Source organism: Vibrio sp. R12-SW3-ISO1 (assembly GCF_059834005.1).
Window position 1 is genome coordinate 57,672 of record NZ_JCBDGK010000039.1, and the last position, 57,671, is coordinate 115,342.

Sequence of the window (57,671 nt, forward strand, 5' to 3'; positions counted from 1 at the left end):
ATCGTCAATCAGCTTAGCGGTATCATCAGACACATGCTTGGTTTGCGTTACGCTGCGTCCTAGGAACACTTCACCTTCATCTTCAGCGTACAACAACGGTCCTAGCTTCTCCGAGAAGCCCCATTGTGTCACCATCTTACGCGCAATGTCAGTCGCACGTTCAATGTCATTCGATGCGCCTGTCGAGACTTTATCAGGGCCATAAATCAGCTCTTCCGCCAATCGACCACCGTACAGGCTCGAAATCATCGACTCAAGGTGCTGACGAGACATACTGACTCGGTCTTGCTCTGGCAGATACATGGTCACACCAAGCGCACGGCCACGTGGAATGATCGACACTTTGTATACTGGATCATGCTCAGGGACAAGACGGCCAACGATAGCGTGACCGGCCTCGTGATAAGCAGTAGACGCTTTGGTCTCTTCAGACATCACCATAGAGCGGCGTTCTGCCCCCATCATGATTTTGTCTTTTGCCAGCTCGAACTCCACCATAGAGACATTGCGCTTGTTACCGCGCGCTGCAAATAGCGCCGCTTCGTTAACGAGGTTAGCAAGATCAGCACCCGAGAAGCCCGGTGTACCACGCGCAATCAGTGAAGGTTCTACATCACCCGCCAGCGGCACTTTACGCATGTGAACTTTCAAAATTTGCTCACGGCCACGCACATCTGGCAGACCCACGACAACTTGACGGTCAAAACGACCTGGTCGTAACAAGGCTGGGTCCAGTACATCTGGTCGGTTTGTCGCAGCGATAACAATAATGCCTTCGTTGCCTTCAAAACCGTCCATTTCAACCAGCATTTGGTTCAGGGTTTGCTCACGTTCATCGTGACCACCACCTACACCTGCGCCACGTTGACGACCTACCGCATCAATCTCATCGATAAAGATGATACAAGGAGCTGCTTTCTTCGCTTGCTCGAACATGTCACGAACACGCGAGGCACCGACACCGACGAACATTTCGACAAAGTCAGAACCAGAAATGGTAAAGAACGGTACTTTGGCTTCACCGGCAATCGCTTTCGCCAGCAAAGTTTTACCCGTACCCGGAGGACCGACCATCAACACACCCGTTGGGATCTTACCGCCCAGCTTTTGGAAGCGGCTCGGGTCGCGCAGATAATCCACCAGCTCTTTGACGTCTTCTTTCGCTTCATCACAGCCAGCCACATCGCCAAAGGTAGTTTTAATTTGCTCTTCGCTCATCATACGAGCTTTGCTCTTACCGAAGGACATCGCGCCTTTGCCGCCACCGCCCTGCATTTGACGCATGAAGAAAATCCACACACCAATCAGTAAGATCATTGGGAACCAAGAGATGAAGATAGTGCCGAGCAAGCTTTGCTCTTCCGGCGGCGTACCTTGCACCTTCACGTTTTGATTGATCAAGTCATCGAGGAGTTTTTGATCGTAGACGGGCATGTAAGTCACATAACGAGAGCCACCGCCACGACGAACGAAGGTGATTTCGCCGTCTTTAAATGTTGCTTCCTGAATCTGGCCTTGGCCAACTTCCTGTACGAACGTGGTGTAATCTACTGCTCGTCCGTTGCTCTCTCCCGGCCCAAAGCTTTGGAATACCGACATCAAGACTACGGCGATCACTAGCCACAGAATTAAATTTTTTGCCATGTCACTCAAGGTGTCAGCCTCTCGATAACTAATTGTAATTAAAGGTAGGGTACTACAGTTTGAAAACTGTAGCTACAGTGTTAACCGCTGCGAAAAAGAGCAAATAGTTAACCTTTGTAACTAGCGGCCAGCTTGATTAGCCTTTGTAGCCAGTAGCCACTATGAAGACTTCACGTGAGCGTGCTCGCGATGAGTCTGGTTTTCTTACTTTTACGGTTTTAAACAAATCTCGGACTTCTTTCACGTATTGATCGAAGCCTTCGCCCTGAAAAACCTTGACGACAAAGCTACCATTGGGTGCTAGAACTTGTCGACACATATCTAACGCGAGCTCAACCAAGTACATCGCTCTCGGCTGGTCCACTGAGTTGTTACCGGCGATGTTCGGCGCCATATCGGACATCACCACATCGACCATAGACGGTTGGATTCGCTCTAGCAGGGCCTCGAGCACGGCATCGTCTCTAAAATCCCCTTGCAGAAAGCTCACCCCAGCGATCGGATCCATCGGCAACAAATCACACGCGATGATTTGACCGCTGTCCCCCACTATTTTAGCAGCATATTGAGACCAACCACCGGGCGCTGCGCCCAAATCCACCACAGTCATGCCTGGTTTTAGTAGCTTATCTTTGCTTTGGATCTCTTCCATCTTAAAATAAGCGCGAGAGCGATAGCCTTTTTTTCTCGCTTCGTTGGCATATTTGTCGTCGAAGTGTTCTTTCAACCAACGACCAGAACTGGCCGAATGCTTTTGTTTACTCATTCTAATCCTAATAAGACGTAAATAGGAGCTATTGCTGTAATAGGGAAACCCTATTGCGGCTCACTCTGGAGCAAGGAAACTCATCTTTCGAGCATTCCCGCCCGCTTGATAATTAACCATCGCTCAATAAATGATAGTCTTCCACCATAGATGGCGTTAAAATAGGGCTTTTCAACCCTAATATTAAAGAAAATTGGCCGCGTAATGAACCTAAGCACCAAACAAAAGCAGCATCTTAAGGGCCTAGCACACAGCTTAAAACCAGTTGTGCTCCTCGGCGCGAACGGACTCACGGAAGCTGTTCTAGCGGAAATCGACATTGCTCTCAACTACCACGAACTGATCAAGGTAAAAATCGCCTCTGAAGATCGTGACACCAAAAACCTGATTGTCGACGCCATCGTGCGTGAAACAGAAGCAGAGAAAGTCCAAGTGATTGGTAAAACGCTTGTTCTGTTCCGTCAATCGGAAGACCGTAAAATCGAACTTCCACGCAAGTAATCTCGTCCGAGCCGATGGGTACTCCATCACGGCGGACAAGTCACTTGCCACACCAAGATTCACGCTCCCTCTTACTTATATAGATAAAGCTTAGGTAGATAAAACTTAGGTAGACGCACTTAAGTAGGCACACTGTTTGGGTACACCCGCTGTACTCATTGCAATGTGGAGTATTGAATCCAACAAAAAAGGTCGCGCTGCGACCTTTTTTGTTGCTTGAAACCTTTTCTGAACACACCGATGAGCGCTTGGCTCAAGTCGTTGCTCAGCGAGCATCCTGCTGACTTATATTCTCTCAACTAACTTAGATACTCTCGACTAAAGGTACTCAACACGATCAATTTCGAAATCGCGCTCACCACCTGGGGTTGCAATCACGACTTCATCGCCTTCCATCTTACCAATCAAGCCACGAGCAATCGGAGAGCTGACAGAAATGCGACCCGCTTTGATATCAGCCTCATCGTCACCGACGATCTGGTAGGTTTTTTCTTCTTCAGTGTCGCAATCGATCAGTGTGACCGTTGAGCCGAAAATCACTTTGCCTGTGTTTTCCATCTTAGTGACATCGATCACTTGAGCGATCGACAGCTTGTATTCGATATCACGGATCTGCGCTTCACAAATACCTTGCTCTTCGCGAGCCGCGTGGTACTCAGCGTTTTCTTTCAGGTCGCCAAGCTCACGAGCTTCAGCAATCGCTTCAGAAATTTGTGGGCGAAGTTTCAAGAGTCGGTCGAGTTCTTCACGTAGCTGCTTTTCGCCACGCAGTGTCATTGGGACTTTTTCCATTATTACCTCATTCCAAAGCATTCTTTGGACAAAACAAAACTACCTAATCACGAGGACTAGGTAGGGATTCAATCAATCGGTTTGTTCTAGTGTAAACAAACTTGGCAACGAAATCATCTTAATTCATCGTACATGAGAGATCACACTCTTAATGCACACATATGCAACAAAACCAACACCAGAACCAGATTTTTTCAGCGGTCAAAAATCCGACAATCAAGATAAAAAATGATAAATTTTTCGTTTTTTTTGACACCCAAACAAAAAGGTAAAAATCACAATAAATCAATAGCTTGATATTTTTTTACCCTCAATAAAACAGTGTTCAAAAACGGTTTTTATATCGTTTTACTACCGCTCAGGGGAACTTTGACGGTACAACATGAGCACGAATTGCTCTGGCGACTCAAATCAGTATTTCATATTTATCCGCCTTTTCTTAAGTATGAACATTGAGTCCTCTGGGAATGCGTACGAGGATAAACACGCAAGTGACATCACTCGCATATAAAATTTATGGACAGTAAATTAGGACTAAATAAGATGAACAAGACTCTAATCGCTCTAGCAGTATCTGCAGCAGCAGTGGCAACTGGCGCAAATGCAAATACCATCTATAAAACGGACACCTCATCTCTATCTCTATCTGGTGAAATCGACGCGTATTTGAGCAAGGTTGAAACTCAAAACACCAAATACGATGCAGACATCGACCTATGGGCAAAGATCCAGATCGATGCTCGTCACCAACTCAATGACACTGTCGCAGTTTTCGGTTCATTCGAAGTTGAAACCGGAAACGGCTTCATGCCAGGTGACAACGATGCAAATAGCTTTAGTGCTGATGACGCATATGTAGGCCTTGAGCTTGGCAATAACTTTGGTTTTGCTGTTGGAGAACCAGGTGACTACGCGAAATCTGTTAATGCTATTCTGATCGATAACACAAATGAAGGTTACGGTTATGTTGACGATGTAGCAGATCGCTTCGAATCAAAGGGACACGGTATTGCGGCCAAATACTCTATTGATAATTTGACTCTTGTTGCGGACGCATACTTAAACCAAGAGCGCGATCTTGACACTGTATTTGGTCTATCAGCTTCATACGATATTGCAGGCTTCAATTTGGGTGCGACATACCAAGACCAAGGTAACCGTAGCTCATATGATACGTCAACAAACGGAGACAATAGCCTATGGGGTGTCAAAGTAGGGTACGGCATTGGCGACTTTAATATTGCAGCCCACTATGTAATCGATGAGATCGATAGCGAAGATCACGAAGCTCTAGGTATTGCTGCGTCTTACCAAATCGAAGCTCTTCGTCTATACACATCGCTCGGTTCTGTTGAAAATAAAGACACAGATCAATCAGGCAACTATGACGACGTAAAAGCGTACACAGTCGGTGCTGACTACGCAATTTCTGCAAATCTACTTGCGTTTGTGGAATACACAGGTATCGATAACGTAGATAACAACAAAGGCGATGAAGATAAGCTTGCCCTCGCTGGCGTATACTACACCTTTTAATCTATAGCGCTTTCGCAATTAATAGGTCTCAAGTATTTACTGCCAGCTACGTAGCTGGCAGTTTTGTTTGCAGTTATACTGACACTCGTTTCTTAATCGGTGTTTTGATATGACTTCTCTTCTTCGCTCCCTTGTCTCTCTGTCATTGTGCCTATTCGTGGCCCCTAGCGCGCATGCCAATATTACCCCGAGTTCAGCGCCTACTGCGCAGCCTTATCCCCCGCTCTCTCATCTACCCGCTGGCAGTCGCAGTGCGCTAAGAATAGAAAACTTAGTGGAGAGAGACACCGCGCTCGCCACCGACAACCAAGACCAATATTTCCCCCCAGCCAGCACACTGAAACTGCTCACGGCGCTCGCGGCCAAGCTAGAGCTTGACGACAACTTCCGCTTTGAGACTCACCTTGCGACAGCCGGTCAAGATTGGGTGATTCAGTTTAGTGGTGACCCGACTCTAATGAGCCAAGATCTCAACAATCTGCTCGCTCTCGCCAAACGCGATGGTCGTGCTGAGATTAAAGGGGATCTTTGGCTCGATAACCGAGCGTTTACCGGCTATGACCGCGCTGTTGGCTGGCCCTGGGATAGCTTAGGTGTGTGCTACAGCGCGCCTGCCAGTGCCATTTCACTGGATGAAAACTGTGTGTACGCGTCGATTTATACCCAAGACGATGGCAAAACACGTGTCTATGTGCCTGAGCAGTACCCCATTTACGTCACATCAAGCGCTAAGTCGGTCAGTCAAACCGAGCAACAAGCCACACAGTGTGATTTGGAGCTACTCTCTTCCCCCGACAACCACTACCAGCTTCAAGGATGCTTAACCCAGCGTGAAAAGCCGCTGCCGCTCAAATTCGCGGTTCAAGACCCAGAGCTTTACACTCAACGTATGGTAAGCCAGCAACTGCGCGCACTCGGCATTACGCTGAAAGGACAGGTTCGTATTGGCCAACCGCCAGCGGCAGACACTCAGCGTATCGCCACTCACCGCTCTGCGCCGCTATCCGATTTGATTACCACCATGTTGACCAAATCCGACAACTTGATTGCAGATAACCTGACCAAAACCTTGGGCGCGAAGTTCTATATTCAACCGGGCAGTTTCAGTAATGGTACCAAGGCGATTAAGCAGATTATCTTCGCCCATACTGGCATTGATTTAACCGATGTCCCCATGACCGATGGCTCAGGATTGTCACGTAACAATCGCATCACGACAGCCATGATGGCGAAGGTGCTTCGCTACATCTGGCAACACGATGAAGACTTAAATCTGATCGCTGCCATGCCAAAATCAGGTGAAAATGGCACGCTGCAATATCGACGCAGTATGCGTCAATCGCCCATCAAGGGCGCATTGGTGGCGAAAAGTGGCTCGATTTACGGCAGCATGAATATGGCTGGCTTTGGGCTTGATGAACATGGTACACCGACCACACTATTTATTCAGTTTGTGGCCGATTACCACCCGGGAGAGGAGAGCCGCGACGCCCCAAGAGGCACCGCGGCTATTACCCAGTTTGAAACCTTGTTTTATCAAGACGTGGTCAATTTCAGTCAGGCAATCCCTAAGAACGCGTTAACCACAGTGAAATAGATCCACATCCCCGAAATATCAACAATCGACGCCAACACCGGGCTGACAAGTACCGCCGGATCCAACTTGAAAGCCCGTGCGACAATGGGCAGTACACCGCCTAACGTCGTTGATAGGGTGACTTGGATAAACAAAGCCACCGCAATGGCGAGCGCAATTAGGTCAATGTCAAACCCGCCTGCTGAGGCGCTGTCGCTGAACAACAAAATGCGGCCAACCATCACCAGAGCAATCGCCAACGCAAGGCACAGTGCCACGCGACTCTCTTTCCACAGCACTAACAGCCATTGTCGCTTACGCAGCTCTCCCGTTGCTAACGCTCGAATCACCAAGGTCGCCGCTTGGGTGCCGGTATTGCCCCCTGCTGCCGCGATGACAGGCATATACACCGCCAGTAGCACTAGCTGGCTTAAAGTGTCTTCATATTGAGCGATGATCAACCCAGAGACGATCCCAAGTAGGGCTAGCGCGATGATCCAACCGATGCGTTGCTTTACGTGCTCAAGCACCGACGTACTCAGATAGCTATCCCCGGTTTCTACTTCCGAGTGGATAAGACCCAGTTGGTGCGCATAGTGACGCGCCAGTTTGTCATGCCCTTGAAGCTCGAGTTTTGAAATCAAGGTCTGAACGTAACCGATGGTGCAGTGGTGTAAAATAGCCACCGCCTCTTCAATCGGCATTACCGTCAACAGATGAAGCTGATGACTTTGCTCGTATTGCAAAAACGCGCTGCGAGCGGCACCAATCTCTTCACGAGAAAAGTGTGATTGTGTGTCTACAAAAGGTTTGCTCATTACCGTCATGGCGAATCTCCCGATTGGCAAAAAGGTAACGACCATCACGCATGAGAAATGCGTAACTAGTATGAATAAGCGAAAATGCTGTGAGGAGAAAAACGCGAGAAAGGAAACAGGACTCTACCACCGAGGTAGAGCAAATGGAGGCCATACCGACAGCGGATTATTTTTCCCCTTTGATACTAGGGGGATGGTCGGTAGTGTTCATAAAAATCTCCAAAAAAACCACCAAATTGGCAGCGGCGAGAGTGTAGCAAAACAAGCAGAAAAAATCAGTCAAAATCGTGTTAAAAAGCCCGATAGATTTGCCCTATACCTGGCGTCAACCCATCATTACAGGCAATAAAAAAGCGCCGAATATCGACGCTTTTTCCACTCGTTTTACCCTCTCGTCACTAGTCACTAGTCGCTAGGAACTAGGAACTAGGAACTAGGAACTAGGAACCAAAACCCATCACTCAATCGTGATACGTGCGAACTTACGCTTACCCACTTGGAATACGTAAGTGCCCGCTTCAGGTACGAATTTCGCGTCCGCGACCTTCTCACCCTCTATTTTCGCCGCACCCTGTTTCACCATGCGCATCGCGTCTGAAGTAGAAGCGCACAAACCGGCGTCTTTAAGCAGGTTGGCAACAGGCGTACCAGCGTCAAAAGTAAACTCTGGCATCTCATCTGGGATCTGATTTTTAGCAAAGCGGTTAACGAACTCTTGCTCAGCGGCATCCGCATCAGCTTCACTATGGAAGCGGGCGATGATCTCTTTCGCCAACAAGACTTTGACATCACGAGGGTTTTTACCCGCAGCAACGTCGGCTTTAAATTGCGCGATCTCCTCAAGAGGACGGAACGACAACAACTCGTAGTAGCTCCACATCAGATCATCAGAGATAGACATGATCTTACCAAACATCTCACTTGGCGCTTCGCTGACACCAATATAGTTGTGCGCCGACTTAGACATCTTCTTCTCACCATCTAAGCCCACCAGCAGTGGCATGGTCAGCACAACTTGCGGTTTTTGTCCGTGCGCTTTTTGCAGCTCACGTCCCATCAGCAGGTTAAACTTTTGGTCCGTACCACCTAGCTCAACATCGGTCTCCATCGCCACCGAGTCGTAACCTTGCAGTAGTGGGTACATGAACTCGTGAATCGCGATTGGCTGGCCGCCTGTGTAGCGCTTTTTAAAATCATCACGCTCAAGCATACGCGCCACAGTTTGCTGCGCGGCAAGACGGATCATACCTTCAGCGCCCAGCTCAGATAACCACTCAGAGTTGAACTGAATCTTGGTCTTGGCAGGATCGAGGATCTTAAATACTTGCTCTTTGTAGGTTTCTGCGTTGCGCAGTACGTCTTCACGAGTCAGTGGTGGACGTGTGGTGTTCTTCCCGGTTGGGTCACCCACCATGCCGGTAAAATCACCAATCAAAAAGGTCACATCATGGCCTAGCTCTTGGAACGCACGCAGCTTGTTTAGGATAACCGTATGGCCTAAGTGAATGTCGGGAGCCGTGGGATCAGCGCCCAACTTAATGCGTAGTGGACGCCCTTCTTTTAACTTAGCAATCAGTTCTTCTTCTGGAATTAGCTCTTCAACACCGCGCTTAATCTCCGCTAGTGCAGCTTCAATGCTCGCCATTCTTGTTCACTCCCACAGATTTGGCAAAAATTTGATAATTTCCCATCTTACTTGAATAGCGATGCTTTTTGAAACCAGTTAGACTAAACAGCTAGGCTTTTTCTCGAATTTTTTAGAACGGACAAACGATGTTGTCTCTTTTCGCTCGACTTCCTTGGTTTCACCGAGCTTTTATCGCTTTGTTTAGCGCGCTAATTGTGGTTGCCTTGTTTCTTCCCACCCCTCAGGATTTGGGTCAGGATGACAAGCGCTACCAAATAGGCATGCCTTACCCTATCGCGATTGATGCCGCCGCGTTAGAGATCGACACCGTAATCGGTCCACCATCGATTCTTCGATGGGACAAACACACCATTGGCTCTGGCGACAGCATGGCACTGCTCTTTCAGCGTGCTGGCCTCTCTTCTCGACTGCTGTATGAACTTACCTCCACCAATAAAGAGATCGAGCAACAACTGACAAGAGTACGCCCCGGCGATGCGTTTCTATTTGGCTTTGATGAAAACAACCAACTGGTGCAAATCAAACGCGAGCTGAGCCCGTACGAATCATTCCTGATCACCCGCTCTGAAGACGGCTTTCGTTCAAGTCTTGATGTCAAAGAAGTCTTTTATCAATACAACTACGCCGAAGCGACTATTACCTCTAACTTTTGGAATGCAGGGGTCAGCGCCGGTTTAACCGCGAACCAAATCATGGAGCTGGCGGGGATTTTTGGTTGGGACATCGACTTTGCCCTCGATATCCGCCAAGGCGACGGCTTTAAGATTCTTTACCAAGAGAAAGTGGTCGAAGGGGAAATTGTCGGACGAGGTAAAATCATCGCTGCGCTATTTACCAACCAAGGTGATAACTTCACGGCGATTTTAGATGACCACACGGGCAACTACTACGATGAAAATGGCCGGGCGATGAAAAAAGCCTTTTTGCGCTCACCGCTCGATTTTCGCCGCGTCTCTTCTAACTTTAACCCAACACGTCGCCATCCGGTTACCGGACAGGTACGTGCTCACCGCGGCACCGATTACGCCGCGCCTGTCGGTACGCCGATATGGGCCGCTGGTGATGGTGTAGTGATTAAATCCAGCTATAACCAGTTCAATGGCAACTACGTCTTTATCAAGCACAGCAACACCTACATCACTAAGTACCTGCACCTGCAAAAACGCAAAGTCAAAACCGGGCAGCGCGTAAAACAGGGGCAAACCGTGGGTACGCTCGGCGGCACTGGCCGTGTGACGGGGCCGCACTTGCATTATGAGTTTTTGGTCAATGGCGTGCACAAAAACCCAAGAACGGTCAAACTGCCGCAATCAAAGTCGTTAACGGGTAAAGAGAAAACCACCTTTATTGCCAACGCCAAGATTCGCTTAGATAAACTCGAACGCTATGGTGAGCTGTTAGCCACTCGTTAAGTGAACAAGAAAAAACGGGCTGCATCGCTTTAGGAAAACTCGAAAGCGACGCAGCCCGTTTTTTGTTATCGCTACTCACATCGGCAACGTATGGTTACGCTTGTATGGCGTTACTCTTCGATTTTGTGCTCGCGGCCGAGCATCAACAAACACGGCGTAAGCACCAAGGTTAATACCGTTGCGAAGGCCAGACCTCCGGCTACCGCCGTCGCGAGTTGTGACCACCACTGCGTACTCGGCGCGCCAAACTCGATCTTCTGATTGAGCAGATCAATGTTCATTTCCAGCACCATCGGCAGCAAACCAAGAATGGTCGTGACAGTGGTCAACATTACTGGACGCAGCCTTTGTACGCCGGTGCGCAAGATCGCTTCGCGTTTTTCCAAACCGCGTTTGCGCAGCTGATTGAAGGTATCAATCAAAACAATGTTGTTGTTCACCACTATACCCGCCAACGCTATCACACCAATGCCCGACATAATGACGCCAAACGGTTTTTGGAACACGATCAATCCAGCAAACACGCCTACCGTGGAGAAAAGAACCGCACTGAGGATCAAAAACGCTTGGTAGAAGCTATTGAACTGGGTGATCAAAATCAGCGCCATCACCACCAGCGCCACCATAAAGGCTTGCTGAAGGAAGGCCGATGAGTTTTCTTGCTCTTCGTTCTGCCCGCGAATTTTAAACTCGACACCGGAAGGTAAATCCAAATTGGCTAACGCTTGATTCACTTTAGGCAATTCCAGCGCCAAGTTGTAGCCTTCACGGATATCGGCAAAGATGTTGATCACTCGGTGGCCGTCAATACGGCGAATCGTATCTTGCTTATGATTTGGGATAATGCTGGCAAAGTTAGTGATCGGCACCATGCCTGCCGCGGTTTTGACTTTCAACTGGTCAAAGCGGCCAATATCGCGCTTCTCTGCTGGGTAGCGCACTAATATATCGACCTCTTCGTTCGCATCATCGGGCAAGTAATCCCCCAACTTGAGACCATTGGTAACAAACTGCACCGTATTGCCCACCAAGGTAGCATCAGCAAGAAAACGTGACGCATCATCACGGCGGATATCAATTTGCCAATCAATCCCCTCTTTACTGGAGGTATCACTGACGTTAGTAAAAGCCTCGTAGCCATCGGCCCAGTGACGGACCACTTTGGCCGCCGAGTCGAGTTCGGTCGGGATTCGCGCGGACATTTCGATCACCAAATCGTGCTCAACTGGCGGGCCCGCATCGGGAAATTTGTACTCAATCTCAACACCAGCGTAACGATCGGTTTGCGCTTTCAACTCTTCAATAATGGTTTTGACTTTACGACGGTATTGCCAATCCACTGGTGTGATTTGGATCTGGCCAATTTCATCATCGCCACCGGTTTTGGTATAGACGCTTTCAAACTCATCATGACCGAGCATCACCGCTTCGATATCGCGCATGATGACGTCTTTCTCATCCAACGAGAGATCGCCATACGAACGTACTTTCACCGTGAAAAATGGCGGATCAACCTCAGGGAAGAACTCCGCCCCTAAGCCGGCTTTTGAGTACGCAAAGCCCACCCCCACCGAGAGCAAAATGGCGCTGAGCAGAATTTTCAACGGATGCTTTAAGGCAATATCCAGCGTGTGATAGTACAGCTTAGTAATACCGGTTGCTTGGCTAAAATCACCCTCGTGCAGCGCAACCATCTTCTCTCGCTGCTCTTTTGTCACATTTTGTGGGCGTCCAATCAAACTGCCGAGCACAGGGACAAACAGCAGTGCCATTGCCAAAGAAGCCGCTAAGGTAGCGATCAAGGTCAAAGGCAGATACTTCATAAACTCGCCGGTAATGTCTGGCCAAAACAGCAGCGGTGCAAACGCCGCTAAGGTGGTCGCTGTCGACGCTGTGATGGGCCACGCCATGCGCTTGGCCGCATCACGATACGCATCGCGCCTTGGCGTCCCTTCCTGCATCCGTCTGTCAGCAAACTCGGTGACCACAATGGCCCCGTCGACCAACATACCGACTGCCATAATCAGCGAAAACAGCACCACAATGTTAACCGTGAGGCCAAACACTGACAGCACCAGCAAACCGGTTAGAAACGAGCCCGGTATCGACACCCCCACCAGCAAGGCAGTTCGCACACCAAGAATGGCGATAATCACTATCACCACCAAAATGATCGCCGACATGATGTTGTTTTGCAGATCATTGAGCATCATTTTGACATCATCAGACTGGTCGTAGGTGTATTTGACCAGCAGATTGCTTGGCCACTCATCGCGTTGCTGCGCTTCGCTCATCACGGCTTTGACCAGTGCCACGGTATCGATGATGTTCTCCCCAGCGCGCTTTTTCACATCCAACACAATGGCCGATTTGCCATCTAACCGCGCGTAACTCTCTGGGTCACGAAATGCGCGGCGCACCGTTGCCACATCGCCAAAGGTAATCACCTGCTTGCCATCGACTTTGACCGGCAGCTCCAGCACATCCTTTAATGAGTCGAACACCGACGGCACCTTGACCGAAAAGCGGCCATAGCCGGTATCAACGAAACCGGCGGCGACCACCCGGTTATTCAGCGCTATCAGGTTATAAATATCCGCTTGATCTAGCCCGTAGCTTTCCATCAATAAGGGATCGACAATGATCTCGACGATGTCTTCGCGATCCCCGGCAATGTCGACTTCCAGAATCTGTCGATAGCTCTCTAGCTTATCTCGTAGCTGACGGGCGATTTGAACAATGGTTCGCTCAGGTACGGTGCCATACAGCACCACGGTCAACGCGGGCTCTTCAGAGGCCAATGTCACTTCGTTGACCGTAGGCTCATCACTGTCTGCGGGCAATTTAGGTTTGGCCAAATCCACCGCTTCACGTACGTCCGCCATTGCTTTGTTTAAATCCACGCCGACACTGAATTCCAGCATCACTGACGCATGCCCTTCTGATGCGGTTGAGGTCATCTCTTTGACCCCTTCAATGGCGCGCAGCTCTTGCTCTATTGGGCGCACTAATAAGCGCTCCGCATCGGTGGGCGAAATGCCTTGGTGGCCGACGGACACATAGATAATAGGAATGGTGATGTCAGGGCTCGACTCTTTAGGGATGGTGACATAAGTCATCACACCAGCGACCAAAATAAACAGCAACAATACCAACATGGTACGCGTACGCGACAGCGCCGCATCAATCACGGATAACATAGTGCGCCCCTATTGCTGTGAGGTGGAAGAGTCTGAAGAGGATGGTCGCGCCACCGCATTCACTTCATCACCGTCACGCACAAACCCTTGCCCAACAGTAATGATGTCAACCCGCTCACCTAGGCCCGTGAGCCATACGCCATCTTGCTCTGCTTTAACCAGTTGAATCGGGACAAACTTCACCCGCTTGCCCTGCAAGGTCTTCACACCCAAATTGCCAGCTTCGTCGAGTGCCAACATGGCCGGCGTCACTTTGACGGCCAACTGCTCTGTAAGATTCAAGGTCACTTCAGCGCTCACCCCCGCAGGGATCGCTTGCTTGGGATTCTCTAGCTCGATTTCAATTGGAAACGTATTGGTAGAGGCGGAAGAGACACGGGAGATATAGCGGATCTTGCCAACCAACTGGTCGCCATGAATTAAGCTCACTTGCGCTTCTTGATCGAGAGACAGATCGCGAATATGCCGCTCGCTCACATCCGCTTCGATGACCAATCGCTCAAGATCAATCAAGGTCGCCACGGGGTCGCCGATACCGACAAAATCCCCCTGTTCAATAAAGAGGTGATCCACAATGCCATTGAACGGCGCGCGCACGGATGTGTTCGCCAATGAGGTTTTGACATTGCTGACCATTGCCTTGGCTTCCACCAGCGCCGCTTGAGCAGTGGTAAACGCCACTTCCCCTTGCAGCCCTCTGTCTTTGAGCGATTGAGCAGCTTTGTACTCTTTCTCGCGCACTTGCAACATTGCCTGCGCTCGTTCGAGTTGGATTCCGAGATCGGCCTTATCAATCAGAGCAATCACCTGACCTTGGGTGACTGACTGACCTTTCTCAACCTGAAGTGAGACGATTTTACCGGCAATCTCTGCCCCTAAACGTGCTTGCTTGTTCGGTGCAGTACGTCCATACAATTCAATGGTTTTGTGGGTATTTTGCGCCTCGAATGTCTGATAAGAGACCTTAGCAAGAGGAATGGGCGGCGCCGCACTGGCTGTTTCAGCTTCGTCTGCATTAGTCGCCCCCATACCTAACCAGACCGATAATCCGATCACAATCATCAGTGACACCAAGTAGGGTCTGACCGCGAAAAACCGCAACAGAGAGAATCTAGCCATGACAGTCCTTTGAGTTTTATTTTGTCGTGTTAATTTAGGATATAAATTAACCACATAAAAAGAAAACAGTGTGACAAGGATATTTAGCTGAGATCTCAGTTTCAGGAAAACGCCCCGTTATACGGGATTGTCGGCGATAAAATCAAACGGGCAAAAGCGTTCTCATAAAACCACACTTACAAAACTTTTCTTATAAAACCATGTTTAAAAAACAAAGGCTGCTCAATCGGCAGCCTTTGTCGGTAAGAAAAGGAGTATGGGGTTACACGCTAAAGGACGCGCCACAACCACAGGTCGTAGTCGCATTCGGGTTATTAACGAAAAAGCGCGAGCCTTCCAACCCTTCTGTATAGTCAACTTGACCACCGACCAAGTATTGCAAACTCATCGGATCCACCACTAAGGTCACGCCGCTATTCACAATGGTGGTGTCGCCTTCGTTAACACTCTCATCAAAAGTGAAACCGTATTGGAAGCCGCTACAGCCGCCCCCGGTGATGTAGACGCGCAGTTTTAGGTTTGGGTTTTCTTCTTCTGCAATCAGAGCACCAACTCGCTTCGCTGCGGCATCAGAAAATGTTAGTGGGATATTTACTTCGCTCACGATGACCTCTCTCACTCGTGTCAACCCAACAGCTTTCGCGCTGGATGGTTCATCTTTATATAATAGCCACGATTATCTAATACCTGAGTGAAGCGTTCAAGTATTCACCATCTTTGCCCGAGTATTTTTAACAATTTCGCCGCTTCGTGATGAAAAACTCCCCGTTCTGTGGTGGAAAGCGTTTTAATCGCATCAGTGGGGCAGGTACAATGCGAGGCAAATTGGTCCGAGCAATCAGAAGAGGATATCCCAATGACCAAATCAGCCGAACTGTATCAAAAGGCACAGCAAACAATCCCAGGCGGCGTGAACTCTCCCGTTCGTGCGTTTAATGGCGTGGGCGGAGCACCGATTTTTATCGAGAGAGCCGATGGCCCTTTGATTTTTGATGCGGATGGCAAAGCGTACATCGACTACGTTGGCTCTTGGGGTCCAATGATTCTTGGTCACAACCATGTGGCGATTCGTGATGCCGTGATCACCGCAGCGCAGCGCGGACTCAGCTTTGGCGCGCCGACGGAAATGGAAATCACCATGGCGGAATTGGTCAGCGAGTTGGTGCCATCAATGGAGCAAGTGCGCATGGTCAGCTCTGGTACTGAAGCTACCATGAGTGCGATTCGTCTTGCACGTGGCTTCACTGGCCGAGACAAAATCATCAAGTTTGAAGGTTGCTACCACGGTCATGCCGACAGCTTGCTGGTCAAAGCCGGCTCTGGTGCGCTGACACTCGGTCAACCAAGCTCGCCTGGCGTTCCGGCCGATTTTGCCAAGCACACCCTAACAGCAACGTTTAACGACCTTGATTCTGTGCGCGAGCTGTTTGCTGCCAATCCAGGTGAGATCGCCTGTATTATCGTTGAGCCTGTGGCAGGCAACATGAACTGTATTCCACCTGTTGATGGCTTCCATGAAGGGCTGCGTGAGATTTGTGATCAAGAAGGTGCCTTGCTGATTTTTGATGAGGTCATGACAGGTTTCCGCGTTGCCCTTGGCGGCGCACAAGGCCACTACAACATCAAACCAGACCTCACCACATTGGGCAAAGTGATCGGTGGCGGCATGCCTGTGGGCGCCTTTGGCGGCCGCAAAGATGTCATGCAATACATCGCGCCAACGGGTCCGGTTTACCAAGCGGGCACACTGTCTGGCAACCCAGTCGCGATGGCAGCGGGTTACGCCTGTTTGTCGGTTCTGCGTGAAGAGGGCAACGAAAAACGCCTAGCGGCAAAAACCAAACAACTGGCCGATGGATTTAAAACGCTGGCTGCCGAGCACGGCATTCCGCTGCTGGTCAATCAAGTGGGAGGCATGTTCGGTTTCTTCTTTACCGATCAAGAACGCATCACCTGCTACGAAGATGTGACACGCTGTGACATCGAGCGCTTCAAGCGCTTCTTCCACTTGATGTTAGAACACGGCGTCTATCTTGCCCCATCGGCGTTCGAAGCGAGCTTCACCTCTCTAGCTCACGGCAGCAAAGAGATCGAAGCGACACTCGAAGCGGCGGATCGCTGTTTCGCTCAACTTGCGCAAGAAGCCTAATCGCATCTAGGCGGCATTGCGGTCCTAATGAAAGGCAAAGAGAAAGGCTGCATCGCGCAGCCTTTTTTATGCCCGTAGAATCATCGCCAAAAGAAAATCACGGTGACCACCAGCGCGAGTAACAACAGACCAAACCAAGGGAGTCCACGACGCTTTGCGCGCGTAGGGCAATCACCGTTCTCATTATTACAACAGCCCATCATTTTTCTCCTTACATCGTCGCCTCAACCGGCGCTGTGCACGTTAGTGATTGAAGCTTGAAGGGTTTAACGCCATTATACGACTACCTTGTTGCATAAATGGACGTCATCGTGTCAAACAAAGTTACCATCACTTCGAGTCATTGGGTATTGATCCTCGCCTTGTTAGCGGCCGGATTTGCGTGCTACCTGTTAGTCGAACCCTACGTTAACTCCATCGTCATGGCGTTTATCATCTCCATCCTCATGTTGCCGATTCATCAGGCTCTTGAGCGTAAAATGCCCAAGCACAACAATGTCGTCGCCCTGCTCTCCTGCGTGATTTTGACCTTCATTATCGTCGTCCCGCTGCTGTTTGTGTTTGCTGCGATTGTGCAGCAAGGCTCAGCCTTTTCACAAAACGTCTATCAATGGGTCACGCAAGGTGGGATTCAAGCGCTGTTTGAGCATCCTTGGGTTGTCAAAGGCTTATCTATCGTCAATAACTACCTCCCCTTTGATGCGATTGAGCCCTCGCAAATCGCCCAAAAAGTGGGCCAGTTTGCCACCCGTTTTGGCTCCAACTTGGTCGGCATCAGCGCGAAAATTTTAGGTGATGCCACAACCTTCTTGATGGATTTCTTCCTCATGCTGTTTGTACTGTTTTTCTTGTTGCGCGATCGCGAGAAGATCATTGGCGCCATTCGTCATATCCTGCCGCTTTCACGCAGCCAAGAAGACAAATTGCTTGATGAGATAGAACAAGTATCCAAATCCGCCGTAATGGGATCGTTTTTAACTGCTATTGCGCAAGGGGTAGCAGGCGGCATCGGCATGTGGTTGGCGGGATTCCCGGGTTTGTTCTGGGGCACCATGATGGGGTTTGCATCGTTTATCCCCGTCGTCGGTACTGCGCTGATTTGGATTCCTGCCGTGAGCTACCTATTTTTAAGTGGCGATACCACTTGGGCGATTTTCCTCACGGTGTGGAGCGTTGCGGTGGTGGGCTCCATCGATAACTTACTCAGACCTTTGCTGATGCAAGGCAGCGCGGGGATGAACACGCTCATGATCTTTTTCTCCCTGCTTGGCGGCATCCATCTATTTGGTTTGATTGGCTTAATCTACGGTCCGCTGATCTTTGCGGTGACTATGGTGCTGTTCAACATCTATGAGGAAGAGTTTCAAGACTTTCTCGATCGCCAAGATCAAAACTGACCTCCGGCCCAACGCTTAGTATGACTGGGTGCTTGGTATCATCGGGGGATTGTGCGAAAATCCCCCGTCTTTTTCCGTCAGAGCTCATTATGTCTGCTTACATCGCGCCTAGCCAAATTGCCCAACGTCAACTCGCTTACTTTGAAGGTAAACACGTCTTAGTGGCAGGAGAATCCGAAGATCTCTTTCCCATTGAGTTAGCCAACCACTGCCAATCGGTCACCGTATTCACCACCCACTATGGCTACTATCGCCAGTTGAGTGCGCATACCGCCATAGATTGTCAGTTTGGCGTGCAATACGAACCCAAAGACGAGAATAAAGCGCCAGCGGATTTAGTGCTCCTGTACTGGCCAAAAGCCAAAGCGGAAGCAGAATACCTACTGGCAATGTTGATGGCCCAATTGGGTGAAGGGTGCGAAATCGTCGTTGTTGGGGAAAATCGCTCAGGCATTAAAAGCATCGAAAAAATGTTCAAGCCCTACGGCACAATCCGCAAATATGACTCAGCGCGCCGCTGCTCCTTCTATTGGGGTCAATGCACGCAAACTCCCCCAGCGTTTCAATTGGACGCTTGGTTTAAGCGCTATGAAGTGAGCTACCAAGAGACGCGCCTGACGATCCACAGTTTGCCTGGGGTATTCAGTCACGGTGAGTTTGATATTGGCAGCCAACTGCTGCTTGATACCCTGCCGCCACTCAGCGGAAAAGTACTCGACTTTGGTTGTGGCGCGGGCGTGATTGGCAGCGTGATGGCTGCACTCAACCCTGGTATAGAGCTAGAGATGTGTGACATCAGCGCCCTGGCCGTGGCATCAAGCCAAGCGACCTTAGCCGCCAATGGTTTAACCGGGCGTGTGTTTGCATCCGATATCTACTCTGATACCGATGATGACTATCAATTTATCATCAGCAACCCACCGTTCCACTCAGGCCTTGATACCAGTTACAGTGCTACCGAAACCTTACTTGAGCAAGCACCCACTCACCTCAATCGCCAAGGAGCGCTGTTTATTGTTGCCAATAGCTTTCTCAAGTACCCGCCTATTATCGACGCCGCTTTCGGTAAATGCGAGACACTAAATAAGACCAACAAGTTCGCTATTTATCACGCCAAACGCTAGCCTATCTCGCCCAACCTCGCTCAGAAGTTGGGCTATTTTGTCCTCTTGTCGTTGAAAATGCGCCGCTAACCACGCTTTGCGGGCAACTTACTTGTCAAAGTAAAAAAACTCGTTAAATTTGTCAGTTTAAGAAATTAACGTTTTTAGCCATAAGCCCCCACGACATGTTTAAGTTGTATAAAAAGCAAAGATTTAAGCGTCTTCAAAACACGTTAATGTTGGCGTTTTTGGTACTGAGCATCACGCCGTTGACTTTAATGGCCATCTTTTTTCTCCAATCTCATACCAAAGATCTGCAAGAGCAAAGCACCTACCACCTCACCTCAGTGCGCGATACCAAACAGCAGCAGGTTGAGGATTACCTCTACGCCAAAGAGTCGGAAGTGATGGGCTTTGTTCGCTCAGAACTGGCCTACGCCAGTGGTGGTCGCTTTTACGGCTTAGTCAACGCCTTTCAAAGCTTGGGATTGGATATTGAACAAGCACGCGAGTACGCACAAAAACGCTATATTCCTGGCTCCGGAGATCAAATCAAAACCTCGATTTTGCCTCAATCGAGTGTTTACACCGGTACAGAGCGCTATCGCCTGCTGCACAAACGCTACCATTGGGCGTACCTAGAGCTGCTCAAACGCTCCGACTTTGACGACATTCTGTTGGTCGACCGCGAAGGTAATGTCACCTACTCCATTTACAAGCACGATAACTATGGCACTAACCTGCTGAGCGGCCGCTACAAAGATCAAAATCTCGGTAAAACCTTTCAAGCCCTGCGCAAGCAAGTGACCGAACGACGCAAGACCAACGAAGATTACACCCCGGTGATTATCTCTGACTTTTCGCTCGAGCAAGGTCGCATGGTGGCGTGGTTTGGTGCACCCATTGTTCAACAAGGCTACCTACACAGCTATGCGATGTTTCGCCTCCCCAATAATGGCATCACCAAACTCATCGCGGACAAAAGCAATCAGGTGGCAATCAAAACCTTATTGGTCGGCCAAGATCACCGCTCGCGCACCCTCTCTTACGATGAGAACGAGGTCGAAAAAAGCCTTGAGGTGGTCAATTTGGCCCTAAGCGGGGAAAGTGCCGTTGGCACCTACACCAATGCCAATAACGAGTCGATGTTTGCCGCGTACACACCGATTGAAGTCAAAGGCATTCATTGGGCTATGGTGGTTGAAGTGCCGATGAAGGTCGCCTTTGCTCGCGTCAATCAGTTAGAAACCCTGTTTATTCTCGCCATGTTAGGTGCCATCGTCTTAGTCGTTGTCGCCTCGCATTACCTGTCCAACTTCATCACTTCGCCGCTGCTGCAACTGACATGGTCGGCGGAAAAAGTCTCGGCGGGCGACTTAGAAGCGGATATTAACAACACCAACCGTAAAGATGAGATTGGCCGACTTGCGGTCAGTTTCGAGCGCATGCAGCGCTCCATTCGAGAGAAAATTCAGTTAATTAAAGAGCAAAATGAAGAGCTCGAAAGCCATCTGAAACTGATCAAAAAGCAAAATGAAGAGTTACAGCTCGCCAATAAACTCAAAGATGAGTTTTTAGCCACCACCTCTCATGAACTCAGAACGCCGCTGCATGGCATGGTTGGCATCGCCGAAGCACTGATCTCCGGTGCCAATGGCCCGATCACCTCAGATCATAAATACCAGCTAGAGATCATTATCAGCAGCGGCCAGCGCCTCGCGACCTTGGTCGACGATCTGCTCGATTACCACAAGATGCGCTATGGCAATCTCGATATTGAAACCAGCGCAGTGGATCTCTCTTCTGCTACTCGCTTAGTGCTTGAGCTCTCATCGCACCTGCTGAGCAACAAACCGATTCGAATCATCAATCAGGTCCCTGTTGAGCCAGTTTGGGTCAGTGCCGATCCGCAACGCCTCGAACAGGTGCTCTATAACCTAATTGGCAATGCCATCAAATACACCAGCGAAGGGAAGATCGTTATCTCAGCTAGCGTGGTGGATGATCAAATACGCGTGCAGGTGGTGGATACCGGTCAAGGTATTCCCGCCGATCAACTGGAACACATTTTTGAGCCACTCATTCAAGCAGGCAGTGATGCTCATCGATACCGCCAAGGGGCGGGGCTTGGCCTGTCGATCAGTCGTCAATTGATCGATTTAATGCACGGCAATCTGTACGTCAGCAGCCAGCCCATGGTAGGGACGACCTTCAGCTTTACGCTCCCGATGGCAAGTGAAGAACAAATTGCCCAGGCCAATCACACGGTACTGCCTCACTTTAAAGCGCCTGATAATACTGAGATTGAGCTGCCTGAAGTCTCGAGTTTGCCAGAAAATCCAGACGGTCCGTTGCTACTGGTGGTCGATGATGAACCAGTCAATTTGCGGGTGCTTGATAGCTTCCTGCGCCTTGAAGGCTATCGTGTACGCTGCGCGAAAGATGGCCAAGAAGCGTTGGAAGCCTTGGATGCAGAGCCACCACAACTGTTGCTGCTCGACATCATGATGCCAGGCATGAACGGCTATCAGGTGTGTGAAAAAGTACGTCAACAGTACGATCACGCCGCGCTGCCGGTGATCATGTTGACGGCGCTTAACCAAAGCGACGATCGCGTCAAAGGCTTCAATGCGGGAGCGAATGACTACCTATCCAAACCTTTCAACAAGCAAGAGTTAGCGGCGCGCATTCAAGCCCATTTGACCGCCAGTAAAGCGGAGCTGCGTCGACAAGAGAACCAGCAGCTGCAAATCGAGTTAAAACGACGTGCAGCGGTCGAAGCCAGCTTACTGGAAACGCAAGGACGACTGCTCGAGCAACTTGAATCGGCCCCTGAAGCCATCATTTGTGTACGTGAAGATGGCAAAGTGCGCTTTGCCAATGAAGCGGCTTCACGCCTCTTCCGCCGCTCTGCGGAGCAGCTCAAACGCTCAAACGCAGACGAGCTTATTGCGCCAAAATACCTCAGTGTCAAACAAGATCACTACTGCGGCACTATCGATGTCTATGTAGAAGATGTTCGTCAGCATATCTCCGCCGACATCCTGCGTATGCCTGAGGGCTCCGACCTGCGCGCCATGTACATCTTCAATGTGGGTGGCAGTGTCAATGCCACTCGTATCCACAACCTAGAGACGGCCATTGAGGCACTCTCTACCTTTGCCTTTGAAGGCGACAAGGCCAAACTGCAAGAACTCAAAGAGCTCGGTGGCGAATTTACTCGTTTAGCCGAGCGCGTCAGCGGTGACAATAAATCCAAGCAAGATCTAATGCGCGAAGTCTTGGTCGATGCCATGACTCAAGCGTTAGACTATTGGGAGAGCGTGACCGGTCAGACGAAATTCGCCTTTGCTGAACAAAGTGGGTTGTGGCGCGTCTACTTAGACCGCAGCACACTGCAAACTCGTACGTTGGACAAGTACCTGCGAGTTGAAACACTGCCTAAGACGCCACGCTGGCGCACGGTATTAAGCTCGCTCGATTACATCTTGGAGCACTGCCAAGAACGCAGTCCACAGCGCGAACATATCGAAGAATTGCGCGATAAATTGCATCACTTATTGACTAACTAAGCTGATTGAGCCCGCTGCCTAGCGGGCTTTTTTCTGCCCTGAAAAACACCCTTTCTCACGCCTCAAACAGTTACTACACGACGTAAAAAAACCATGATAGCTAGGTTATTTATCTCGTGTGATGCGGCAAAATATCGACGATTAACACGTTCAAATACTGGCAAGAAGGAATTTTTACGGCAGTTTGCGAAGCCAATCACAACAGAACGGCAGATTATAATTAACGAGGTAAATTAACCCAAATCAGGGCAAGTGACCAAGATCTCAATCAAATCCAGCTCCGTCAACAAGCCTTTATTAGAATAAATATGGCGATAGTACGCACTTACAAACACCTCAAATGTGGCGCTTTTATGCGATAAACTTCAAACCAATAAATTGATTAAAATTAAAACAATTGCTGTGTTTTTTAACGGTTTTAACGAGTCATTGATTGGTTTTAACGTTTTTAACGGGAAAGAGGATTGCACGTTTTCCGCTTCCGGTGTTTTCTTACTGTGCCTAAGGCCTACAGGCCACTCTGGCTGACTGGGTCCTCCGTCTTGGTCAGCACCAATCTGAGGTAGGCCTTAGTGAGTGTTTATCAATTGATGACATTCCAACCATTGTGAAATGAAAGCAAATAGTAAGGAACAGCTATGCTTGCCAACATTAAGAAAACAGCACTAGCAACCGCGATTATCGCAACTGCAACTACAGGTTTTGCATCAGTAGCAACAGCGGCAGAGCGCAGTGAGCTAACCGTCCACCCTAAAGAGTTCACGACCTTTGTTCGTAACTTCAACCCGTACCTAGGTGCGACCAACCTTCACACCACAACAGACTTCATGTATGAGCCACTCGTTGTCTTCAATGAGATGCACGGCAACACACCAGTGTTCCGTTTGGCAGAAGCGTACAAGATGTCTGACGACCTAATGAGCGTCACTTTTGACATTCGCAAAGGCGTGAAATGGTCTGATGGCGAAACATTTGACGCGAACGACGTCGCGTTCTCTTTCAACCTAGTGAAAAACAAACCTGAACTGGACCAAAGCGGTATCAACTCTTGGGTTACTGGCGTTGAGAAAATCAACGACTACCAAGTGAAATTCCGCCTAACGGAAGCGAACTCAAACGTTCCTTACGAAATTGCGAAAGTGCCTGTCGTCCCTGAGCACGTGTGGAAAGACGTCAAAGACCCTGCGACATTTACTAACGAAAACCCTGTAGGTTCAGGTCCATTTACTGAAATCGACACCTTCACCGCTCAGCTCTACATTCAGTGTGCAAACCCTAACTACTGGGATGCCGACAACCTTGAGGTTGACTGTCTACGCGTTCCACAAATCGCGAATAACGACCAATTCCTAGGTAAAGTCGTGAACGGTGAGATGGACTGGACATCATCCTTCATTCCAGACATCGATCGCACGTACGCAGCAGCAAGTCCGAATCACCAATACTGGTACCCGCCAGCGGGCACACAAGCGTTTGTCGTCAACTACAAAAACCCAGATCCAGCTAAAAACGAAGCGTTGACGAATGTTGACTTCCGTCGTGCGTTCTCAATGGCACTGGATCGTCAAACCATCATCGACATCGCGTTCTACGGCGGCGGTACAGTGAATGACTTTGCCTCTGGTCTAGGTTACGCGTTTGAAGCTTGGTCTGATGAGAGCACTCACAACAAGTACAAAGGCTACAACACGTACAATGTGGAAGGTGCGAAAGAACTTCTGAAGAAAGCGGGCTTTAAAGACGTCAACAAAGATGGCTTTGTCGACACGCCATCAGGCAAATCGTTTGAGCTATTGATTCAATCACCAAACGGCTGGACCGACTTTAACAACACGGTACAGCTTGCGGTTGAACAACTCGCAGAAGTGGGCATCAAAGCCCGTGCACGTACTCCAGACTTCTCTGTCTACAACCAAGCCATGCTTGAAGGGACATACGATGTGGCGTACACCAACTACTTCCACGGTGCAGACCCATACACTTACTGGAACAGTGCGTACAACTCAGCACTGCAATCGGGTGAAGGTATGCCGCGCTTCGCGATGCACTTCTACAAAAACGACAAGCTAGATGGACTACTCAATAGCTTCTACAAAACAGCGGACAAAAATGAGCAGCTAGAGATCGCTCACGGTATCCAGCAAATCATTGCCGCTGACCAAGTGACGATTCCTGTGATGTCTGGTGCTTACATGTACCAATACAACACCACTCGCTTCACTGGCTGGTGGAACGAAGAGAATCCAAAAGGCCGTCCAAACATTTGGGCTGGTATCCCAGAGCGTCTACTTCACGTACTGGACCTAAAACCAGTGAAATAAGTGAGTTTGCTTTGTCTTTGCGGCGTGCATCCGTACGCCGCTTAATCCCCAAAACTTTAAGTTGTTAAAGCTATGGCGCCCGTCGTCAGGGGATTTTTCGCTCAAAATTTTACGGTTTGCTTGAGCGACCTGAAACCAGAAACAGGAAAAATCTGGATAAGTAAGGTGTGAGTTATGGGTTACTTTTTAAGACGTTTGTCCTTTTATTTTGTCGCTTTGCTCGTTGCTGCGACGTTAAACTTTATTATTCCGCGCGCCATGCCAGGCGATCCCGTCACCATGATGTTTGCCAATGCATCGGTTCAAGTGACGCCTGAGCGTATCGCTGCTATGAAAGAGTTACTCGGCTTTGTCGAAGGCGGCTATCTCGCTCAGTACTACGCGTACATGAAAAACATTCTGAGCTGGGAGCTCGGTACTTCGATTCAGTTCTACCCACTATCGGTGAACAAGCTACTCGGCAGTGCGTTCGGTTGGTCACTGTTTCTCGCGGGTACCGCGGTGGTGATTTCGTTCTCACTCGGTTCTATCTTGGGCATTTTCGCCGCCTGGAAACGAGGTAGCAAATACGATGCGTTTGTCACGCCAGGCATGCTGACCATCCAAGCGGTGCCTCAAGTGGTTATCGCCATGATCGCCATGTTTGTCTTCGCCATCGGCTTGAAATGGTTCCCGACAAGCTATGCCTATACCGCAGGCACCATTCCCGACTGGACCAGCTGGGCCTTTATTAAAGATGTCGCCTATCACGCGGTTCTGCCTCTATTTTGCGCCTCTATCGTTCAGATCGGTGGCTTCTTGGTCAACATGCGTAACAACATGATCAACCTGCTCGCCGAAGATTACATCACCATGGCGAAAGGAAAAGGACTGAGCGAGAACCGAGTGGTCTTCAACTACGCGGCACGTAATGCGCTCTTACCAAGTGTTACCGCACTTTCGATGGCATTGGGTATGGCTATCGGTGGTCAGTTGATCATCGAAATCATCTTCAACTACCCCGGTCTTGGCTCCGTGCTATTTAACGCCATCAAAGCGCGTGACTACCAAGTGCTGCAAGGTCAGCTCCTGATCATGACGTTGTTTATGCTGTTCTTTAACCTTCTTGCCGACATGCTGTATGTCGTGCTCGATCCTCGCCTACGTAAGGGAGGGAAATAATCATGAAAGGTTTCTTTAAACTGATCGTTGGCAACCCGATTGCGCTCGTTGGCTGCATTATTTTGAGCCTGTTCCTATTTATCGCCCTCGCCGCGCCCATGCTGACCAAGCATGCGCCAGACAAGCGTTCGGGCAACCCGCATGAATACCCCTCTTTTGTGGTCAAAGCGGCACAAAACAACCCAGAGGGTTGGGTGGCTGACAACCTCGCCACGGATCGCCGCACGCTGATCATGTCGAAAAACGCGGATCATGTCATGGGCACCACACGTATGGGCCGCGATGTTTGGTCTCAGTTTGTTCACGGCGCTCGCGTTTCACTGGCGGTTGGCTTTGGCGCAGGGATCACCGTCTGCTTTCTTGCCACCATCATCGGTATCTCTGCGGGCTACTTTGGTGGGCGCATTGATGACTTCCTCACTGCCGCAATGAACATCATGCTGGTTATCCCACAATACCCGTTGCTGTTTGTTCTTGCCGCCTTCATCGGTGAAGCAGGCCCGCTGACGATTGCACTCATTATCGGCTTTACCGCCTGGGCGTGGGGCGCGAGGGTGATACGCTCGCAAACCTTAGCATTGCGTGAGAAAGAGTTCGTCAAAGCAGCGGAAGTGTTGGGTGAGTCCTCTTGGCGCATCATTTTCGTCGAGATTTTGCCAAACCTTATCCCCATTGTTGGCGCTAGCTTCATTGGCTCTGTGATGTACGCGATCATGATGGAAGCGACCATCTCCTTCCTGGGTCTTGGTGACCCGAACACGGTCAGCTGGGGCATCATGCTCTACAACGTCCAGACCTCCTCCTCGATGCTGATTGGCGCTTGGTGGGAACTGCTAGCTCCGTGTGCGGCGCTTGTACTGCTTGTGACTGGTCTTGCCCTGCTTAACTTTGCCGTTGATGAAATTGCTAACCCGCAACTTCGTTCACACAAAGGCATGAAGCGCTGGAAGAAACTGGCCGAACAAGACAAGAAAGAGCGTAAACCTGAGCTCGAACCTCAACCTGCAATCTGGAGCGGAGACAAATAATCATGACAGCACCTCTCATTTCTATCCGCAACTTATGCGTTGATTACATCACAGCCGCCGGTGACGTGCGCGCCTGTAATGATGTCAGCTTCGATATTGCTCCGGGCGAGGTCTTCGGTCTCGCCGGTGAATCGGGCTGTGGTAAATCCACTGTCGCTTTCTCGCTCATGCGTCTGCACAAGCCGCCCGCGTTTATTACCGGTGGCGAGGTGATCTTCAACGGTGAAAACATCCTCAAATACAGCGATGACAGAATGCAGTCGTTCCGCTGGAGCGAGATGTCGATGGTCTTCCAAAGCGCCATGAACGCACTCAACCCCGTGTTGACCATGGAAGAGCAGTTTTGCGATGTGATCATGCGCCACACCAATATGACGCGTGAACAAGCCAGACGCCGCGCCGAAGGCTTGTTGGAGATCGTCGATATTCACCCAAGTCGCCTGACCGACTACCCTCACCAGTTCTCTGGTGGCATGCGTCAGCGTCTGGTTATTGCGATTGCTCTCGCGTTGAATCCGAAAATGATCATCATGGATGAGCCTACCACCGCGCTTGATGTGGTGGTGCAACGCGAAATCTTGCAAAAGATCTACGCGCTGAAAGAGGAGTTCGGTTTCTCTATTTTGTTCATTACTCATGATTTGTCCCTGATGGTCGAGTTCTCTGACCGTATCGGCATCATGTATTCCGGTGAACTGATTGAAGTCGCACCTTCAAAACAAATTCTTGAAAGTCCATACCACCCTTACACCAAGGGGTTAGGTAGCTCTTTCCCTCCATTAACCGGGCCGAAAACCAAATTGACGGGCATTCCTGGTAACCCACTCAACTTGCTGGAGATACCGCAAGGTTGTCGCTTCCAAGCGCGCTGTGATCGTGTCCATGACACCTGCACCCGCAAAGCGACCTCACTGCGAGAAATCGAGCCAAGTCGTTTCTCAAACTGCCACCTATACGGTGAGCCCATTGCGCAAGCAAAGTTGTAACGAATTGAGAAGCTGAAGAATTTCATTGGAGACCATTATGAGCACAGAATATGGCGACTTGTTGATTGAGGGAAAAAATCTGGTCAAAGATTTCCCGATCAACAGCAATGCATTGCAACAACCTATGATGCGCGCGATCAACGACGTGTCATTCAAAATGTACAAAAGCCGCGGTTTGTCGGTGGTGGGCGAATCCGGCTCGGGTAAATCCACGACCGCGAAAATGATCGCCAAAATGTATGCGCCAACCTCAGGCGACATCATTTACAAAGGCCGTGACATTCAAACCATCAAGTCAAAATCGGACTTAATGAGTTATCGCGAAGGGGTACAAATGGTCTGGCAAGACCCATTTGGCTCGCTCAACCCAACACACAATATTTTCCACCACATTGCCCGTCCCTTGCTGATCCATAAAAAAGTCACGCCGGGCAACAAAAAAGAACTGCAAGAGCGAGTGTACGATCTGCTGGAACAAGTGGGCCTTATTCCGCCGAAAGAGACCGCAGAAAAATACCCGCATCAACTCTCCGGTGGTCAGCGCCAACGGGTCAACTTGGCGCGTAATATTGCCGTTGGCGCTGAGGTTGTACTTGCCGATGAACCGACCTCGATGCTCGATGTGTCGATTCGTGCCGGGGTATTGAACCTGATGGAAGAGATGAAGTTCGACAAACAGATGTCACTGCTCTACATCACGCACGACATCGCCACAGCTCGCTACATCGCCGAAGATCTGGCGGTGATGTACGTGGGTCACATGGTCGAGTGGGGCGATACCGAAGAGATCATCCATAAACCTCAACACCCCTACACGCAGTTGCTGGTTTCTGCGGTGCCCGATCCGAGTAAATCGATTCACGAGAAGCTCAAAGGCAACAAGGGGGAGATTCCGCTTTGGACGCCCGTCTCAACCGGCTGTCCATTTGCAGGGCGCTGTGAGCACGCCACTGAGCGCTGCCGTGAGCAATTACCTGAGGTCACTCAACTGTCTGAAAACCACTTTGTGCGTTGCTATCTGTTTGAGCACTAATCGCGCTTAAACAGCCATCGCACCAAAAACGCAGCCAAGGGCGCTCCTTGGCTGTGATGAACACTTTGAATACCCGCGCTTGCGCGGCATAAGACATACCACGTTCGGAGAACAGAATGCAGCTACTGACTAACCATCTTGGTTATGAAGCCCTTGGTCCAAAACAGGCGGTACTGATGACAAACCACGCACTAGAGACGCTCCCCACTGCTCGTCTTGTGTGCGCGCAGAGTCATCAGACGCTCGCCACCTATCAAACCGAGCCCGGTGGCACCGTCGACCATTGGCACCAAGGGCATTTTTTTCGCATTCCGTTTTCCACTTTTGATCAAATCGGCCAGTTCTACTTGGCCATTGATAGGTTGAACAAAGATACGTTGAAAAAAGATACCTCGAGAGAAAACGAGTTGAGCAATGACGACTCTGTCTGCTCCCACACTTTCGAGATTCGCCATCAACACTTGCTCAGCGCCACGCTGTCCGATGTGCTGCACTACTTTAAGTCTCAGCGTTGTACGGGCGTGTTTGATCAGCAAGATCGCCACGTGCCCCTTTACGGCCATGATGCGTACGCGGATGTCCACGGCGGCTGGTATGACGCCTCCGGCGATGTCAGCAAATACCTCAGCCATCTATCTTATGCCAATTACTTCAATCCACAGCAGATCCCCATGGTCGTGTGGAACCTATTCAATGGCTTAGAGCAGCTGCAAACGCTCGATTCCGTCCCCGCGTTTACTCGCCTGAGAATGGCAGAAGAAGCATTGCACGGCGCCGATTTCTTAGTGCGAATGCAACATCCTGATGGCTACTTTTACATGACGGTGTTTGACCAGTGGTCAAAAGAGACCAGCAAACGCCACATTTGCGCCTATGCGACACAATTGGGCCATAAGTCCTCGGACTTTCAAGCTGGATTTCGTCAAGGCGGCGGCATTGCAATTGCTGCGCTCGCTACCGCCGCACAGTGCGAACAAGGCGGAGAATATCGACCCAACGACTACTTGGCGGCGGCGGAAAAAGGCTATTGGCACCTTATCTCACACAACCGCGAGTACTTAGACGATGGCGTTGAAAACATCATCGATGAGTACTGCGCATTACTGGCCAGTTGTGAGCTCTATCGCGCCACAAAACAGACACGCTATCTGCAACAAAGCCAAGAGTGGGCCAACAAACTGATGGCGCGTCAATGCAGCGATGACGATCAGCACCATTTCTGGTCCGCCAATCACAATGGCTCACGCCCCTACTTTCATGCCAGTGACGCAGGATTACCAGTCATCAGCTTGTGTCGCTATCTGGATATTGAAACCGATGTGGCGCAGCGAGACAGCGTCCAGCGCGTGATTGAACAAGCGGTGCGGTTTGAACTCTCCATCACGCAAGCGGTGCACAACCCCTTTGGTTACCCTCGCCAATACACCAAGCCTCTGTCAGAGGAGAAAAGCGCGCGCTTTTTCGTTCCCCATGACAATGAAACCGGCTACTGGTGGCAGGGCGAAAACGCGCGGCTCGGCTCTCTAGCGAGCATGGCCCATATCGCTCAGCGCCACCTTGATAACCCGGCACTGTGTCAGCAATTGGATAGCTTTGCAGAAGACTGTTTGAGCTGGATTTTAGGCTTGAACCCATTTGATCTCTGCATGCTTGATGGCGCAGGTCACAACAACCCAGACTACCTGCCTGAGCTGGGCTTTTTTAACGCCAAAGGGGGGATTTGTAACGGCATTACCAGCGGATTTGATGATGAACGAGACATCGCCTTCAATCCGTCCCCTCAATGTGATGACATGCTGCAAAACTGGCGTTGGGGCGAACAGTGGATTCCTCATGCGGCGTGGTATCTGCTCGCCATTTGTCACCAGGCGCGTCGCTTCTCTCAAACTCACCCGTACTCAAAGGAGCAAGCGCAATGACCCATTTATATGTCGGCATTGATGGCGGCGGCACCTCGTGCCGAGCACGGATTCGAGATGCGCAGGGACGCTTACTTGGCGAGGGAAAAAGCGGCAGCGCTAACATTTTACTTGGCATCGAACCTGCTCTGACATCCATTGTCGATGCCGTCACGACAGCAGCCACGCAGGCCGAGTTGACGAGCGCTGATTTCACACGCATGCACCTTGGCCTTGCCCTCGCGGGCGCGGAGCAAAAGTCTGCATGGTTTGCGATGATGGAGCAGCCTCACCTATTCGCCTCCATCGTCCTCAATACGGATGCCTATGGCGCTTGTCTTGGCGCGCATGACGGCCAAGATGGTGCCATTCTGATTGCTGGTACAGGCTCATGCGGTCTATTGATCAACGGTGGTGAGCAGCAAGTGGTCGGTGGCCGTGAGTTTCCCATCTCCGATCAAGGCAGTGGCGCGATGATGGGGCTAAGGCTAATCCAAAAAGTGCTGCTCGCCTACGATGACATTGAGCCCCAAACACCACTCTACCATTACGTGATGACACACTTTCACCATGACGTCGATGCGATTGTTGCCTGGTCAAAACAAGCGCTGCCTCGCGATTACGGTCAGTTTTCTCCTCAGATATTTCAATTCGCAGATGAAGGATGCCCGTTGGCACAGGCACTCTTACAACAAACCCGTGACGATATCGAAATGTGGCTGCAAGCGTTACGCCGCCGAGGCGCGACGCGCATCTGTTTGATGGGCGGAGTCGCGGAGCGCATGCAAGCGTGGCTATCGCCACCGATGAGAAGTCTGATTGTACCTGCCAAGTTCGACGCCATCGAAGGGGCACTGATGTTTGCAGGTAAACCCGAGCACAACCTTTATAAACTGAGCGACATTCAACACGAAGGTGCACAATGAGTTATCGAGTGGATTTTGCGGTGCTCAATGAGCGCAAAGAAGGTTGCCGATTTGGCCTCACCTTGCACAACTTAACCGATCAAGACCTGCCCACCTGGCAGTTACAGTTCATTCTTGATCGCTACATTCAGCCAAGCAGTGTCAGCCACGGGCAGATTGTGCAGATCGGCAGTTTTTGCACTTTAACGCCGGATGTCGACACGTTAACCGCGAACCAGCACTTTTATTGCGAATTTAGCATCAAAACCGCGCCACTACGCTTTTATACCGACGGACTAAAAGATGCGCTGCTGATCGACCTTGAGCAACACCAAACACACGCGGTGCATGTCTCTCCGATCGCGCTCGCCTCGCCCTACCGCGAACGCGCCGAGATCCCAGCCCACTCAGAGCTGCCGTCAGCGCCATTGGCGCTGATTCCAAAGCCCAATGCTCTAGCACTCAAAGAGGGCGAATATCGTCTCTCTGAACACAGCCAAATCACCTTGCAAACCGCATTGGCAGAACGCGGCGCTACTTGGCTGCAACAAGAGCTAGCCACACTGCATGATTTTGAGGTGCACACAATTGGGCAAAGTGACATCCTCTTTCGCTCGAACCCAACACTTGATGAGGGGGAGTACCACTTAACCGTGACTCATCATGGTGTGCAGCTTGAATCCGGCTCGGACGTCGGTTTTATCCATGCCAGCGCCACCTTGCTGCAGCTCATCAGACCCGCGAAACAAGGCAATGGGCTCGCCGTGCCGCTGGTCACCATCAGCGATAAACCTCGTTTTCGCTATCGCGGCATGATGCTAGATTGCGCGCGCCACTTTTACTCGGTGGCGCAGATCAAACGCCTCATCAACCAACTGGCGCACTACAAATTCAACACCTTTCATTGGCACCTTACCGATGACGAAGGGTGGCGCATTGAAATCAAATCCTTGCCTCAATTAACTGAGATTGGGGCGTTTCGCGGTCCAGATTTGGCGTTGCAAGCGCAATTTAGTCATCTAGGGCAGCGCTACGGTGGATACTACCGCCAAGAAGAGATCGCCGCCGTGATCGACTATGCCGCAGAGCGAGGCATCACAGTGATCCCTGAAATTGATATTCCAGGCCACTGCCGAGCGGCGATCCAATCCCTACCGGAATGGCTGTATGACGCCAGCGATCGCTCAAACTACCGCAGCATCCAGCATTACAGCGACAACGTGTTGTCCCCCGCTCTGCCTGGTACCTATGCGTTTCTCGACGCGGTGCTTGAGGAAGTGGCGGCGCTTTTCCCGTCCCCTTGGGTGCATATCGGCGCCGACGAAGTGCCGCAAGGGGTCTGGCTAGAAAGCCCAGCGTGCATCGCTTTAATGAAAGAGCACGGCTACCAAAGCAGTAAAGAGCTACAAGGTCATCTGCTGCGTTACGCCGAACGCAAGCTGCGCAGCTTAGGTAAACGAATGGTCGGTTGGGAAGAAGCGCAACATGGTGACAAAGTGAGCAAAGATACCGTGATCTACTCTTGGCTCAGTGAGGACGCTGCATTGCACTGCGCCAAACAAGGCTTTGACGTCATCTTACAGCCTGGTCAAAGCACCTATCTCGATATGAGCCAAGATTACGCTCCTGAAGAGCCGGGGGTCGATTGGGCCAGCGTGATCCCGCTTGAAAAGGCGTATCGCTACGAGCCACTGGCAGACATCGCCGACAACGACCCAATTCGACGTCGCATTTTAGGCATTCAATGTGCGCTATGGAGCGAAATTGTCACCGAGCCTGCACGCATGGACTACATGATTTTCCCGCGCCTAACCGCGCTTGCCGAAGCGGGATGGAGTGAAAAACACCAGCGCGATTGGTTGGACTATCTTGCGCGACTTAACGGCCACTTACCACTGCTCGACAAACAGGGGGTGGCCTATAGAGCGCCTTGGCGAACACCTGCAAGCTATAGCGCCAAACCTCTCTCGCCAAAACCTCAAGCACCCAAACAACGAGGTGACAAGACGAAAAAATGAGCGTCGGATAGCGCGGGTTAGAGACCCGCAATCCTGACGATGAACTTAACCCATTGAATCACTACTTACAGTTTTCACTAGCTTAGATTTGGTTACTGATTGGTAACTTGTTAAAAGGAAAGACACATGAAATACGGCTATTTCGATAACGAACATCGTGAATACGTCATCACTCGACCAGACGTCCCTGCACCATGGACTAACTACTTAGGCACAGAAAAGTTCTGTACCGTCATTTCGCACAATGCGGGCGGCTACTCTTTCTACAACTCCCCTGAGTACAATCGCGTCACCAAATTCCGCCCCAATGCCAGCTTTGATCGCCCTGGGCATTACGTCTATCTGCGCGATGATGTCAGCGGTGATTACTGGTCTATCTCATGGCAGCCGGTTGCGAAGAGTTTAGACGAAGCGACCTATGAAGTGCGCCACGGCCTCTCTTACTCCAAATTCAAATGTGAGTACAGTGGCATTAGCGCGACCAAAACCTTATTTGTACCGAAAGGCGAAGACGTTGAAATTTGGGATGTGGTGATCAAAAACACCTCAGATACGCCACGCACGATCAGCGCATTTTCGTTCGTCGAATTCTCATTTAGCCATATTCAATCGGACAATCAAAACCACCAGATGTCACTTTACTCTGCGGGCACCGAATACCGTGACGGCGTGATTGAGTATGATCTCTACTACAACACCAACGATTTTGAAGGCTTCTATTACCTCGCCTCCACCTTCGATCCAGACTCGTATGATGGTCAACGCGATCGTTTCCTTGGTCTCTATCGTGACGAAGCCAATCCGATTGCCGTCGAGCAAGGACGCTGCTCGAACAGCGCGCAAACTTGTTACAACCACTGTGGCTCACTACACAAACAGTTCACGCTTGCACCGGGTGAAGAAGTACGTTTCGCCTACTTGCTGGGTATTGGAAAAGGCAATGGCGAGCGTTTGCGCGCCAAATACCAAGATGTGAATGAAATCGATCGCGCCTTTGCCGGCATCAAAGCGCACTGGGACGAGCGCTGCAACAAGTTCCAAGTCCACTCGCCAAACGAAGGGCTGGATACCATGATCAACACTTGGACGCTGTACCAAGCCGAGACCTGTGTTGTCTGGTCACGTTTCGCTTCCTTTATTGAAGTAGGTGGACGCACCGGGCTGGGCTATCGTGACACGGCTCAGGATGCGATTTCCGTCCCACACGCCAACCCGAAAATGACGCGCAAGCGCATTGTCGATCTGCTTCGCGGTCAGGTCAAAGCGGGGTACGGTCTGCACTTGTTTGATCCTGACTGGTTCGATCCTGAAAAAGCGGATGTGAAACCCTCCAAATCACCAACCGTGGTTCCAACCCCTTCCGATGAAGATAAGATCCACGGCATTGAAGATACCTGCTCTGACGATCACCTTTGGTTGGTGCCGACCATCTGTAAATACGTGATGGAAACGGGCGAGCACGGATTTTTTGATGAGACCATTCCGTATGCCGATGGCGGCGAAGCCAGTGTCTATGAGCACATGAAAGCCGCGCTCGACTTCTCGGCTGAGTACGTCGGTCAAACCGGCATCTGTAAAGGCCTGCGCGCTGACTGGAATGACTGTCTCAACCTTGGTGGCGGCGAGTCATCGATGGTCTCTTTCCTCCATTTCTGGGCACTGCAAGAGTTCATCGACTTGGCCAAGTTCCTTGGTAAAGAGGAGGATGTGGAGAAATACAGCCAAATGGCGGCTAATGTCCGTGAAGCGTGTGAAACTCACCTCTGGGACGACGAAGGCGGTTGGTACATTCGCGGCTTGACCAAAAATGGCGACAAGATTGGTACTGCGCAGCAAAAAGAAGGCCGTGTCCATCTGGAGTCGAACACCCTCGCCGTCCTCTCTGGTGCGGTCTCGCAGCAGCGTGGCGAGCGAGCCATGGACGCAGTTGATGAACACCTATTCTCCGAATACGGCTTGCATCTCAACTCGCCATCATTCGCGACCCCTAATGACGACATCGGCTTTGTTACTCGTGTCTACCAGGGCGTGAAAGAAAACGGCGCCATCTTCTCACACCCTAACCCTTGGGCTTGGGTCGCAGAGGCCAAACTGGGCCGCGGCGATCGTGCGATGAAGTTCTACGATGCGCTCAACCCATACAACCAAAACGACATCATCGAGAAACGTGTCGCGGAGCCTTACTCCTACGTCCAATTCATCATGGGGCGCGATCATCAAGATCATGGCCGCGCCAACCACCCTTGGCTAACCGGCACCTCAGGCTGGGCTTACTTTGCGGTCACCAACTTTATTTTGGGTGTGCGCAGTGGCTTTGATGGCCTAACCATCGACCCGTGTATTCCGACCGGTTGGCCGAGCTTTGAGGTTACGCGTGAGTGGCTAGGTGCCACTTATCACATCAAAGTCGACAATCCGAATTCGGTGAGCAAAGGGGTTCAATCCATCACGGTGAACGGCCAAGCCGTCGAAGGTGTGGTTCCGGTTCAGCCTCAAGGCTCTGTCAACCAAGTGGTCGTGGTATTGGGATAACGAGTCAGCCCAGAGCGTCCTCGCGCCGCTCTGGGTTTGCTAGAAAGGAAAACAACTATGAGTTCAGCAATTAAATTTGGCACCGGCGGTTGGCGTGCGTTTATTGGTGAAGCGTTCACAAAAGACAACGTGCGCCTTGTTGCCCAAGCGCTGGCCAATATCATCAATCACGAACAGGTCAGCGACCGCGGATTCGTGATTGGGTATGACCGCCGCTTTCTCTCCGATAAAGCGGGCCACTGGTTTGCTGAAGTGCTCGCAGCGAACGGGATCTGCGTGAGTTTTATCGACAAATTCGTGCCCACCCCTATCGTGATGTTCAAGGCCAAGCAGATGAATTGCGCCTACTCGGCATGCATCACCGCCTCGCACAACCCAGCGGATTACAACGGTATCAAGGTGTTCATCGAAGGTGGCCGAGACGCCGATGAAGTGATCACACAAAAAATCGAAGCGCAAATTGAAACCCTCAGCCAAAACGATGTGTTGAGCATGGAATTTGAGCAGGCACTTGATAGCCAGCGTATTAAGCTCATTAATCCAATGAACGAGTTTGTCGATTCCATCATCGATTTCATCGACATTGAAGCGATTAAAAAAGCCAACTTACGCGTTCTCATCGACCCGATGTTTGGGGTCGCGAAGAACGCTTTGCAAACCGTTTTGATTAACGGCCGCTGCGATGTGGATGTGATTCACGATGGCAAGAACCCCGATTTTGGCGGACTGATGCCCTCACCTAGCGCTGCAACCTTATATCGCCTCAAACATCTGGTGGCAGCAGAGGGCTACGACATTGGTATTGGTACCGATGGGGATGCCGACCGTTTAGGCATCATTGATGAAAAAGGACATTTTATTCACCCCAACGAAGTACTGATGCTGCTCTATTACTACCTACTTGAGTACAAGGGCTGGAAAGGTGCGGTGGTGCGTAACATCGCGACCACTCACCTGCTCGATAAAATCGCCGCCGATCATGGTGAAGCGTGTTATGAAGTCCCGGTTGGCTTTAAACACATCAGCTCCAAGATGGAAGCGCACGATGCACTGATCGGCGGAGAGAGCTCAGGCGGCTTGACCATTCGCGGTCACATTAAGGGCAAAGATGGGGTATTTGCATCCAGCTTATTGGTGGAGATGATCTCCGTTACTGGGAAGAAACTCTCCGAACTGCTTGGTGAAATCTATTCACGCTACGGTTACGCCTATACCGCAGAAGGAGATTGTACGTTTAAAGCGTCGCAAAAACAGGCGCTGTATGATCGCCTCTACGTCGAGAAGCAACTGCCTGAATTTGAGTATGACATCGACACAGTCAGCTACGAAGATGGCGCTAAAGTGGTGTTTAAAAATGGCGGGTGGGTCATCGCACGTTTCTCTGGCACTGAGCCACTACTGCGAATTTTTGCTGAAATGGCAGACCAAGCCACGGCTGAAAAAGTAGTGCTGCAAATGAAAACCTTCCTCAAACTCTAGGCTTCATCGCGATCCATCTTGGGTCCACCCTATAGGTGAAGAAGATTTGCCCGGTACTATACCGGGCATTTTTTTGTCGGAATGTCCGCTCTAGACTAGAACGCCAATACGCCTTGGGTATCGACTTTGACAGACACATGTTGGCCAATCATCAACGGCTCAGGGGAGCTGGCGAGCAAGAGATTACCACCCGCATTGATGACATAACGGCAGTGATCACCCATAAACTGCTGCTCTAACACCGAGATACTGCTCTCTTGAGTCGCACTGATCTGGACATGTTGTGGACGAAGTAACAATTCACATTCGCCGCCTTGAGAGATCTCATGTTGCGCAGTCGCTTCAATCACACCGAGTTCGGTTTCGAACTCAGACGATGAGATGCGCTTGGCTTTGATGTAACTGCCGCCGCCCAAGAAATCCGCCACAAATTTACTCGACGGTTGGTAGTAAAGCTCGCCTGCCGTGCCGTATTGCTCAATGACGCCGTGGTTCATCACCGCCATTTTGTCTGCAAAGGCAAAGGCCTCTTCACGGCTATGGGTGACGAATATCGCCGTAACACCCTGCTTTTTGAAAATCTTGCGAATTTCACCAATCAGCTCATGGCGCACTTGGGTATCGATGTTAGAGAACGGCTCATCAAGCAAGAGCAAGTCCGGCTTGTACGCCAAAGAGCGAGCAATGGCCACGCGTTGCTGTTGACCACCCGACAGCTGATGCGGGTAGCGATCGCCATAACCACTGAGATGCACCAATTCCAGCATCTCTTCCACGCGCTGATGTTTGTCTTGCGCTGAGAGAGCGGTCAAACCAAAGGCAATGTTTTGTTCTACCGTCAGATGGGGAAACAGCGCGTAATCTTGGAAAATCATACCAATGTTGCGCTGCTCAGGCGGCAACCAGTGCTCGCCATTATCAATCACGTTGCAATTGAGACTCATGGTGCCTGAACTGAGCGGAAGCAAACCAGCAATCGCTTTGAGCAACGTCGTTTTCCCACAACCACTGGCGCCAAGTAGACAGACAATTTCACCATGCTCGACCCGCAAAGATAACGACTCGAGTACCGTGGTCTGGTCGTCATATTTACAAGTGAGGTTTTCAATAGATAGCGCGCAACTCATTAGTGTGTGTGCTCCAGTGAACGGTTGATCAGAACTAAAGGAATAAGGCCAACAAGAACCAACAATACGGCAGGTAGCGCCGCCAACTCCAATTTCTCATCGGAGGCAAAGTTATAGACGTAAGTCGCTAAGGTTTCGAAGTTGAATGGGCGGAGTAAAAGGGCGGCGTTGAGCTCTTTCATCGACTCAATAAACACTAGCAGGCCCGCAATCAAAGCGCCGCGACGCACCAGTGGGAAATGAACTCGCCACACCATCTGATTGACGCTGCACCCCATGGTGCGCGATGCCATATCCAGTGAGGGCGACACTTTGCTCAAACTGCTTTCAATGCTGCCAATCGCCACCGGTGAAAAACGCACCACCATGGCGAAGATAACTGCAAACATAGAACCAGAGAAAATCAACCCTGGGCGTCCCCACTCCATCCATTTAGCGACATCATTAACCAAATGATCGAGACTGAGTACAGGCACCATGATACCAATTGCCAATACTGTGCCCGGCACCGCATAGCCCAGTGAAGAGAGGCGCATAAAACTGACGCTGGTCTTACTCGGTGTAATACGCTGACAGAAGTTGAGTACCAAAGCGATCGCCACACCAATCAACGCAGCGGAAATAGAGACATAGAGACTATTGAGCGCAAATTGGCGAAACTCTGCGGTCCAGCTTTGTGAGAAGTAGGTGTAGGCATACATCAGCAGTTGACCCAGCGGGAAAAGAAAAGCGATACAAACCAAACCCCAACACCAAATCAGGGCTAGCCACTTCTTCCAACCCGTTAGCACATAACGAAAATCTTCACGGCTATTAAACTGCTGCTGAAAGAGCTTTTGTTTGCGTCGGCTGTAGCGTTCTGCGCTAAGCAGCAAGATCACAATCAACAACATGATGGCGGAAATTTTTGCTGCGGCCGTTAAGCTTGAGTAGCCTAACCAAGTGTCATACACCGCGGTGGTCAACGTATTGACCGCGAAATAGCTGACCGTACCAAAATCACCGATGGTCTCCATCGCAACCAGCGACAACCCTACCGCCATTGCCGGGCGTGCCAGTGGCAATGAAATTCGGCGAAAGCTCTCCCAAGGGGAGCACTTCAATAAGCGCGCCGATTGCAACAGCGACACATTCTGTTCCATAAACGCGGCACGGCACAGCAGATACACGTAAGGGTAGAGCACCAAAGACAGCACCACCACCGCACCGCTTAAGGTGCGAATATCAGGAAACCAGTACTCACCCGGTCCCCAGCCAGTGACGCCGCGCAGCCACACCTGCACCGGGCCAGCAAAATCAAACCAATCAGTAAAGATGTATCCGACAATATAGGCGGGCATGGCCAGCGGTAAGACCAATGCCCACTGCAATACTCGTTCACTAGGCAGGCGACACATCGCCATCAACCACGCGCTCGGCACGCCAAAAAGCAGAGAAAATGCCATGGTTCCAAGTGCTAGCAACACTGTGTTGTAAGTGTAAGTTGGGAGAACAGTCGACATCAGATGGCCAAAGAGGTCATCTGTCTCGCCGATGGCGGTGTAGAATATCGCTAAGATCGGTAAAACCAGCAACAAAGCAAGCGCTCCACTGCTGGTTTTCCATGAGTAATATTTTTCTTTCATTGCCTATTTATCATCAGGCTGTATGAGGGATAGATGCAGTTGCAAATACATCTCATATCCTTTAACCGTATAGGTGTATTTATACCCTTATAAGCAAACAACCTCAAGCTCGACAAAGAAAAGCGAGACTTGAGGTTGTCTTTAATTAATGGTCTGTATGAGCAGAATTACAGATCAAATTTCACTTCATCAAGCAGTTTCACTGCTGCTTCGTGGTGATCGGCGATCTCATCTAACGAGAGAGTATCGGCTTTAAAGTCACCCCAAGAAGCCACGAGCTCTGAACGTTTTACGCCCGCTTTTACTGGGTATTCGTAGTTCACTTCTGCGTACATCTCTTGCGCGACGTCACCCGCAAGGAATTCCATCAGCTTCACTGCGTTCTCTTTGTTAGGCGCGTATTTCGCCATCGCCATACCTGAGATGTTCACGTGTGTCCCTGTGGTGCTTTGGTTCGGGAAGTTGATGTACACCGCGTCAGCCCACGCTTTCTGCTCTGGATCGTTAACCATTGCGCCTAGGTAGTAGCTGTTACCTAGAGACACGTCACACAAACCTTCTTTAATGGCTTTCACTTGTGCACGGTCATTACCTTGCGGTTTACGTGCTAGGTTCGCTTTCACCCCTTCCAACCAAGCTTTGGTCGCAGCTTCGCCTTCATGAGCAATCATAGAGGAGATCAGTGATACGTTGTATGGGTGCTTACCGCTACGTGTACAGATTTTGCCTTTGAACTCTGGCTTGGCTAAATCGGCGTAAGTGAAGTCTTCACCCAATTTGCCTACGCGGTCGCGCGAAGAGTAAACGCTGCGAGTACGTGTCGTCAGAGCAAACCATTCGTTATTTTCATCTTGGTATTGAGCAGGAATGTTGCTCTCAAGCACGTCACTGTTTACCGCTTGCACCAGACCTTTGTCGGTAAGCTCAGCTAAGCGGCTGATGTCAACAGTGAGCACGACGTCTGCTGGGCTGTACTCTCCTTCCTGAGCGAGCTTTTCTGCGATCCCTGTTTTCGCAAACTTGACGTTTACTTTGATACCGGTTTCTTTGGTAAATTCGTTGAACATCGGCTCAACAAGGAAAGGCTGGCGGTAAGAGTAGACATTTACTTCTTCTGCAGCGAGAGCCGCGGTTGGGGCAACAGTTGCACAGGCTAATGCAGAAAGAGTCAGCAGTTTTTTCATCGAGTCAATCCTTTAGATTTATATAATAATGATAATGTTTATCAATGCGTTTATTATATTCAACAAACTTTAGAAAACAATCCATCAATAAGCAAAACAGGCGGGTTAACGGCTGATTTTAAACCCCTTTATTTGTAACAACTTGTATCACACCTAACCAAATATTGATTAATTTTGTATCAACTCAGTCTCAAAAGCCAGAGCGTATCTATGGTGCTTTTACTCAGCCCCTGAAGCATAGATCAAAAAAAGCCCACACTGAGTGTGGGCTTCATACTTTGTATTAAAAAGTGATTTATTTCACAGTCACGAACTCTGGGTAAGCACCAACACCACAGTCGTGCATGTCCATACCTTCCATCTCTTCGTCTTCAGAGACTCGGATACCCATTGTTGCTTTCAAGATACCCCAGACCACTAGGCTTGCACCAAATACCCAAGCGAAGATCACTGCAGCACCAAGAAGCTGTGCACCGAATGAAGCGTCACCGTTGCTTAGTGGCACAACCATCAGACCGAAGAAGCCACACACACCGTGAACAGAGATAGCACCCACTGGATCGTCAATCTTAAGTTTGTCTAGACCGATGATGCTAAACACAACCAATGCACCTGATACCGCACCGATAGCCACAGAGTAAAGTGGTGATGGTGACAGTGGGTCTGCGGTGATAGCTACCAAGCCCGCCAAAGCACCGTTAAGAATCATAGTCAGGTCTGCTTTACCCCAAGTAGTTTTACAAACAAACAGCGCTGCAATGGCACCTGCTGCGGCTGCGGCATTGGTGTTTAGGAAGATTTGACCAACCGCTGTTGCGTTCTCGAAATCTGATACCATCAACTGTGAACCACCGTTGAAACCGAACCAACCGAACCATAGGATGAAGGTACCCAACGTTGCCAATGGCATGTTTGAACCAGGAATTGGGTAGATTTCACCGTTTTTGCCGTATTTACCTTTACGTGCACCGAGAAGAAGTACGCCTGCCAATGCTGCTGCTGCGCCAGCCATGTGAACAATACCAGAGCCTGCAAAGTCGCTAAAGCCCGCTTCAGATAGGAAGCCACCGCCCCAAGTCCAGTAACCTTCGACTGGGTAGATGAAGGCTGTAAGTACGACAGCGAAAATCAAGAAAGCCCATAGCTTCATACGCTCAGCCACTGCGCCAGAGACAACCGACATCGCCGTCGCCACGAACACAACTTGGAAGAAGAAGTCAGACTCAAGGGAGTGGTCTGCACCTTCACCTTGCGTACCAATCAGCGCACCGATTGATGGTAGCCAACCGCCTTCGCCGTTGTCGACGTACATGATGTTGTAGCCAACCACCAAGTACATGGTACAAGCGATAGCGTATAGGCAGAAGTTTTTGGTTAGGATTTCAGTGGTGTTCTTTGAACGTACTAGACCCGCTTCCAGCATCGCAAAACCCGCTGCCATCCACATAACTAACGCACCTGAAATGAGGAAGAAAAAGGTGTCTAGTGCGTAACGTAACTCTGTTACTGTTGTTGATAATTCCATCGTGTTTATCTCCAGTCCTTTGAATTCTTAAAGTGCCTCAACATCCGTCTCACCAGTACGAATACGCACTGCTTGACTTAGGTCGTAGACAAAAATCTTACCGTCACCAATTTTTCCGGTGTGCGCCGCTTTCGTGATGGCTTCGATAACGCGGTCAACGTTTTCAGCCTGAGTGGCGATCTCTAGTTTTACTTTGGGTAGAAAATCGACTTGATATTCTGCACCACGGTAAAGTTCTGTATGGCCTTTTTGACGACCAAAGCCTTTCACCTCTGATACAGTCATCCCCTCGATGCCCACATCGGCTAACGCCTCTCGAACATCATCTAATTTGAACGGTTTGATAATCGCATTAATAAGTTTCATCGCATCCTCTCTGAAGCAGTCATCCTTTTGCTTTTCTATAATCCAAGGTGCGTGCCAAGTTTTTAACTAATTGATAAATATGAAATTATATTAAAACCCCATCCTGTAGAACGAAAAACGCGCACCATAAAGGTGCGCGCACTTCCCAAAAACAGAGCATCAGTGAATTCATTCACCAATAGGGTGCATTACATTGTACGAAGAAAGGATTTCCACTGGTCGAGCAGTTGTTCGAAATCTTCCAAACCGCAGCTTGCACGGCTCTCGCTCTCATACAACTCAAACTCACTTTCCGCGCCAAGGTCAAAGTCATGCTTTAAGCTGTTCTCTTCCACTAACACTTCATCACCTTGAACTGTCAATGAAATTTCTCGGCCTTCTAAAATGAACTCTTGCTGAGGCGCAGCTTTCGCACTGGCTAGCAACTGATCAATGCTCTCGAGTTTGACGGGGTCTTGACCAATTTCTTCCTGAAGCCAGCGACCAAAGACCTCATGCCCCATACTGGATCTTACGTAGACGTCACCCAGTAAGGTATTCTTAATAAATTCAAATTCCATAATTGAGCCACCTACCCAGAAAAAGTCGTGAAGAAAAGGCGCGCACTATACCTAAAATCGGCCTCAGACACTCTAAAAATCGACACCATCCGCCTAAAAAACAGAGATAAAAAAAGCGCCTGCCGAAGCAGACGCTGATCAGTCATATTCGCTAGAGCGTGATTACGCAGGCTCTTGGAAGATCACGGTATCCGCTTTCTTGGTGTACTGTTCCATCTTGTGGAAGTTCAAGTAGCGGTAGGTATCCGCCGCGGTTGCATTGATCTTCGCCGCATACTCAAGATACTCTTCTTTAGTAGGGATGCGGCCTAAGATAGCGCCCACTGCAGCAAGCTCAGCGGAAGAGAGGAACACATTCGCGCCCGTACCTAAACGGTTCGGGAAGTTACGCGTTGAGGTCGACATGACCGTCGCTTTATCCGCTACGCGCGCTTGGTTACCCATACAGAGTGAACACCCTGGGGTTTCAATACGCACACCCGCGCGGCCGTAGATGCCGTAATAGCCTTCTTCGGTCAATTGATCGCGGTCCATCTTAGTTGGCGGCGCTACCCAGAGACGTGTATTCAAGGTACCACCATATTGCTCAAGCAATTTACCTGCCGCACGGAAGTGACCAATGTTGGTCATGCACGAGCCAATGAAGACTTCGTCAATCTCAGTACCTTGCACTTGAGAAAGTAGGCGCGCATCATCCGGATCATTTGGTGCACACAAGATAGGTTCGTTGATCTCAGCAAGATCAATCTCAATCACGTGCGCGTATTCCGCGTCCGCATCGGCTTCCATCAGTTCTGGGTTAGCCAACCACTCTTGCATCGCAGTAATGCGACGCTCGATGGTACGGCGATCGCCGTAACCTTCAGAGATCATCCACTTCAACATGGTGATGTTTGAGTTGAGGTACTCTTCAATTGACGCTTGAGAGAGCTTGACAGTACAGCCTGCTGCACTGCGCTCTGCTGAGGCATCAGAGAGCTCAAACGCTTGTTCAACTGTTAAGTGCTCCACCCCTTCAATCTCAAGAACGCGACCTGAGAACTCATTGATCTTGCCTGCTTTTTCAACCGTCAATAGACCTTGTTGAATCGCATAGTAAGGGATCGCATGCACCAAATCACGCAAGGTGATACCCGGCTGCATCTCGCCTTTGAAGCGCACCAAGATGGACTCAGGCATATCCAATGGCATCACACCCGTCGCAGCGGCAAACGCCACCAAGCCAGAACCAGCTGGGAACGAGATACCAAGAGGGAAACGAGTATGCGAGTCACCACCTGTACCTACGGTATCTGGCAGCAACATGCGGTTTAGCCATGAGTGGATAACACCGTCACCAGGGCGCAAAGAGACACCCCCACGGTTCATAATGAAGTCTGGCAAGGTATGGTGAGTATTCACATCCACCGGTTTTGGATACGCAGAGGTATGACAGAATGACTGCATAACAAGGTCTGCGGAGAAACCAAGACACGCCAAGTCTTTCAACTCATCACGCGTCATTGGGCCCGTCGTATCTTGCGAGCCGACCGTGGTCATCTTAGGTTCACAGTATTGACCTGCGCGGACACCTTCAACGCCACACGCTTTACCAACCATTTTCTGAGCCAGAGTAAAGCCCTTAGTTGACGATGATGGGTCAACGGGTTTTGCAAAGAGATCGGTCTCTTCAAGACCGAGCGATGCGCGCGCGCGGCTGGTTAGGCCACGACCGATAATAAGAGGAATACGGCCACCCGCTCGCACTTCATCAAGCAGCACTTTGCTCAGCTCGAAACGAGAAATCTCTTCGCCATCTTTACGTACCACACCTTCGTACGGGAAGATGTCGATCACATCGCCCATATTCATCTGTTGTACGTTCAATTCAATCGGTAGCGCGCCTGAATCTTCCATGGTGTTGTAGAAGATAGGGGCAATTTTGCCACCCAAGCAGATACCGCCGGTGCGCTTATTAGGTACGTATGGGATATCTTCGCCCATAAACCACAGCACTGAGTTGGTCGCGGATTTACGCGAAGAACCGGTGCCCACAACATCACCCACGTAAGCGAGTGGGATGCCGTCTTTTTTCAACTCTTCGAGTTGCGTGATAGGGCCAACACTACCAGGTTGATCTGGGTTGATGCCTTCACGCTCCATTTTCAGCATCGCTTTCGCGTGAACAGGAATATCAGGGCGCGACCAAGCATCTGGAGCTGGGGATAAGTCATCGGTGTTCGTCTCACCGGTCACTTTAAACACTTTCACCGTGATCTTTTCTGCGACTTTCTTCTTGGCAGTAAACCACTCTGCATCCGCCCATGATTGCATCACTTGCTGTGCAAAGCTGTTGCCGGCTTTGGCTTTTTCTTCCACGTCGTAGAACGCATCAAACATCAGTAGTGTATGAGACAGGGCTTTGACCGCGATGGGGGCTAGAGTCTCATCATCAAGGAACTCAACCAGCGGCGCGATGTTGTAGCCACCTTGCATAGTACCAAGGAGCTGCGCGGCTTTTTCGCGGCTAACCAGCGGAGAAGAGACCTCGCCTTTCGCCACAGCCGTTAGGAAACCAGCTTTGACGTAAGCCGCTTCATCAACACCCGGTGGGATTCGGTTTTCCAGAAGGTCAAGAATAAACGCTTCTTCACCTTGAGGGGGATTTTTCAGAAGTTCCACTAGGCTGGCAACTTGCTCGGCATCCAATGGTTTAGGTACAACTCCTTCAGCAGCACGCTCTTCGACGTGTTTACGATAGGCTTCAAGCACGACTTTTTCCTCTCATTGCGGTTCCTCCCCTTTATTGCTATTTATTCAGAAAAGAAGGGAGTGAACATCCTTGGAAACTTGGCGCTCCATGCCATATTCTCATTCAATTGGGTGCGATACCGAACATCGAATAATCATGCCAAAGAGGCCAAACTGTGGGCGGTAGAATAGCAAATTTAACGTTAAATTAAAATCTCATCATTTTGACCAACATAGCAACTTGAGACTAAAGTTCTATGCTTTTTCATGCAGTATAAGCACATTTTCCCTGTAAACCGTACAACAATTTATATCGACTCGATCCCACTATTTAAACGAACTGCCGATGATGAGATAGAACGAGTCGTAGTTTTGTTCAGTACGGCCATAGCCAAACATCACCGGTCCGACTGGCGAGTCAATCCCCGCAAAAACCGAAGCCGCTTGATACATCGGCGCTTGGCTGATTTCTGTATCCGGATCTGACCACACACCGCCATATTCCAATGACGCGCCGACGTAGAAGGGCGAGCTGAAGAGGCCAAAATCATTATCAAACCAACGGTAGCGATAAGTGGCATTGCCATAGAGTTTGTTTTGCCCAACCAGACTGTTTTTCGGGATACCAGAGAGATTTAGAAAGCCGCCCAACTGTTTAGGGTCCACCAGCAACTGAGACTTTTTGCTCTCCACTAGCGCGCCATCAAAGTTACCCACTAAAGTATGACGGCCAAAGCTGTGCGCACCTATCCAACGCACGGTGGTTTCGTATACAGTATCATCGATATCCGACAAACTGTCTTGCGAGCTATCATCAGAAACTAGGAATCCTAGATCGAGGTAAACCCCCTTGTTTGGCAGGGCAAAGTTGTCCAAAGTATCAATGCGGTAGTTGGCAAACAGACCCAGGCGCTCATAGCGGCCAGTGCCAAACAAGGAGAAGGTCGACGCTTCCACTTCACCGTGGGTATAGCGCCCGCCCACCTTAAATTGGCTCCATAAGTTGCTCTGATAACCCATCGCCAGCTCCCCAATCCACTGAGCATAGTTCACCGGCAGGTAGTTCTCGGTTGTCTCTAAAGTAGGATCGGTAATGAATTCGAACTCACCATCGGCATCAAACGGCAGGTTGCGCGTCTGTTCCTTGTAACTGACAATCGCGTTACCAAACAGTGTTTGAGAGGAGAGGATCGGTGAATAGAGATCAAACTCCAACAGCTTGTCTGTGCCCAGTTCGACATTAGTTCTTAGCTCGGCTCCTTGCTCCGTCAAGCCGGTGAAGTTGGTGGAGACACCAATCGAGTACTGGCTTTTGGTCTGAAAGTCATCTTCAAGGAAGAAACGAAAGTCGACAAAATTCGGCCCCCAGGATTTCTCTTTGATGTTCACGCGCAGCACGTTGTCATCATCTTGCTGATCAAACTGGTAGGTCACCAACTCAAACCGATCCAACACATAGAGATCGCGTATGCTCTGCTCCAAGGTTTCAGTCGAATACTGCTCGCCGCTTTCAAGATTCAATCGCTGCGCTATTACCTCATCGGAGAATGGGCTGTTATTGCTCACCTCCAATCGGTCAATCACCACCTCATCGACATAAGTGAGTTTGGCTCGTGCTTGCTGTTTTTTCTCCACATAGTGTTGGTACTCAGCGGAAGACACCGACAACGCCTGCAATTGTTCCTTTGCTGCGTGGGCGATCTCATAACCTTTGACATACGCTTCAGGCATAATGGAGAAATCGGTGGTGCCGTAGCGACCCACCTCAGGTTTCAGAAGGACATCGCCCTCTGCAAGAAAGCTCGTCTGCTCTCGGGTACTGCGCTTTACAAGATAATTAGACAACTGCGAAGCGACGGTAAATAAGTTGGTAAATTCCTCTTCGGCGCGATAATCCGAGCTGATGTCCACCGCGATAATGATGTCCGCGCCCAGTGCTCGAGCGAGTTCGACCGGCATATTGTTGGTCACCCCGCCGTCGACCAACATTTTGCCATCCACTTCATACGGTGGCAGCGCACCAGGGACAGACATGCTCGCCATCATGGCATCGGTCAAATAGCCACTGCTTAAGATGACAGGTTCTAATTGAATGATGTCGGTCGCCACCGAACGATAGGGAATCGCCAGTTCATCAAAGCTGGTAAAAGGAGGAAGATTGCCTGTGGTTTCACGCAAGATACGCAGCATACTCTGCCCTTGCACAACCCCTTTGGCGGCTCTGAGCTCTCCAATCCCGAGGCCAAAATCGGTCGTCAGTTGGTAGCGGTCTTCGTACTCTTTATCTCGCACACGACGCTCACTGCGCGGCACTTTATCAACAAAGCCAGAATTCCAATTGACGCTGTAAAGAAAACTCTCGATTTCATCAGCGCTCATCCCTGTCGCATAAAGGCCGCCTACATAGGCGCCCATACTGGTGCCGGTAATGTAGTCGACCGGAATTTTCAGCTCTTCAAGCGCTTTCAACACCCCAATGTGCGCCGCACCTTTGGCGCCGCCGCCCGCCAGCACCACGGCAATTTTAGGGCGCTCAACGACTGGCATCTCGGTATCAATCAGCGATGGTCCTGACTGGGCTGTCGCCATAAGTGGCCACCCGCCTAAAAAAGCGCATAGATAGCTAAAACCGCGCAAGGAGCGAAGCGTTTTTTTCACGTTTGAATTCCTTTCAAAACCAATGATTTCGGATTATATACACAAACCCATCTGACCTTACCAGTCAAAGAGTCGATTGATCCAGGATGCCGACGCTTTATCACACTGTTGTTTGAGCTGACCTGTGTTATCCCACACGGGCAACCTAAAGTCGTTACGACAATCCAGCGCCAAGCTGCCCGACTCTCGTCCAGCAAAACCTAGTGTCGTGATGCCTTGGGGCCATGGCAGGCTCAATGGCTGCGGAATACGCTGTGATAAGTAATCGGCATAGACACGTAATGCGCCGCTCGACCCCGTCAGTTTGGTCGGTGTATTGTCGTCTCGGCCAAGCCAAATCGTGGTCACCTCTCGCCCATCAACACCGACAAACCAACTGTCACGGGTATCATTACTGGTACCGGTTTTTCCCGCCAACGCTGCTTGAGAAAACTGACTATTGAGATAGCGGCCAGTACCTTCAGTAACGCCGATTTTCATCGCATAAGTAGTCAGCCAGGCCGCTTGTTGATCGACGCGCTGTGACGCGCTAGGCAGAGACTCATACAGCACCTGCCCTTCAAGATTCAGCACCGAACGCAGCGCCGAGAGCTTCGCGTATCGGCCCGAGTTGGTTAAGGTTTGGTACATCTGCGCCACCTGAAACGGGGTAAGACTGAATGATCCTAAGAACATCGAAGGCACCGGGCGAATCTCTTCACGTGGCACACCAAGCTGCTCAAAGGTGTTGATGACCTTCTCAATACCCACTTGCATACCCAGCTCCACCGTCGGCACATTGAGTGATTTGGCCAGCGCCAGATAGAGCGGCACATCACCGCGATATTCTCGGTCATAATTACGCGGCGACCAAACATTGCCTTGACTGCCCTTGAGCGCAATCGGCTTGTCGTGCAGCGTAGTGGCTAAGGTGTATTTTTCCGGCTGATTGAGCGCCGCCAAATAGACCGCAGGTTTTGCCAATGAGCCAATTTGCCGCTTCGCGTTCAAGGCTCGGTTAAAGCCATCAAAGCCAGTGCGTTTGCCACCGACCATCGCGCGAATTTCGCCGGTGTGCCGATCCACCGCCACCGCTGCACCCTCTAATTCATCGCCCGCCACCGTCGCCAATTGCGTTACCTTAGAGGCAACGGCGCGCTCCAATTGATGCTGTGAGACAGGGTCAAGTGAGGTAAATACGCGCAGGCCGCTGTCGCCCTGGAATCGCTCTCCAAGCTTCTCTTTGAGCTCAATGCTCACTTGCTGAAAATAAGCGGGCTGACGACTAGCAATTTGTGGCGTTGCTTGTAAATCCAGTGGGCGACTAGCAGCGGCATCAAACTCGCTCGCCGTCAGCGTGCCTTGTTGCATCATTAAGCGTAGCACCAGATCTCGACGCTCTTTCGCCCGCTCAGGGTAGCGTTGCGGGTTGTAATACGAAGGGCCTTTCACCATCCCGACCAACAACGCCAGTTGATCAATTCTCAGTTCTTGAATCGGTTGGCCGAAATAAAAACGCGACGCCAAACCAAAGCCATGAATCGCTTCACCGCGGCTTTGACCTAAATAGACCTCATTGAGGTACGCTTCCAAAATGCGGTCTTTGCTGTAGCGATAATCAAGAATCAGGGCGATGTAAGCCTCTCTCATTTTGCGCCATAAGGTGCGATCGCTCGATAAAAAGAGGTTTTTGGCTAACTGTTGCGTCAGAGTACTGCCGCCTTGCACGGTCCGCCCCGCTTTCACGTTGGCCACCAAAGCACGCGCGATCGCCAGCGGTGACACACCATCGTGCTGATAAAACTGCCTGTCTTCTGTTGCGAGCAGCGCGTCGATCATCACTTCCGGAAAATCGACCCGCTTGATAAACAGCCGTTGCTCATCTTGATTTTTTTCAAGCATACCCAGCATTTTCGGCTCAATGCGCAAATAGCCCAAATCCCCCGGTTTCTCTAACGATTGGATCCGTTGCAGGCTTGACGCATCAAAATGCAGCATGACGTGGCGGTCAGGCTCTGGGCCATCGGAGAACTCAAAAGGCCGACGAATCAGCTCAATCTTGCTCGAAGAAGAGGAATATTCACCCGGGTATTGAGGTTGACGCACTTTGCGATAATTGAGCACATCTAGCTCATTACGTACTTCTTGAATCGAAATGTTGTCACCCGGCGCGAGATGCAAAATACGCGCATACACCACCGTTGGCAAAGAGAACAGCTGACCTTCAAATTTCTGTTTAACCAAGCTATCGAGATAGATGCCCACCACCAGTAGCAAGGCAAACCCAGCCAAGGCGAGCTTCCATGTTAGGCCCCATAGGGTTTTCAACCATGCACGCTTTGAGGGAGTGGGTTTAGCGGGCTTTCTCACACGTTTGCCAGAGGGCTTGGTTGCGCGAGGCTTACGGCGACGTCCCTGATTATCTCCACTCTCTGTTGTTCTCTTTTTACTCATTCTTTCCTTTACCCTAATCACTATGATGACAGGTGTTTTTTGGTTTTCGTCGTTGCTACATGATTGGCAGGATCATCCGGCCAAACGTGTTTGGGGTAGCGCCCTTTCATCTCTTTTTGTACTTCCACGTAGCTGCCTGCCCAGAACCCTGCGAGATCTCGGGTGATCTGTAATGGTCTGCGTGCGGGAGAGAGCAGCTCCAATACTAAGGTTTTGCGACCGTCGGCAATGCGTGGCGACGCCTGCTCGCCATACACTTCTTGAATTCGAACCGACAGCACGGGCTCTTGTCCATCTTGATAGCGAATCCGCGCTCGTGTGCCCGTTGGTAGGGTGTAGTGCGTAGGCAGCCACTCGTCCAACTGCTGATTTAACGGCCAGCCCAAATAGGCCAGCAGCGCTTGCTCTATCGATATCGATGCCAACTGCTTGACCGACGTGACCTGATTCATGTACGGCTCTAGCCAGCGCTCTAGAGCCGCCAATAAGCCATCGTCAGAGCAATCTGGCCAATCATGCTCTGGCAGCCACTGCGCAGCGCAGCGAATGCGCTCTAACGTGTCACGCGCGCGATCAGACCACTCTAATACAGACAAGCCTTTACGACGTACATAGCTCAGTAAAGCTTGTGTCATTTTTTCTTTATCTGGCGTTGCCATTGCGGTTCGAGACACCACGAGCGCGCCGAGCTTCTTCTGTTTCTCGGCGACTAAGCGGCCTTTTTTCTCATCCCAATCAACCCAGTCATGGTCAGTAAATAACGACGGACAATGCTGCTCAAGCACCGAGACCTCACAGGCTTGCGCAAGGTGAATACGTGACGCGTCCGATTGGCTGCGTAGTAAGTCAATCACCACCAAATACGGCGCATCGGCGAGCGGTTCGTTGTCATCGAGCTGTGCGCCATGACCATTGGCGAGCAAGAAAGTACCGGCGCCGCTGCTGCGTTGCTGCGCAATGCGGTCAGGATAGGCACAGGCCAGAGCGACCGGGACAAGGGCATCATCTAACGCCGCCAATGGCGCGGTGATGGCGAGCATCTTCGCTAGCGCCGCCGCGCGCGCACTGACCACTTTTTGCTTGCTGTGTTGGCCTTGTCGTAAACGCCAAACGCTGGTGCGAAAATCGAGCGTGTGACGCTCTGGCTCTTCCAGTAACGCCGCTACCCATACGGCGCTTTGCTGCCAGCGCTGCTCGTCGCTGTGAAGTAACATCGCCGCCAGTCTCGGCTCCAATCCAAGTGCACAGGCGCGCTGACCTTGCGCGGTTAATAATGCCTGCTCGTTGAGTAGACCGAGTGATCGTAGCAATTGACGCGCCTGCGCCAACGCGACTTTGGGTGGCGGGGTCAGCCAGGTCAGCTCATCGCTGTCTTGTGTTCCCCACTGCGCCAGCTCCATCGCAAGACCGGAGAGATCGGCATGCTGCATCTCTGGCGCGGGCACATCCGGCTGCTGACTCAGTTGACTTTCACTGTACAGGCGCACGCACAGTCCGGGCTCAATACGCCCTGCGCGACCCGCGCGCTGCTCGGCGGAGGATTTAGCAATGCGGACTTGCTCCAATTTAGTAATGCCTGTGCGGCTATCACACTTGGCAATGCGCTCGACGCCGCTGTCGATGACCAGACGAATGCCTTCAATGGTCAGTGAGGTTTCAGCAATGTTGGTCGCCAGAACCACCTTACGTTTCGGCGCTGGTGCGATCGCCGCTTGCTGCTCGTTAAAAGTGAGCTGACCATATAAAGGGCAGACGAGGATACCCTCGCCCAAATCTTCAAGACGCTGCGCCACGCGACGGATAGCGGCAACGCCAGGGAGAAACGCCAGTAACGAACCAGACTCGGTCGCCATCAGGTGGCGGATCTGCTTCGCCATCGCCTCTTCTAGCCCTTGATTCGGCTTAAGGGGCTGGTAGCGATACTCAATCGGGTAGCTTCGCCCGTGCGATTCCACATATGCCGCGTCAGGCATGATGGCTTGCAGCGCTCGCTGGTCGAGCGTCGCCGACATCACCACCAGCTTTAAATCGTCGCGCAGCGCTTGCTGAATCTCGAGACAGAGCGTCAACGCGGTGTCGGCGTGCAAGCTGCGTTCGTGAAACTCATCAAAGATGATCATATCAACGCCGCTCAACTCAGGATCGGACTGAATCATGCGCGTTAAGATGCCCTCGGTGACGATTTCAAGCTGTGTCGCTTGGCTGACTTTACTCGCACCGCGCATCCGATAGCCGACGGTTTGTCCAACCCGCTCCCCACACTGCTTCGCCAAATAGTGCGCGATATTTCTCACCGCTAAGCGCCTAGGCTCAAGCATGATGATTTTTCCCTGCACAATACCTGCGTTGAGCAGTTGCAGTGGAAAGTAGGTCGATTTACCGGCACCCGGCGCCGCTTTGAGGATCAGTTGAGCGTGATGCGCGACGCCTGCGAGAAGCTCGGGCATCACGTCTTGAATCGGCAGTTGTGACAATGGAGAAACCTTATGCTCTAATTGAGAGCTCAATTGTACATAAAAACAGTACTGATCCTAACTCTCTCACTCTGTTAAGTCTTAGTTATGAAGTTTTCCCCCTCTTTGCAACGCGCCACACTCATCCAGCGCTATAAACGCTTTCTCGCCGACGTCACTCTGCCCGATGGCAGTGAGCGGACCATTCACTGCGCCAACACAGGAGCAATGACAGGTTGCGCCACACCAGGTAATCCGGTGTGGTATTCGACCTCAGACAACCCAAAACGCAAGTACCCGAACAGTTGGGAGCTAACTCAAACCGCGCAGCAGCATCGCATCTGCATTAACACCGCGCGCGCCAACGCATTGGCTGTCGAAGCGATTGAAAATGGCACCATCAAAGAGCTGCAAGGCTATGAGCGACTTCAAACTGAGCAGAAGTATGGCAGTGAAAATAGTCGGATTGATATCTTGCTCTCTGCACAATCCAAACCAAACTGCTATATAGAAGTGAAAAGTGTCACCCTGTTGGATGAAGCGCAGAATCAGCAAAAGGGACAAGGTTACTTTCCTGACGCCGTAACAACACGTGGTCAAAAGCACCTAAGAGAACTGACCGAGATGGCACAAAGTGGAAGCAGAGCGGTACTTTTATTCACCGTTTTACATTCAGGTATTGAAAAAGTCTCTACTGCCCACCATATAGACGCCGATTATTCACAATTACTCAAAACAGCAATAGAAAACGGGGTAGAAGTCTTGTGCTACAAGGCCACGCTCAACGAGGATGAGATAGCACTAGTAGAGCCGCTCAATTTTCGGTGCTAGGGGCAAAAAATGATGTCGCCTTCACATTGATTGTAAGTTTCATCTCTAGTATTTGCCTCGGTTGATTCTTTTTGCTATAGATACCCGCCTTAAAATTAACTGCAGAGCGCAGTTGACTAGGTGTTAGTAGGAGATGCTGCATGCCAGAATCAAAGAAAAAAGCGCTAGGCATCCTAGCCATTGCAGGGGTTGAGCCATACCAAGAAAAAGCAGGTGAAGAGTACATGTCACCTGAGCAAATGGCTCATTTTACAAAAATTTTGACAGCTTGGCGTAACCAGCTCAGGGAAGAAGTTGATCGCACTGTGCACCACATGCAGGACGAAGCCGCCAATTTCCCAGATCCCGTTGACCGCGCTTCACAAGAAGAAGAATTTAGCCTAGAACTTCGCAACCGTGACCGTGAGCGTCGCTTGATCAAGAAGATTGAGAAAACGCTAAACAAGATCGAAGAAGATGATTTTGGCTTCTGCGAATCTTGTGGCATCGAGATTGGCATCCGTCGTCTAGAAGCTCGTCCTACCGCTGACCTTTGTATTGACTGTAAAACACTTGCAGAGATCAAAGAGAAGCAGATGCAAGGTTAATCCTGCATCACCCGCTGTATCCTAGTCACTTAGGGTATACATTAAGGGAGCATTGGCTCCCTTTTTGGTTTTTATCTATGACGAATATGATTGGCCGTTTTGCTCCCTCCCCCTCAGGCCCGCTCCATTTTGGCTCATTGGTTGCTGCCCTCGGCAGTTACTTTCAAGCCAAAGCGCAGCAAGGGCAGTGGCTGGTACGCATCGAAGACCTTGACCCTCCACGAGAGGTGCCAGGGGCAGCCGATCTCATCCTGAGAACCTTAGAAGCGTATGGTCTGCATTGGGATGGTCAGATCCTTTACCAAAGCCAGCGTTTAGACGCTTATCAAGCGCAAATTGACCGTTGGCGACGCAGCGGCGATGCCTATTTGTGTCAGTGCACGCGCAAACAAATCAAAGCGACGGGCGGCTTTTACTCGGGCACTTGCCGTGACAAAGCGTTGAGCGACGCCACATCGTGCGCAGTCAGGCTCACCATGTCCCAGCCAACGTATCAGTTTGACGACCTCAAACACGGCACCATTGACATCCCACGCGCGCTCGCAGATGAAGATTTTATTATCAAACGTCGCGATGGCTATTTTGCCTATAACCTTGCGGTAGTATTGGATGATATCGAGCAAGGCGTCACTCAAGTGGTGCGCGGCGCCGATTTGATTGAGCCAACCGGCAGACAAATCAGCCTGTATAAATTGCTCGGACAAACACCGGTGAGCTATTTGCACTTGCCGCTCGCCATCGGTGAGAACGGGCAAAAGCTATCGAAACAGAACCATGCGCCGGCGATTGACCTACAAGACCCGACACCCGCGCTACTCGATGCAATGCGCTTTTTGGGTTTGCCAATGACGCCGGAACTCTCCTCTGGGAGCGTGGAAGAGATCATCGCTTGGGGCGTGGAGAATTGGTCGATTGAGGCACTCCCTCAGCCGATCGAGATCACACCCATATTCTCAAACCGCTCCCCGTAGGCTATCATTAGCCGCAAATTCGCGCCG

At 50.5% G+C, this 57,671-nt stretch carries 39 protein-coding genes and 1 pseudogene (1 of these 40 only partly in view); 22 read left to right on the forward strand and 18 right to left on the reverse strand.

Annotated features, from left to right (window positions below; genetic code table 11):
- Together ftsH and rlmE are read right to left on the reverse strand one after the other, a co-directional pair.
- A protein-coding gene (gene ftsH, locus AC6R0R_RS10515) for an ATP-dependent zinc metalloprotease FtsH (RefSeq protein WP_334568404.1) crosses the window boundary here: on the reverse strand, positions 1 to 1,644 show its 5' portion. The gene continues 306 nt to the left of window position 1, outside the view; the window shows 1,644 of its 1,950 coding nt (coding positions 1-1,644); the start codon lies at positions 1,642 to 1,644; its stop codon lies off the left edge, out of view.
- Between the two features lie 136 nt (positions 1,645 to 1,780).
- Positions 1,781 to 2,410, reverse strand: coding sequence for a 23S rRNA (uridine(2552)-2'-O)-methyltransferase RlmE (gene rlmE / locus AC6R0R_RS10520; protein ID WP_334554004.1), 630 nt, complete (start codon positions 2,408 to 2,410; stop codon positions 1,781 to 1,783).
- A 204-nt stretch (positions 2,411 to 2,614) separates the two neighbouring features.
- On the opposite strand from rlmE, the gene yhbY reads away from it, so the two are divergent.
- Entirely contained in the window at positions 2,615 to 2,911 is a 297-nt protein-coding gene (gene yhbY, locus AC6R0R_RS10525) for a ribosome assembly RNA-binding protein YhbY (RefSeq protein ID WP_334554002.1), read from the forward strand.
- Positions 2,912 to 3,229: 318 nt separating this feature from the next.
- On the opposite strand, the gene greA is transcribed toward yhbY, so the two are convergent.
- Positions 3,230 to 3,703, reverse strand: coding sequence for a transcription elongation factor GreA (gene greA, locus AC6R0R_RS10530; protein ID WP_500626631.1), 474 nt, complete (start codon positions 3,701 to 3,703; stop codon positions 3,230 to 3,232).
- Between the two features lie 543 nt (positions 3,704 to 4,246).
- Between greA and AC6R0R_RS10535 the strand changes: the two genes are divergently transcribed.
- Positions 4,247 to 5,239 (forward strand): porin, encoded by a 993-nt coding sequence (locus AC6R0R_RS10535; RefSeq protein WP_500626632.1) that lies wholly within the window; start codon positions 4,247 to 4,249, stop codon positions 5,237 to 5,239.
- A 109-nt stretch (positions 5,240 to 5,348) separates the two neighbouring features.
- Complete coding sequence (gene dacB, locus AC6R0R_RS10540; RefSeq protein ID WP_500626633.1) at positions 5,349 to 6,836, forward strand: serine-type D-Ala-D-Ala carboxypeptidase; 1,488 nt, start codon at positions 5,349 to 5,351, stop codon at positions 6,834 to 6,836.
- Here dacB and AC6R0R_RS10545 read toward each other — a convergent pair.
- The gene (locus AC6R0R_RS10545) at positions 6,797 to 7,642 is read right to left on the reverse strand and encodes a magnesium transporter (protein ID WP_334568401.1); all 846 of its coding nucleotides are present in this window, start codon (positions 7,640 to 7,642) and stop codon (positions 6,797 to 6,799) included. The two genes, dacB and AC6R0R_RS10545, sit on opposite strands and share 40 nt — an antisense overlap.
- Between AC6R0R_RS10545 and AC6R0R_RS10550 the strand changes: the two genes are divergently transcribed.
- Positions 7,611 to 7,982 (forward strand): hypothetical protein, encoded by a 372-nt coding sequence (locus tag AC6R0R_RS10550; RefSeq protein ID WP_500626661.1) that lies wholly within the window; start codon positions 7,611 to 7,613, stop codon positions 7,980 to 7,982. The two genes, AC6R0R_RS10545 and AC6R0R_RS10550, sit on opposite strands and share 32 nt — an antisense overlap.
- A 108-nt stretch (positions 7,983 to 8,090) precedes the next feature.
- Here the strand turns inward: AC6R0R_RS10550 and tyrS are convergent, their stop codons facing one another.
- On the reverse strand, positions 8,091 to 9,278 hold the full coding sequence (tyrS, locus tag AC6R0R_RS10555; RefSeq protein WP_500626634.1) for a tyrosine--tRNA ligase: 1,188 nt from the start codon (positions 9,276 to 9,278) through the stop codon (positions 8,091 to 8,093).
- Positions 9,279 to 9,406: 128 nt separating this feature from the next.
- On the opposite strand from tyrS, the gene shyC reads away from it, so the two are divergent.
- The gene (shyC, locus tag AC6R0R_RS10560) at positions 9,407 to 10,693 is read left to right on the forward strand and encodes a peptidoglycan DD-endopeptidase ShyC (RefSeq protein ID WP_500626635.1); all 1,287 of its coding nucleotides are present in this window, start codon (positions 9,407 to 9,409) and stop codon (positions 10,691 to 10,693) included.
- Positions 10,694 to 10,803: 110 nt separating this feature from the next.
- Here shyC and AC6R0R_RS10565 read toward each other — a convergent pair whose 3' ends face one another.
- From AC6R0R_RS10565 to erpA, 3 genes are all read right to left on the reverse strand, one after another.
- Positions 10,804 to 13,893, reverse strand: coding sequence for an efflux RND transporter permease subunit (locus AC6R0R_RS10565; protein WP_500626636.1), 3,090 nt, complete (start codon positions 13,891 to 13,893; stop codon positions 10,804 to 10,806).
- Between the two features lie 9 nt (positions 13,894 to 13,902).
- Positions 13,903 to 15,012: an efflux RND transporter periplasmic adaptor subunit gene (locus AC6R0R_RS10570; RefSeq protein ID WP_500626637.1), complete on the reverse strand. Its 1,110-nt coding sequence runs from the start codon at positions 15,010 to 15,012 to the stop codon at positions 13,903 to 13,905.
- A gap of 262 nt (positions 15,013 to 15,274) precedes the next feature.
- Entirely contained in the window at positions 15,275 to 15,616 is a 342-nt protein-coding gene (erpA, locus tag AC6R0R_RS10575; RefSeq protein ID WP_038137912.1) for an iron-sulfur cluster insertion protein ErpA, read from the reverse strand.
- A gap of 252 nt (positions 15,617 to 15,868) precedes the next feature.
- On the opposite strand from erpA, the gene hemL reads away from it, so the two are divergent.
- The 14 genes and pseudogenes from hemL (at position 15,869) to AC6R0R_RS10645 (ending at position 38,594) form a co-directional block, all read left to right on the forward strand.
- The gene (gene hemL / locus AC6R0R_RS10580; protein WP_334553984.1) at positions 15,869 to 17,161 is read left to right on the forward strand and encodes a glutamate-1-semialdehyde 2,1-aminomutase; all 1,293 of its coding nucleotides are present in this window, start codon (positions 15,869 to 15,871) and stop codon (positions 17,159 to 17,161) included.
- Between the two features lie 311 nt (positions 17,162 to 17,472).
- Entirely contained in the window at positions 17,473 to 18,558 is a 1,086-nt protein-coding gene (locus AC6R0R_RS10585; RefSeq protein WP_334553983.1) for an AI-2E family transporter, read from the forward strand.
- Positions 18,559 to 18,647: 89 nt separating this feature from the next.
- A complete protein-coding gene (rsmC, locus tag AC6R0R_RS10590; RefSeq protein ID WP_500626638.1) occupies positions 18,648 to 19,682 on the forward strand; it encodes a 16S rRNA (guanine(1207)-N(2))-methyltransferase RsmC in 1,035 nt (344 codons plus the stop codon).
- A 164-nt stretch (positions 19,683 to 19,846) separates the two neighbouring features.
- Entirely contained in the window at positions 19,847 to 23,233 is a 3,387-nt protein-coding gene (locus AC6R0R_RS10595; protein ID WP_500626639.1) for a response regulator, read from the forward strand.
- 638 nt (positions 23,234 to 23,871) lie between these two features.
- Positions 23,872 to 25,554 carry an ABC transporter substrate-binding protein gene (locus AC6R0R_RS10600; protein ID WP_500626640.1) on the forward strand — a complete coding sequence of 561 codons (1,683 nt, stop codon included), beginning with the start codon at positions 23,872 to 23,874 and terminating at the stop codon, positions 25,552 to 25,554.
- 174 nt (positions 25,555 to 25,728) lie between these two features.
- Positions 25,729 to 26,715, forward strand: coding sequence for an ABC transporter permease (locus AC6R0R_RS10605; RefSeq protein WP_500626641.1), 987 nt, complete (start codon positions 25,729 to 25,731; stop codon positions 26,713 to 26,715).
- A gap of 2 nt (positions 26,716 to 26,717) precedes the next feature.
- Positions 26,718 to 27,743, forward strand: a complete 1,026-nt coding sequence (locus AC6R0R_RS10610; protein WP_500626642.1) for an ABC transporter permease — start codon at positions 26,718 to 26,720, stop codon at positions 27,741 to 27,743.
- A 2-nt stretch (positions 27,744 to 27,745) separates the two neighbouring features.
- Positions 27,746 to 28,729 carry an ABC transporter ATP-binding protein gene (locus AC6R0R_RS10615; protein WP_334553972.1) on the forward strand — a complete coding sequence of 328 codons (984 nt, stop codon included), beginning with the start codon at positions 27,746 to 27,748 and terminating at the stop codon, positions 28,727 to 28,729.
- Positions 28,730 to 28,766: 37 nt separating this feature from the next.
- Positions 28,767 to 29,762: an ABC transporter ATP-binding protein gene (locus AC6R0R_RS10620; RefSeq protein WP_334553970.1), complete on the forward strand. Its 996-nt coding sequence runs from the start codon at positions 28,767 to 28,769 to the stop codon at positions 29,760 to 29,762.
- A 116-nt stretch (positions 29,763 to 29,878) separates the two neighbouring features.
- The gene (locus AC6R0R_RS10625) at positions 29,879 to 31,681 is read left to right on the forward strand and encodes a glycoside hydrolase family 9 protein (protein WP_500626643.1); all 1,803 of its coding nucleotides are present in this window, start codon (positions 29,879 to 29,881) and stop codon (positions 31,679 to 31,681) included.
- A complete protein-coding gene (locus AC6R0R_RS10630) occupies positions 31,678 to 32,586 on the forward strand; it encodes a glucosamine kinase nucleotide-binding domain-containing protein (RefSeq protein ID WP_500626644.1) in 909 nt (302 codons plus the stop codon). The genes AC6R0R_RS10625 and AC6R0R_RS10630 overlap by 4 nt, the downstream gene beginning before the upstream one ends.
- A pseudogene (locus AC6R0R_RS10635) lies at positions 32,583 to 34,502 on the forward strand (beta-N-acetylhexosaminidase); the annotation flags it as partial. The gene AC6R0R_RS10630 and the pseudogene AC6R0R_RS10635, both read left to right, overlap by 4 nt.
- Before the next feature lie 207 nt (positions 34,503 to 34,709).
- The gene (locus AC6R0R_RS10640) at positions 34,710 to 37,115 is read left to right on the forward strand and encodes a glycoside hydrolase family 94 protein (protein WP_500626645.1); all 2,406 of its coding nucleotides are present in this window, start codon (positions 34,710 to 34,712) and stop codon (positions 37,113 to 37,115) included.
- A 57-nt stretch (positions 37,116 to 37,172) separates the two neighbouring features.
- A complete protein-coding gene (locus AC6R0R_RS10645) occupies positions 37,173 to 38,594 on the forward strand; it encodes a phosphoglucomutase/phosphomannomutase family protein (RefSeq protein ID WP_500626646.1) in 1,422 nt (473 codons plus the stop codon).
- Positions 38,595 to 38,689: 95 nt separating this feature from the next.
- Here AC6R0R_RS10645 and AC6R0R_RS10650 read toward each other — a convergent pair whose 3' ends face one another.
- From AC6R0R_RS10650 to hrpB, 10 genes are all read right to left on the reverse strand, one after another.
- Positions 38,690 to 39,721, reverse strand: a complete 1,032-nt coding sequence (locus tag AC6R0R_RS10650; protein WP_487902098.1) for an ABC transporter ATP-binding protein — start codon at positions 39,719 to 39,721, stop codon at positions 38,690 to 38,692.
- Positions 39,721 to 41,346, reverse strand: a complete 1,626-nt coding sequence (locus AC6R0R_RS10655; RefSeq protein ID WP_500626647.1) for an ABC transporter permease — start codon at positions 41,344 to 41,346, stop codon at positions 39,721 to 39,723. The genes AC6R0R_RS10650 and AC6R0R_RS10655 overlap by 1 nt, the downstream gene beginning before the upstream one ends.
- 167 nt (positions 41,347 to 41,513) lie before the next feature.
- On the reverse strand, positions 41,514 to 42,530 hold the full coding sequence (locus AC6R0R_RS10660; protein ID WP_500626648.1) for a Fe(3+) ABC transporter substrate-binding protein: 1,017 nt from the start codon (positions 42,528 to 42,530) through the stop codon (positions 41,514 to 41,516).
- A 295-nt stretch (positions 42,531 to 42,825) separates the two neighbouring features.
- Complete coding sequence (locus AC6R0R_RS10665) at positions 42,826 to 44,055, reverse strand: ammonium transporter (RefSeq protein WP_334553955.1); 1,230 nt, start codon at positions 44,053 to 44,055, stop codon at positions 42,826 to 42,828.
- Between the two features lie 27 nt (positions 44,056 to 44,082).
- Positions 44,083 to 44,421, reverse strand: coding sequence for a P-II family nitrogen regulator (glnK, locus tag AC6R0R_RS10670; protein WP_334553954.1), 339 nt, complete (start codon positions 44,419 to 44,421; stop codon positions 44,083 to 44,085).
- A 188-nt stretch (positions 44,422 to 44,609) separates the two neighbouring features.
- Positions 44,610 to 44,981 (reverse strand): YacL family protein, encoded by a 372-nt coding sequence (locus tag AC6R0R_RS10675; protein ID WP_487902101.1) that lies wholly within the window; start codon positions 44,979 to 44,981, stop codon positions 44,610 to 44,612.
- Positions 44,982 to 45,143: 162 nt separating this feature from the next.
- Entirely contained in the window at positions 45,144 to 47,732 is a 2,589-nt protein-coding gene (gene acnB, locus AC6R0R_RS10680; protein WP_500626649.1) for a bifunctional aconitate hydratase 2/2-methylisocitrate dehydratase, read from the reverse strand.
- 306 nt (positions 47,733 to 48,038) lie between these two features.
- Positions 48,039 to 50,300 (reverse strand): patatin-like phospholipase family protein, encoded by a 2,262-nt coding sequence (locus AC6R0R_RS10685; protein ID WP_500626650.1) that lies wholly within the window; start codon positions 50,298 to 50,300, stop codon positions 48,039 to 48,041.
- A gap of 126 nt (positions 50,301 to 50,426) precedes the next feature.
- Positions 50,427 to 52,802, reverse strand: a complete 2,376-nt coding sequence (mrcB, locus tag AC6R0R_RS10690; RefSeq protein ID WP_500626651.1) for a penicillin-binding protein 1B — start codon at positions 52,800 to 52,802, stop codon at positions 50,427 to 50,429.
- Positions 52,803 to 52,822: 20 nt separating this feature from the next.
- Entirely contained in the window at positions 52,823 to 55,276 is a 2,454-nt protein-coding gene (gene hrpB, locus AC6R0R_RS10695) for an ATP-dependent helicase HrpB (RefSeq protein WP_500626652.1), read from the reverse strand.
- An 87-nt stretch (positions 55,277 to 55,363) separates the two neighbouring features.
- On the opposite strand from hrpB, the gene sfsA reads away from it, so the two are divergent.
- The 3 genes from sfsA to gluQRS all read left to right on the forward strand — a co-directional run bounded on the left by sfsA (position 55,364) and on the right by gluQRS (position 57,644).
- A complete protein-coding gene (gene sfsA / locus AC6R0R_RS10700) occupies positions 55,364 to 56,086 on the forward strand; it encodes a DNA/RNA nuclease SfsA (RefSeq protein ID WP_500626653.1) in 723 nt (240 codons plus the stop codon).
- Between the two features lie 140 nt (positions 56,087 to 56,226).
- Positions 56,227 to 56,673: an RNA polymerase-binding protein DksA gene (gene dksA, locus AC6R0R_RS10705; protein WP_334553923.1), complete on the forward strand. Its 447-nt coding sequence runs from the start codon at positions 56,227 to 56,229 to the stop codon at positions 56,671 to 56,673.
- Between the two features lie 77 nt (positions 56,674 to 56,750).
- On the forward strand, positions 56,751 to 57,644 hold the full coding sequence (gluQRS, locus tag AC6R0R_RS10710; RefSeq protein ID WP_500626654.1) for a tRNA glutamyl-Q(34) synthetase GluQRS: 894 nt from the start codon (positions 56,751 to 56,753) through the stop codon (positions 57,642 to 57,644).
- The last annotated feature ends 27 nt before the right edge of the window (positions 57,645 to 57,671 follow it).

What these genes read in the sequence shown, in the direction of transcription:
- tyrS (WP_500626634.1), bottom strand. Translation starts at nt 9,278, where the DNA reads ATGGCGAGCATTGAAGCTGCACTAGCGGAGATTAAGCGCGGTGTTGAA.
- hemL (WP_334553984.1), top strand. Translation starts at nt 15,869, where the DNA reads ATGACCAAATCAGCCGAACTGTATCAAAAGGCACAGCAAACAATCCCA.
- AC6R0R_RS10675 (WP_487902101.1), bottom strand. Translation starts at nt 44,981, where the DNA reads ATGGAATTTGAATTTATTAAGAATACCTTACTGGGTGACGTCTACGTA.
- rsmC (WP_500626638.1), top strand. Translation starts at nt 18,648, where the DNA reads ATGTCTGCTTACATCGCGCCTAGCCAAATTGCCCAACGTCAACTCGCT.
- AC6R0R_RS10625 (WP_500626643.1), top strand. Translation starts at nt 29,879, where the DNA reads ATGCAGCTACTGACTAACCATCTTGGTTATGAAGCCCTTGGTCCAAAA.
- AC6R0R_RS10645 (WP_500626646.1), top strand. Translation starts at nt 37,173, where the DNA reads ATGAGTTCAGCAATTAAATTTGGCACCGGCGGTTGGCGTGCGTTTATT.
- sfsA (WP_500626653.1), top strand. Translation starts at nt 55,364, where the DNA reads ATGAAGTTTTCCCCCTCTTTGCAACGCGCCACACTCATCCAGCGCTAT.
- AC6R0R_RS10610 (WP_500626642.1), top strand. Translation starts at nt 26,718, where the DNA reads ATGAAAGGTTTCTTTAAACTGATCGTTGGCAACCCGATTGCGCTCGTT.
- rlmE (WP_334554004.1), bottom strand. Translation starts at nt 2,410, where the DNA reads ATGAGTAAACAAAAGCATTCGGCCAGTTCTGGTCGTTGGTTGAAAGAA.
- AC6R0R_RS10630 (WP_500626644.1), top strand. Translation starts at nt 31,678, where the DNA reads ATGACCCATTTATATGTCGGCATTGATGGCGGCGGCACCTCGTGCCGA.
- mrcB (WP_500626651.1), bottom strand. Translation starts at nt 52,802, where the DNA reads ATGAGTAAAAAGAGAACAACAGAGAGTGGAGATAATCAGGGACGTCGC.
- AC6R0R_RS10650 (WP_487902098.1), bottom strand. Translation starts at nt 39,721, where the DNA reads ATGAGTTGCGCGCTATCTATTGAAAACCTCACTTGTAAATATGACGAC.
- AC6R0R_RS10600 (WP_500626640.1), top strand. Translation starts at nt 23,872, where the DNA reads ATGCTTGCCAACATTAAGAAAACAGCACTAGCAACCGCGATTATCGCA.
- dacB (WP_500626633.1), top strand. Translation starts at nt 5,349, where the DNA reads ATGACTTCTCTTCTTCGCTCCCTTGTCTCTCTGTCATTGTGCCTATTC.
- AC6R0R_RS10545 (WP_334568401.1), bottom strand. Translation starts at nt 7,642, where the DNA reads ATGACGGTAATGAGCAAACCTTTTGTAGACACACAATCACACTTTTCT.
- AC6R0R_RS10620 (WP_334553970.1), top strand. Translation starts at nt 28,767, where the DNA reads ATGAGCACAGAATATGGCGACTTGTTGATTGAGGGAAAAAATCTGGTC.
- AC6R0R_RS10605 (WP_500626641.1), top strand. Translation starts at nt 25,729, where the DNA reads ATGGGTTACTTTTTAAGACGTTTGTCCTTTTATTTTGTCGCTTTGCTC.
- glnK (WP_334553954.1), bottom strand. Translation starts at nt 44,421, where the DNA reads ATGAAACTTATTAATGCGATTATCAAACCGTTCAAATTAGATGATGTT.
- AC6R0R_RS10640 (WP_500626645.1), top strand. Translation starts at nt 34,710, where the DNA reads ATGAAATACGGCTATTTCGATAACGAACATCGTGAATACGTCATCACT.
- dksA (WP_334553923.1), top strand. Translation starts at nt 56,227, where the DNA reads ATGCCAGAATCAAAGAAAAAAGCGCTAGGCATCCTAGCCATTGCAGGG.
- AC6R0R_RS10615 (WP_334553972.1), top strand. Translation starts at nt 27,746, where the DNA reads ATGACAGCACCTCTCATTTCTATCCGCAACTTATGCGTTGATTACATC.
- AC6R0R_RS10535 (WP_500626632.1), top strand. Translation starts at nt 4,247, where the DNA reads ATGAACAAGACTCTAATCGCTCTAGCAGTATCTGCAGCAGCAGTGGCA.
- AC6R0R_RS10685 (WP_500626650.1), bottom strand. Translation starts at nt 50,300, where the DNA reads ATGGCGACAGCCCAGTCAGGACCATCGCTGATTGATACCGAGATGCCA.
- AC6R0R_RS10570 (WP_500626637.1), bottom strand. Translation starts at nt 15,012, where the DNA reads ATGGCTAGATTCTCTCTGTTGCGGTTTTTCGCGGTCAGACCCTACTTG.
- gluQRS (WP_500626654.1), top strand. Translation starts at nt 56,751, where the DNA reads ATGACGAATATGATTGGCCGTTTTGCTCCCTCCCCCTCAGGCCCGCTC.
- AC6R0R_RS10665 (WP_334553955.1), bottom strand. Translation starts at nt 44,055, where the DNA reads ATGGAATTATCAACAACAGTAACAGAGTTACGTTACGCACTAGACACC.
- yhbY (WP_334554002.1), top strand. Translation starts at nt 2,615, where the DNA reads ATGAACCTAAGCACCAAACAAAAGCAGCATCTTAAGGGCCTAGCACAC.
- shyC (WP_500626635.1), top strand. Translation starts at nt 9,407, where the DNA reads ATGTTGTCTCTTTTCGCTCGACTTCCTTGGTTTCACCGAGCTTTTATC.
- AC6R0R_RS10655 (WP_500626647.1), bottom strand. Translation starts at nt 41,346, where the DNA reads ATGAAAGAAAAATATTACTCATGGAAAACCAGCAGTGGAGCGCTTGCT.
- greA (WP_500626631.1), bottom strand. Translation starts at nt 3,703, where the DNA reads ATGGAAAAAGTCCCAATGACACTGCGTGGCGAAAAGCAGCTACGTGAA.
- AC6R0R_RS10565 (WP_500626636.1), bottom strand. Translation starts at nt 13,893, where the DNA reads ATGTTATCCGTGATTGATGCGGCGCTGTCGCGTACGCGTACCATGTTG.
- AC6R0R_RS10595 (WP_500626639.1), top strand. Translation starts at nt 19,847, where the DNA reads ATGTTTAAGTTGTATAAAAAGCAAAGATTTAAGCGTCTTCAAAACACG.
- AC6R0R_RS10660 (WP_500626648.1), bottom strand. Translation starts at nt 42,530, where the DNA reads ATGAAAAAACTGCTGACTCTTTCTGCATTAGCCTGTGCAACTGTTGCC.